A 56,186-nucleotide genomic window follows, 5' to 3' on the forward strand; every position below is an offset into this window, starting at 1 on the left:
CCATTCCGAACCCGGAAGCTAAGCCCTCCAGCGCCGATGGTACTGCACCCTAACCAGTGTGGGAGAGTAGGACACCGCCGAACTAAACCCGAGTTAGAGCCCCCAACACCACGTGTTGGGGGCTCTACCTCTATGTCTGCATCACAAATCGTTGTTCGCCTGATGCGGCGTGACGATGACGGATGCGGGTCGAGCACTGTAGAGGCGATAGGTTGGAGAGCATGAGTAAGCGACGCGACGGAAGTGAGCCGGTGAACGGTGCCGACCCGGTGCTTCCCGACGATGTGCGGGCATCGGATCTGGACCCCGACATTCGTCGAGACCTGCAATCCCTGGACAAGGTGACAGCGGAGAGAGTTGCCCGACACCTCATCGTCGTCTCTGAACTGCTGAGCGAGGATCCCGGCCAGGCACTCGCCCACGCGCGTGCTGCGCGCGCCCGCGCCGCGCGAGTCGGGGTGGTCCGAGAGACCGCAGGTATTGCGGCGTACAACGCAGGCGAATGGCAGGAAGCCATCACGGAGCTGCGGGCCGCTCGCCGGATGAACGGCGACGACGCACTCCTTCCGCTGATCGCCGACAGTGAACGCGGTCTCGGGCGCCCAGAGCGAGCCGTTGAGATCGCCGCCAGCGCCGAAGCCAAGGCGCTCAGCGGTGACGAGGCACTGGAGATGTTGATCGTCGCGTCGGGAGCTCAACTGGATCTCGGGCAGCCTGAACTAGCGGTCAACGCGTTGGAGGCGGGCGATCTCCGACCCGGGCGGGTTGGCGACGACGCCGCGCGACTGTTCTACGCGTATGCGTCAGCACTCGAAGCCGCAGGCCGCCGTACCGAGGCCCTGACCTGGTTCCAGAACGCGGCGGCAGCGGACATCGACGATCTCACCGACGCCGAGTTCCGGCTCATGGACCTGAATTCCGGAGTCAACGGAGGCTCCGTGGCACCTGCACCAGGGACGGTCGCCGACAGTGCACAGGCCGACGACGGCCAGGATTCCAGGAGCTTGGCGTCGACGTACGATTCCCTTCTGTTCGACCTCGACGGCACGCTGTTCGCCGGTGCGTCGGCGCTCCCGCACGCAGTCGACGCTGTCAATGGCACATCGGTCGGAGTACTTTTCGTGACCAATAACGCCAGCCGTTCTCCGGAGGCCGTGGCTGAGCACCTCACGGCCCTCGGTTTCACGGCAGCACCCGAACAAGTCGTCACCAGTGCGCAGGCGGGTGCGATCCTGCTCGACGAGCGGGTCGCGGCCGGCAGCCGAGTCCTCGTCGTCGGCGCGGACGCCCTGCGCGACGAGGTGGCCTCCCGCGGATTCGTCGTCGTCGACTCTGCGGACGACGATCCGTCGGCCATTGTCCAAGGCCATTCACCGGACACCGGGTGGGCGCAACTCTCGGAGGCCGCGTTGGCCGTGCGACGAGGAGCGACGTGGGTCGCCTGCAATGTCGACACCACGCTGCCCAACGAACGCGGACTGCTCGTCGGCAACGGCTCCATGGTCGCTGCCGTCAGGTCGGCGACCGGGGCAGAGCCGCTGGTCGCTGGAAAGCCCGCGGCGCCGATCATGCGTGACGCGCTGTCGCGGACTCGAGGACGTCGCCCGCTGGTCGTCGGGGATCGTCTCGACACAGACATCGCGGGAGCAGTGACGGTTGGAATCGACAGCCTCCTCGTTCTGACCGGGGTGTCAACGGCGCTCGACCTGCTGGCTGCGCCGCTGGACAGCCGCCCGACGTACGTTGCGACCGACCTGTCCGCCCTCGATGACGACGTCGACATCGCTCTCATCGGACCGCACACCGGCTGGCGAATCCAGGTCGTCGAGGAACACGTCACGGTATCGAGCACCGGAGGCACCGATGCGACGACGATGATCGCGTCGCTCGCCCACGCGGTGTGGACGGCGGACGTCGGCGAGCGCGATCTGCGGATCGCCGCACAGGACGATGCGGCAGCGGCGGCGCTGACGACGGCGGGTGTCAGTGCCCTGCGTTAGCCTGGACAGGCTATGAACGTACCCAATCCTGCCGAGTTGGCCGCGCAGAACGCCCTACGCAGCGCCGAACCCGGCGACCCAGCCGACCATCCGGTCACGGCGACCGTCCACGCGCTTCTCGAGGAGGTGGCCGCGATCGGTGACGTCGGGGACGGCGAGTTCGATCTCGGAGCAGTCTCCCGGCAGACCGAACTGCTGACGCGTGCACACGATGCGTTAGCCGAAGCGTTGGAGGACGTCGGCCGTGGGTGACGCGTCGGCCGCGCAGAAGACATGGGCGCGCACACCACACGAAGGGGTGCACTGATGGCGGCACGAGCCCGACTCGACGCCGAACTCGTCCGTCGCGGACTTGCCCGCTCGCGCGAGCAGGCCCGGGAGTTGATCGACGCAGGGAAGGTGAAGGTGAACGGCACGTTCGCGTCAAAAGCGGCGACTAACGTCGCCAAAGACACTCCCGTCCTCGTCACCGAGCCGGACACCGACGACTGGGCGTCCCGCGGTGCTCACAAACTGCTCGGCGCTCTGGCGGCGTTCGAGCCGCTCGGCGTGCGAGTCGACAGCCTGCGGTGTCTGGATGCCGGTGCGTCGACCGGCGGTTTCACCGACGTGCTGCTCCGGCGTGGTGCCCGCGAAGTGGAAGCAGTCGACGTCGGCTACGGGCAGCTCGTGTGGAAGCTGCAGACCGACGACCGCGTCCACGTCCACGACCGGACGAACGTCCGTCACATCGACGCGGACTCGATCGGCGGAGAAGTGGACCTGATCGTCGGCGACCTCTCGTTCATTTCGCTTCGCCTCGTGCTGCCCGCCCTCGCATCCTGCCTGCGCGTCGGCGGTGACGCTCTGCCGATGGTGAAGCCGCAGTTCGAGGTCGGGAAGGACCGAGTCGGTACCGGAGGCGTGGTCCGCGAACCGGCGTTGCGGGCCGAAGTCGTCGCCGAAGTCGCGGGCGCCGCGCAGGCGCTCGGGCTCGAGACGAAAGGCGTCGTGGCCAGCCCGCTGCCCGGCCCGTCCGGCAATGTCGAATACTTCCTCTGGCTCCGCAAGACCCGAGCACTGCCGGGCGAGGCCTCGGCCGATACCGTGGGGTCGACGCCGATCGGCGACGACGTCCGCGCGATGATCGATCAGGCCGTCACCGACGGACCGACATGACGACGGGAGGGAGAGGTCATGAGTGAGCGAACCTTCCTGGTGGTCGCGCACACGGGGCGCGACTCGGTCACCCAGACTCTGGCGATCATCGCCCAGCGGTGTGCGGCGGCTGACGTCCGGTTGCGGATCGTCGACCACGACACGAGGCTGGCCGCGGAGCCGGCAGCCGAGACCACACATCCGGTCGACCCGCAGGTTCTCCGGGCGATGGGCGCGAATGTCGAGGTGACACATGTGGATTCGACGTCGGCCAAGGGCTGCGAACTGGTCATCGTGCTCGGCGGCGACGGTACCTTTCTGCGTGCCGCCGAGCTGGCGTATCCGGCGTCCGTCCCGCTGATGGGGATCAACCTCGGCCATATTGGGTTTCTCGCCGAAGCCGAGTCGCATCGCGTCGACGAAGTGCTCGAGATGCTGATCTCCGGGCGGTATCGCGTGGAGGACCGGATGGTGCTCGATGTGGCGGTCACCGATCCCGGAGACGTCGAGCCACGGGCACGGACCTGGGCGCTCAACGAAGTCGTTATCCAGAACCGGTCGCACAACGGGGTGCTCGAACTCGTCACCGAGGTCGACGGTCGCCCGGTGTCCGCATTCGGCGCCGACGGGCTTCTCGTGGCGACCCCGACGGGTTCGACCGCGTACGCGTTCTCGGCGGGCGGCCCGGTCATGTGGCCGGACCTCGAAGCGATCCTCGTCGTCCCCAGCAACGCTCACGCCCTGTTTGCGCGGCCGATGGTGACGAGTCCGAGGTCCACGGTCGCCGTGGAAATCCATCGAGACGGTCGCGACGGCGTGGCTGTGAACGACGGTCGCCGGATGATCGACGTCCCCGCAGGTTCGCGTATCGAGGTGTCCCGTGCACCGCGGTCGCTGCGATGGGTGCGAATCGACTCGGAACCGTTCGCCGACCGCTTGGTAACCAAGTTCTCGCTGCCTGTGACGGGCTGGCGAGGAAGGAGCTGACCGCACGTGCTCGAAGAGCTGTCGATCACCAGTCTGGGCGTCCTGGAGTCGGCGTCCGCCGAATTCCACCCCGGGTTCACCGCGCTCACCGGTGAGACGGGAGCAGGCAAGACGATGATCGTGACGAGTCTTCGTCTCCTGTCTGGTGGCCGGGCGGATGCCGGACGGGTGCGTAGCGGCGACGCGAAAGCCGTCGTCGAAGGACGATTCCGCCTGCCCGCCGACCGGACGGACGCGATCGCCGACGTCCTCGAGCAGTCCGGCGCGGACGTCGACGATGACGACACGGTGATCGCTGCGCGGACCGTCAACGCCGACGGCCGCTCCCGTGCGCATCTGGGCGGGCGTAGTGTTCCGGTCGGGACCCTGGGCGCGCTGACGGGCGAACTGTTGGCGATTCACGGTCAGAACGACCAGCTGCGACTGATCCGTGGTGACCAGCAACGCGCAGCGCTGGACCGCTTCGCCGGCGCACCCGCAGCGAAGACTCTCGCGAAATACCGTGACGCACGGGAACGGTGGGTTGCGATAATCGACGAACTCGACCGTCGCCGTGCCGACTCGCGCGAGCTCGCGCAGGAAGCCGACCGGCTGCGGTTCGGGCTCGATGAGGTCGATGCGGTCAAACCGCAGCCCGGGGAGGACGCCGACATCGTCGAGACAGTCCGAAGGCTGACTGACCTGGAGGACATCCGGACGACCGCGTCGCAGGCGCAGACCATCGTCGCCGGGTCTGACGGCGGTTCGGTCGTGGACGCGCTCGGCACCGTCCGCTCGCTGCTGGAGACCGCTTCCGATCAGGCACTGCGCGACCTGAAACCGCGTGTCGAGGAGGCTTTGGCCGTGGTCGGCGACATCGGCGACGAGTTGACCGGCTACTTGGGCGCCCTCCCGGAGGACGCCGCCGACCTCGACACCCTCTTGAACCGCCAGGCCGAGCTGAAGTCGTTGACCCGCAAGTACGCGGCTGACGTCGACGGTGTGCTCGCTTGGCGGGACGAGGCGGAAGTGCGACTGGGCGAGATCGCCGACCCGCAGGCACGGATCGACGAGCTCGAAGCGCAGGCCAACACCATCCGCGACGAGGTATCGGCTCTCGCGACCACGCTGCACGGGCAGCGGAGGAAGGCGGCGAAGTCGTTGGGCGCGAAGGTCTCCGCTGAGCTCACCGGGCTGGCCATGGGCGGCAGCGCATTGGACGTGGCGGTGTCGTTGAAGTCTGCCGACGATGCGCGACTGACGATCGACGTCGCAGGCACGCCGACGACTGCGGGCGGGCACGGAGCCGATCAGGTCGAGTTCGGTCTGGTCGCGCACAAGGGCGCCGCGCCGCTGCCGATCGCCAAATCGGCGTCTGGCGGTGAACTCTCGCGCGTGATGTTGGCCCTGGAAGTGGTTCTCGCCGAACCTGATTCCGGTTCAGTCATGGTCTTCGACGAAGTCGATGCCGGGGTCGGAGGTGCAGCCGCGGTCCAGATCGGTGCTCGCCTCGCGCGTCTGGCCCGCCGCCATCAGGTGATCGTGGTGACCCACCTTCCCCAGGTCGCGGCGTTCGCCGACAATCACCTGGTGATCGGAAAAGAGAGCGGTGGGAGCAAGGGGCGGCAACGATCCTCGCTGACGACGTTGACGCGGGACGAGCGGGTGTCCGAACTCGCCCGGATGCTTGCCGGTCTCGGCGACTCGGAGACCGGTCGGGCCCACGCGGAGGAACTGTTGGCGACCGCGGAAGCCTCTCGAGCCACCGACTAGTGAGCCCGAGGACAGCGGTGCTGCTGTCTTGATGTCACCCGTGATGTTTGTGTGACAAAAGTTGCCAATGTTACGGCGCGCCTCCGTGGCATTCGGCACCGGGCGGCCCACCATGGCAGTCATGAGGATGCCTGCTTTGCTGTCACGCAACACCGAAGAGCTGCCCGGCCTGGTCGGGGTCGTGCGGATCGACAAGAACTCCAAACGCCTCCTCGAACGCGTCGGCGAGGGCGAGATAGTCGTCCTCGACGAGGTGGACCTGGACCGGGTGACCGCCGACGCGCTCGTCGAAGCCGAAGTCGGCGCCGTCGTCAACGCGGCGGAGTCGATCACCGGCCGGTACCCGAACCTGGGGCCGGAAGTGCTCGCAGCGTCGAACATCCCCATCATCGACGCGGTCGGATCCGAGGTGTTCTCGCGGCTCAAGGACGGACAGAAGGCCCGGCTGCACAACGGTCGCGTCTACGTTGGTGACCGAGTGGTCGCCCGTGGCGAGGAGCTCGACGAACGGATCGTCGCAGACCGCATGCTGGACGCGAAGACCGGCTTGGTCGACCACCTCGAAGCGTTCTCGGGCAACACCATCGAGTTCATCCGCAGCGAGTCGCCGCTGCTCATCGACGGTGTCGGCATCCCTGACGTCCGCGTGAAGTTGGAGGGCCGCCACGTGATCGTGGTCGCCGAAGGCTCCGGTCGCGCCGCCGACCTCAAGGCGCTCAAGCCGTTCATCAAGGAGTACCAGCCGGTCATGGTCGGTGTCGGCGTCGGCGCCGACACACTGATGAAGGCGGGATACCGTCCGGCGTTGATCGTCGGCGACCCCGAAGAGATCTCGACGGAGACGCTCAAGTCGGGCGCCGAACTCGTACTACCCGCGGACCCGGACGGTCACGCCTCCGGTCTTGAACGCATCCAGGACCTGGGCGTCGGTGCGACCACGTTCCCGGCCGCAGGATCGGCCGCGGACCTTGCGCTGCTGCTCACCGACTTCCACGGCGCCGACCTCATCGTCACCGCCGGGCTCGGCGGGACGCTCAACGACTTCTTCGACCGTGAACTGCGCGACGAGATTCCGTCGACGTTCCTGACCCGACTCAAGGTCGGCCCCAAGCTGGTCGACTCGAAGGCCGTCGCCACGCTGTACCGCAGCAGGGTCAGCGGTGCTGCGGTCGCAATGCTGATGTTGGCGGCGCTGATCGCGATCATCGCCGCCATCGTCATCACGCAGGGCGGCAGCGACGTGACCGGATGGATCAGCGATCAGTGGGACTCGTTCGCGAACTGGATCAGCGGGGTGTGGAACCGCGAATGATCACCATGCGTCAACACGCGATCTCGCTGATCGCGGTCTTCCTCGCGCTCGCGCTGGGTCTGTTCCTCGGTTCGGGGTTCATCGGCGACCGCGTCAACGCGCTCACCGGCACCGACCGCGACAAGATCGGAAACCTCGAAGACGAGCGCGACAGCCTCGCCGCCCAGGTGAATTCCAACGACAGCTTCACCGCAGCGATAGCCGAGCGGATCACCGCAGACCTGCTCAAAGACCATTCCGTTCTCGTCGTGACCACCCCCGACTCGTCGGAGGCCGACGTCGACGCGCTCAAGACGATGATCAACGACGCCGACGGCACGTTCGCGGGTCAGATCGGACTCACTCCCGCGCTTCTCGGCGACCAGAGCGCCTCCAAACTGCGCACCGTCATCGACCAGTCGATTCCCGCAGGAGCGCAGCTCCGCATCGAGTACACCGATTCGGGGTCGCGGCTCGGCGATCTCCTCGGCGTCACCCTGCTCAACCGTCAAGGCCAGAAGCCCGCCTCGTCGTCGGACCGCGACACCGCGCTCCAAGCGTTGCGCGGCGGCGAGTTCATCGACTATCCAGATGGGACGATCAAGCCCGCCGACCTCGTGCTGGTGGTGACCGGCGGCGAGATGTCGAACGACTCCGGAGCGCAAGGGCAGCTCGTCGCGCGGCTGGCAGCCACCATGGCGATGCGCGCGCAGGGCGGTGCCCTGGTCGGGCGTACCGGTTCGGCCGAGGGCGGATCGCCAATCGGCGTGATCCGATCCGACCCGGCGCTCGGCAACGCGGTGACCACTGTCGACGACGTCGATCTCGAGACCGGCAGGCTGACGACGCTCATGGGGCTCGATGAAGAACTCCACGGTCGGTCGGGTGCGTACGGCTCCGGGCCGGGAGCGACCGCCATCACGGTCGGAGCCGAGCCAGGCGAATGACTCGGCGCTGAGCCGACCGAGGGTGCGACACGGGAACTGAGGCTGCGGCGAACCGTGCAGATCTGCTATTCGACAGCGACCTCCAGAGTGTCGGCGGGACTTCGGCGCGAATGCTGTTAGGCTGAAGTCCCGTAGGTCATCAGGTAATCGGCAATCCTGATACACCCCGACGGGAGAATCTTTTGCGATCACTGCGTTCCGAGCGCGTCGCCCCCAAGCACATCTTCGTCACCGGCGGAGTCGCGTCGTCGTTGGGCAAAGGCTTGACGGCGTCGAGCCTGGGTCAGCTGCTCACTTCACGCGGTATCCGGGTCACCATGCAGAAGGTCGACCCGTACCTGAACGTCGACCCGGGGACGATGAATCCGTTCCAGCACGGTGAGGTGTTCGTCACCGAGGACGGCGCGGAGACCGACCTCGACATCGGCCACTACGAGCGCTTCCTCGACCGCAATCTCTCGGCGTCGGCGAACGTGACGACCGGGCAAGTGTATTCGACGGTCATCGCCAAGGAGCGTCGCGGCGAGTACCTCGGTGACACCGTGCAGGTGATCCCGCACATCACCGACGAACTCAAGTCGCGGATGATGGCGATGCACGACGCAGACGCGAGCGGCGAGACGCCGGACGTCGTCATCACCGAGATCGGCGGAACCGTCGGCGACATCGAGTCGCAGCCGTTCCTCGAGGCCGCGCGCCAGATCCGTCACGACCTCGGCCGCGACAACGTCTTCTTCCTGCACGTGTCGCTGGTCCCGTACCTCGCACCGTCGGGCGAGCTCAAGACGAAGCCGACGCAGCATTCGGTCGTCGCACTCCGAAGCATCGGCATCCAACCGGACGCGCTGATCCTGCGGTGCGACCGACCGGTGCCCGACGGGCTGAAGAAGAAGATCGCGCTGATGTGCGACGTCGACATCGACGGCTGCATCTCGACGCCGGACGCGCCGTCGATATACGACATTCCGAAGGTCCTGCACGCGGAACAGCTCGACGCGTACGTCGTCCGCCAGCTCGGGCTGCCGTTCCGCGACGTGGACTGGACGGTGTGGGGCGACCTCCTCGATCGGGTCCACAATCCGCGTGAGACGGTCAACGTCGCGCTCGTCGGTAAGTACATCGACCTGCCCGACGCCTACCTGTCGGTGACCGAGGCGATCCGCGCCGGCGGGTTTGCCAATCATGCGCGCACCGAGATCAAATGGGTGCCGTCGGACGAGTGCCAGACCCCCGAAGGCGCGACGATCGCGCTGCGCGATGTGGACGCAGTGCTGGTCGCAGGCGGATTCGGCATTCGCGGCATCGAAGGCAAGCTCGGGGCCATCCGCTACGCCCGCGAGAACGGCATCCCGCTGCTCGGCCTGTGCCTGGGACTGCAGTGCGTCGTCATCGAAGCGGCTCGTGCCGTGGGGCTCACCGATGCGAGTTCAACCGAGTTCGACCCGGAGACACCGTCGCCGGTCATCGCGACGATGGCCGATCAGGAAGCGGCCGTCGCAGGCGACGCCGACTTGGGCGGAACGATGCGTCTGGGCGCCTACCCGGCGAGTCTTATCCCCGGATCGCAGGTCGCGAAGGCGTACGGGACGACAGAAGTCAGCGAACGGCACCGTCACCGCTTCGAGGTCAACAACTCCTACCGCGACACCATCGCGCAGTCGGGTCTCGTGTTCTCGGGAACATCGCCGGACGGCCGTCTCGTCGAGTTCGTCGAATACCCGAGGGGCGTGCACCCGTTCCTCGTCGCCACGCAGGCGCATCCCGAGCTCAAGAGTCGTCCCACCCGTCCGCACCCGCTGTTCAAAGCGCTCATCGACGCCGCGCTGCGATACAAGAGTGCGACGCGGCTCCCCGTCGAACTCGAGGGCTATGACGCTGGCGATTCGACGGGGGCTGCCAAGTTCGAGCAGGAGAGCGGCGAGTGACCTCGACGCCGGGATCGCACGAGTTCTCAGTCTCCTCGTCGGAGACGATCTACACGGGCGCGATCCTGGCACTACGCGTCGACGAGGTGGACATGCCGGGCGGGCGGACCGCCCAGCGTGAGGTCGTCGAACACCACGGCGCGGTGGCTGTCGTCGCTCGAGACGATCAAGGCCGGATCGCGATGATCCGGCAGTACCGCCACCCCGTCGGACGACGCCTGCTCGAACTGCCTGCGGGTCTGCTCGACGGTGGGCCGGGGGAGCAGCCTCGCCAGGCTGCCGAGCGGGAGCTCGCCGAGGAAGCCGATCTGGCGGCGGACCGGTGGTCGGTGCTCGTCGACCTCGTCGTGTCGCCGGGTTTCACCGATGAGGCGCTGCGGGTGTACCTCGCCGAAGGGCTGCACGAGCTGCCCGCCGCTGAACGCGAGCACGAGGAAGCGGACCTGGTCGTCGAGTGGGTGTCACTCGCTGACGCGGTCGCACTCACGTTGTCCGGGGAGATCGTGAACGCGACGGCCGCAGCCGGGGTGCTCGCGCTCGCCGCTGCCGACGCGACCGGATCGTCGTTGCGCGCCACGGATGCGCCGTGGGTCGACGAGCCGACCGCATTCGTCGCTCGTCGTCGGTCGTGACGGGTCGGTCGTGACCGGGTCGAGCATCGAACATCTCGTCGGCGCATACATCGATCACCTGATCGTCGAACGTGGTGCAGCAGCCAACACCGTCGCGTCGTACCGGCGGGACCTGCTGCGGTATCAGGGGTTTCTCGCCGACAGGGGTCTGACGGATCTGCGTGACGTCGGCGAGGACGCCGTGCGCGACTTCCTGGTCGCACTGCGACGTGGGGACCCCGACAACGACGTCGTACCGCTTGCCGACAGTTCGGTGGCGCGCACGCTGATCGCTGCGCGCGGATTCCACAAGTTCGCCGCTGCCGAAGGAGCCGTCGTCGACGACGTGGCGCACGCCGTACGGCCCCCGAAACCGGCGCGGCGACTGCCCAAGTCGTTGCCGGTGGACGATGTGCTGGCCATCCTGCAGGCGGCGAGTGTCTCGGAAGGCCCTCGAGCGCTTCGTGACCGTGCCCTGCTGGAGTTGTTGTACTCGTGCGGTGCCCGCATCTCCGAGGCCGTCGGTCTCGATGTCGACGACATCGATGTGGAGCATCGCGCGGTCGTGCTGCGCGGCAAGGGCGGCAAGGAGCGGATCGTGCCGGTCGGGCGTCCCGCGTTAGCTGCGCTCGACGCGTACCTGGTGCGGGGTCGACCCGCACTCGTCAAGAAGGGCACGCCCGCCCTCTTTCTGAACGTCCGTGGCGGACGCCTGTCACGCCAGAGCGCATGGCAGGTGCTCGTCGACACCGCTGAACGCGCGGGCGTCGACAAGGACGTCTCGCCGCACACGCTGCGACACAGCTTCGCCACGCACCTGCTCGACGGGGGAGCCGACGTGCGCGTCGTGCAGGAGCTCCTTGGCCACTCGTCGGTGACCACGACGCAGGTCTACACGCTGGTGACCGTCAACACGATGCGCGAGGTCTACGCGACCGCCCATCCGCGGGCGAAGTAGCGCTCACCATAGGTGAGGCCTCATCCACGGGCCACGGCCACCGTCTCGCGCGTCGCGGGCGCGACTTCGGCGCCGATCCGCGCGATTGTGTCGGCGTCGTCGGTGGCGAACACGAAGTCAGATATTCCATGCTCGACGGCGAGCATCGCGAGATCGGACGTCCAGCTCTCCGGGGGTCCGGCGAGAAGGCCGTCGCGGTCGTCGTCGAATGTGCCGCCGAGGTTCAGGATCCGGCGAACGTCCTCCGGGTCGCGGCCTGCCTCGGCCGCGGCGTCGTCGATGCGGGCGTTCATCTCGGCCAAGTCCGCGACGCCGTTGGGCAGATACGACAGTGATGGAACCCACCCGTCGCACTTGGTGCCGATCAACGCGAGCATGCGCGGGCCGTACGCGCCCACCGAGATCGGGACCGGGTGCGCGGGGGCAGGCCCCCGCTTGGCGCCGTCGACGGTGTAGAACTCGCCCTGGAAGTGGACGCCCGAACGCGTCGAGGTGTCCCACAGCTCACGCATCACGTCGATCGCCTCCGAGAGTGCGCGGCGAGCCTCACCGGGCGTACGACGCGGCCCACCCATCGCAACGATCGCGTCGAAGAATCCGCCGGAGCCCAAGGCCATCTCCAACCGTCCGCCCGAGAGCAGATCGAGGGCCGCTGCGGAGCGGGCGAGCACGGCAGGCGGTCGCAGCGGAAGGTTGGTCACGTTGCCCGACACCGTGATCGCGTCAGTTCGCGCCGCGATGAACGACATCAGCGTCCACGCGTCCAACAGCTTCGGCTGATACGGGTGGTCCTGGACGGTGACGAGGTCGAGTCCGGCCCGGTCGGCGTCGACCGCCAGCTCGACGGCTCGGAGTGGCGCAGCGGACGTCGGCGTCACGAACACACCGAATCGCAAGTCGTGGCCGTAGTCGGGCATCGTGAGAGCTCCTCGGTCGAGGCAGGTGACATCGACGATCCTACGGCGCGCCGACCGCCTCGCGTCACCCGTCGGCACGAGGCCGTAGGATCGCTACAGACAACGGTCGGCGAACACACGGGGGAGCAGCGCTCCGTGTGCTGGAAGGAGCATCGGACAGGTGGATCACAAAGCCGGTGCCAGAGGGCAGCAGGGCGAGTTGGACGTGCCTGCCGAGAAGCTCGGGCCCACCGGTCGTCCGTACCGCGACATCCCCGACCCGCTGCCGCGGGAGAAGCACGGCCCCGCCGTCATCGTTGCGATGTGCAATCAGAAGGGCGGAGTCGGCAAGACCACGTCGACGATCAACCTCGGCGCGGCGCTCGCCGAGCAGGGGCGACGTGTGCTGCTCGTCGACCTCGACCCACAGGGCGCACTGTCGGCCGGACTCGGTGTCCCGCACCACGAACTCGATCTCACGGTGCACAATCTGCTCGTCGCGCCGTACGCGTCGACCGACGACGTGCTGATGCGCACCCGGATCGACGGTCTCGACATCCTGCCGTCGAACATCGATCTGTCGGCGGCCGAGATCCAACTGGTCAGTGAAGTGGGACGCGAGCAGGCCCTCGCACGGGCTCTGCACCCGGTCGGCGACCGTTACGACTACATCCTCGTCGACTGCCAGCCGTCGCTCGGGCTGCTGACCGTCAACGCCCTCGCTTGCGCGGACAACGTCCTGATTCCGATGGAGTGCGAGTACTTCAGCCTGCGCGGACTGGCGTTGCTCACCGATACCATCGACAAGGTGCGCGACCGCCTCAACCCGAGGTTGGAGCTCGGCGGGATCCTCGTCACCATGTACGACCAGCGCACGCTCCACTCGCGCGATGTCATGGGGCGCGTGGTGGAAGTGTTCGGGGACGCGGTGTTCGACACTGTCATCAACCGGACCGTCCGCTTCCCCGAGACGTCCGTCGCCGGAGAACCGATCACCTCGTGGGCGCCTAAATCGTCAGGGGCGGCCGCCTATCGCGATCTGGCGCGGGAAGTGATCGCGCACAACGAACCCCGCGAATGACCGAGCAGGTCGCGGTGGCAACCGACGGCGTCCCCGGGGACATTCAGCACGCTGGGGACATGCAGTACGCCGGGGACACTGTCGACGAGGCTGCGGCGGCCGGCAAGTTCCAAGTCAAGCTCGCAAACTTCACCGGCCCGTTCGACCTGCTGCTCAACCTGATCAGCCAGCGGCGCATGGACGTCACCGAGGTCGCACTGCACGTGGTGACCGACGACTTCATCGCATACACGAAGAATCTGGGAGCTGAGGCCGACCTCGAGCAGACTACCGAGTTCCTGGTGATCGCGGCGACGCTCCTCGATCTCAAAGCCGCTCGGCTGCTGCCCTCGGGCGAGGTCGAAGACCCCGAAGACCTCGCTCTCCTCGAAGCACGAGATCTGCTGTTCGCTCGCCTCCTGCAGTACCGAGCGTACAAACAGGTCGCGCTGCTGTTCGCTGAACTCGAATCTGCTGCGCTGCAACGCTATCCGCGAGCAGTCTCGTTGGAGGATCGATTCGCCGACCTGCTCCCGGAAGTGCGGCTCGGAGTGGACGCGGCAGGCTTCGCCGAGATCGCCGCGGCCGCGATCGCGCCCAAACCGGTGCCGACCGTCGGCCTCGACCACCTGCACGGCTCGCCGGTGTCGGTCCCCGAGCAGGCCAGACGCCTGACCGAAATCCTCGTCGCCGCCGGCGGACAGATGTTGACGTTCTCGCAGCTCGTCGCCGAATGCGACAACGGGCTCGAGGTGGTCGCACGGTTCCTCGGACTGCTCGAACTGTATCGGGAGCGGGCCGTGGTCTTCGACCAGCCCGAAGCGCTCGGTGAGTTGAAAGTCGGGTGGACCGGCGATCGTGACACCGGCGACATCGAGATCGATACGACGGAAGACTACGGATGAGGGGAACGGGCCACCGATGACCGACGAGCCGATCGATACAGACACCGTCGACGTCCCGGCGATCCTCGACGATCCGGAGTTGCGTGCGGCGCTGGAGGCCGTGCTGCTCGTCGTCGACACACCGGTGACCGTCGACGAACTCGCGAGCGCCGTCGACGACGAACCCGATCGCGTCGAAGCGATGATCACCGCGATGAGCGCAGACCTGGCAGCTGCACGCAGTGGCATCGACCTCCGATACGCGGGCGACGGCTGGCGCTTCTACACGCGGTCCGAATACGCGCCCTACGTGGAACGACTCCTCCTCGACGGGACGCGAAGCAAGCTCACGCGCGCCGCGTTGGAGACGCTCGCCGTCGTCGCGTACCGGCAGCCGGTGAGCCGCGCGCGGGTCAGCGCGATCCGCGGTGTCAACGTCGACGGTGTGGTGCGGACCCTCCTCGCACGCGGCCTGCTCACCGAGGTCGGCAACGATCCGCAGACCAACGGCACGCTGTACGCGACGAGTGAACTGTTCCTGGAACGGCTCGGCCTCGCGTCGCTGTCGGACCTGCCCGACATCGCACCGCTCCTTCCGGACGTCGACGTCATCGACGATCTGGGAGACGAGCTCCTCGACGATCCACGATTCGCCAAACTGGGTGTTCAGGCGGCACAATCGAGTGTTGATGCCTCCGCGGAGGCGCTCGCGCAGGCCGACGGACCCGACTGACCGGCAGCCGGCGCACCCACACACAACACAACAGAGTCGAGGAATCGAACATGGCATCCGCTAGCCGAGACGGCAGACCGGGACGAGACGACAGGGGACGCGGGGGGCGTAAGCCCGCAGGCAAGAGCGGCTCCGGCAAGAGTGACTCGGGCAGGGCCGCTGCGGGCAAACCCGCAGGCAAGGGCGGCGCGGCCAGGGGCAAAGCAGGCGCCAAGCGCGGCGCGCCGGCCCCGGGGCAGGGCACCCGAAAGCCGCACCGCAAGGGATCGCGCCCCAGCGTGGAGAAGGGCCAGGCTCGTCTCAACAACGCGCGTCCCGCGCGCCATCAGGTCCCCGTCGTCGAAGGCGACGGCGCGACCTACGTATCCGACGGCATGCGTCTGCAGAAGATTCTCGCAGCGGCCGGTGTCGCGTCGCGGCGCGGCGCCGAGGAGCTGATCGCCGCCGGCCGTGTCGAGGTCGACGGCGAGATCGTCGTCGAGCAGGGTCTGCGCATCGACCCGAACTCCGCGATTATCAAGGTCGACGGCGCACGTGTCGTCATCGACGAGACCAAGCAGTACCTAGCGTTGAACAAGCCGAAGGGCTGGCAGTCGACCATGAGCGACGACTACGGCCGCCCCTGCATCGGCGACCTCGTCGCCGAACGTGTCATGGCCGGTCAACGGTTGTTCCATGTCGGTCGGCTCGACGCCGACACCGAGGGTCTGATCCTCCTCACCAACGACGGCGAGCTCGCGCATCGTCTGATGCACCCGTCGTTCGAGGTCCCCAAGACGTACCTCGCCACCGTGCGCGGCGAAGTTGGGCGTGGGCTGGGGCGGCGTCTGCGCGACGGAGTGGAACTCGACGACGGCCCCGTCTCGGTCGACTCCTACGCACAGTTGGAGCTGCACCAGGGCGAGTCGCTGGTGCGCCTCACTCTGCACGAGGGGCGTAAGCACGTCGTCCGTCGCATGATGGAATCAGTCGGGCACCCGGTGATCCGGCTGGTGCGCACCGACATCGGCGTCGTGCACCTCGGCACGCAACGGCCGGGCAGCCTGCGGGCGCTCGACAGCAAGGAGATCGGCGCGCTCTACAAGGCGGTGGGAATGTGAGCATCGACTCGGCTGACACCGTGACGACGATGCCCGTCGTCGCTATCGACGGCCCCGCCGGGACCGGGAAGTCGAGCGTCGCACGGCTACTCGCCGATCGGGTCCGTGCACAGTATCTCGATACCGGAGCGATGTATCGTGCGGCGACGCTCGCCGTCCTGCGCGCCGGAGTCGCACCCGATTCCGATGAGGTCGCCCGGGTCGTCGCAGCGTCGGACATTCGATTGTCGACCGATTCGGACGGCGCGACCCTCGTCATGCTCGACGGGGAGGACGTGTCCGAGGAGATCCGCACCGAAGCGGTGACCGGCTCGGTGTCGGCCGTCTCGGCGAATGCCGAGGTGCGGGTGCGCCTCGTCGACCTGCAGCGGACGCACGCCGACCAAACGCTGCTCGTGGTCGAGGGTCGAGACATCGGGACCGTCGTCTTCCCGGCGGCGGCGCTGAAGATCTATCTGACGGCGACGCCGCAGGCGCGTGCTGAACGTCGTCACCGCCAGAACATCGCGGCGGGCCGCGAAAGCATCCTCGACGAGGTGCTCGACAGTGTGAACCGTCGCGACCACCTGGATTCGACCCGGGAGGCGTCTCCGCTGCGACCAGCGGACGACGCCGTGCACGTCGACACCAGCGACATGACATTGGATCAAGTTCTCGACACGCTCACTGAGCTGGTCGAGACGCGGATCGGAGGACAGCGGTGACTGAAGAGTTCACAGACGGTGGAGAATTTGACGGCGGGGGATTTGACGCGGGGGGATTTGACGCGGTCGACCTCTCCGTGAACGACGGGACCTGGAGCAGCGAGGAGGATTTCGACCTCGGTGAGTTCCTGACCGACGAGGAGTTCGGCGAGGCCCCGGCTCTGCCGGTCGTCGCCGTCGTGGGTCGGCCGAACGTCGGCAAGTCGACGCTGGTCAACCGGATCCTCGGCCGTCGTGAAGCGGTCGTCGAAGACATCCCGGGCGTGACTCGCGACCGGGTCTCCTACAAGGCCGAGTGGACCGGGCACCCGTTCATGGTGACCGACACCGGCGGGTGGGAACCGGACGCCAAGGGAATGGGCCGGTCGATCGCAGTGCAGGCCGAGCTGGCGATGCGGGCTGCGGACCTGATCGTCCTCGTCGTGGACGCGACGGTCGGTGCGACGTCGGCCGACGAGGCCGTGTCGCGGATTCTGCGTCGCTCGAAGGTCCCGGTGCTGCTGGCCGCCAACAAGGTCGACAGCGAGCGCGCGGAGGCCGATGCGGCAGTCCTGTGGTCGTTGGGGCTGGGCGAACCGTACACGATCTCGGCGGCTCACGGACGCGGCACCGCGGACCTCCTCGACCTGATCGTCGAGAAGCTGCCGGAGAAGCCGCGTGAACGTTTCCTTCCGGGTGGCCCGCGCCGCGTCGCGCTCGTCGGGAAGCCGAACGTCGGCAAGAGTTCGCTGCTGAACAAGTTGGCGGGCGAAGAGCGTTCGGTCGTGGACAACGTCGCAGGCACCACGGTGGACCCGGTGGACGAGCTGATCGAGCTCGGCGGCAAGCCGTGGCAGTTCGTCGACACTGCGGGGCTGCGCCGCAAGGTGCGCACCGCGAGCGGGCACGAGTACTACGCGTCGCTGCGTACCCGCGCAGCACTGGATTCGGCGGAGGTCGCGCTGCTGCTGATCGATGCGAGCGAGCCGATCACCGAACAGGATCTGCGAGTGCTCTCGATGATCGTCGAGTCCGGCCGTGCGCTCGTCGTCGTGTTCAACAAATGGGATCTGGTCGACGAGGACCGCCGCGAACAGCTCGACAAGGAGATCGACCGTGAGCTCGCACGCGTGCCGTGGGCGCGCCGGGTGAACATCTCGGCGCAGACGGGACGCAGCGTCCAGAAGTTGGTGCCGGCGCTCGAAGGAGCACTCGAGTCGTGGGACCGCCGCGTGTCGACCGGCCCGTTGAACTCGTGGCTCAAGGACATCATTGCGGCGACGCCGCCGCCGGTCCGCGGTGGACGTCAGCCGCGCGTTAAGTTCGCGACGCAGGCGGGCACTCGGCCGCCGACGTTCGTTCTGTTCACGACCGGCTTTCTGGAGGCGGGGTACCGGCGTTTCCTCGAGCGCAAGCTCCGCGAATCCTTCGGCTTCGATGGCTCGCCCGTTCGCGTCAACGTCCGCGTTCGCGACAAGCGGGAGCTGCGAAAGAAGTAGGGTGTCTCGCGGGCCCAGCTTTCCTCCCAGTGGGCGAGTGGAGCCGGGCCCCCTTGTGACCACCCGATTCGTCGTCTCCGACCTTCGTCGGATAAGGTAAATCTCGCTTCGTTCGACGAGGCGAACGGGCTGTGGCGCAGCTTGGTAGCGCACTTCACTGGGGGTGAAGGGGTCGCAGGTTCAAATCCTGTCAGCCCGACCGTTCGAACACTGAGGGCCCGAGACATCGTCTCGGGCCCTCAGCGGTTCCTTAGTCATTTCTCGGTCGGTGACCGCGCCCGACCGATCAGTTCGCCGACCGTTCCGGCAGTACCCAGTCGGGTCGCGGGAAGTGACACGTGTACCCGTTCGGGTAGTCGACGAGGTAGTCCTGGTGCTCCGGTTCGGCCTCCCAGAACGGACCGGCCTCCTCGATCGTCGTCACTGCGGGACCCGGCCATAGGCCGGAGGCGTCGACGTCGGCGATCGTCTTGCGGGCGATGTCCTCCTGCTCGGAGGTGAGGGGGAAGATCGCTGAGCGGTAGCTGGTCCCAGTGTCGTTGCCTTGACGGTCCACGGTGCTCGGATCGTGGATCTGAAAGAAGAACGCCAAGATGTCGCGGTAGGTCGTCTGCGCGGGGTCGAACACGATCTCGACGGCCTCGGCGTGGCCTGGATGGTTGCGGTACGTCGCGAAGTCGTTCTCGCCGCCGGTGTATCCGACGCGCGTCGCGAGGACGCCGGCTTCTCGTCGGAGGAGGTCCTGGACGCCCCAGAAACATCCGCCGGCGAGAACCGCGGTCTGTGTCCCCGGCTCTCGAGTGATCGCACCTGTGTCATTGCCTCGGCTCGTCATCGTCGCTCCTCCTGTCGTATCGACGGCTGTCAGACGGTGCAACACTCCTCGACCTCGATTTGGTCCCGGTCGGGTCGACGAGCGGCCGGAATAGACCATCGGCCGACGCCGTTGGACCACTAATGAGCAATGCAGAGTTGAGCCCGACCGGCTGGGTACGTTCGCAGACCGAGACCATCCTGGAGACAGGCACCACGGAAGGGGTGTCGATCGACGGCCGCCCGATCGTCCTGTTCACGACGACTGGAGCCAAGTCGGGCAAGAAGCGGTATGTCCCGCTGATGCGCGTCGAGGAGAACGGCAAGTACCTGATGGTCGCGTCGAAGGGCGGTGCTCCGGAGCATCCGTCCTGGTACTTCAACGTGAAGGCCAATCCGAAGGTCTCAGTTCAGGACGGTGAGGAGACCGTCGAGCTCACCGCACGCGAGATCGACGGCGACGAGTTCGCCCACTGGTGGGAGCTCGCCGTCGCAGCGTTCCCGCCGTACGCCGAGTACCAGAAGAAGACGGACCGTCGGATCCCAGCGTTCGTCCTCGAGTGACACACCGCTAGAACAGCCGCATTCCGACGTCGGCGGGCGGCTCCTCGAGGTCGAGGAGGATGCGCTTGCGTTCGAGGCCGCCACCGAACCCCGTCAAGGTGCCGTCGGCGCCGACGACCCGATGGCAGGGTAGGACGACGGCGATCGGGTTGCGGCCCACCGATTGTCCGATCCGCTGCGCGAACCTGGGGTCGCCGAGTCGGCCTGCGAGTTCGCCGTAGGTGACCGTGGTCCCGTACTCGATGTCGACGAGCGCACGCCAGACGGCGGTGTCGAACTCGTTGCCGTCTGTCCGGAGCGGCAGATCGAACACGGTGCGGGACCGGTCGAAATACTCGATCAGCTGCTGCGTCGCAGCCTGCAGGACCGCGTCGTCGTCGGCCGCCTCGGGTCCGCGGGCGGACTTCGACACCGTGTGGTCAGCGAAGACCACGCGGATCAGCGCGTCGCCGTCGGCGACCAGGAGCAGATCGTCGACCGGGGTCGGCAGCACGGTGTGACGGAGCATCGGCAGCCATCGTGCCATCCACGCGCGCGGCTGATCCGGAGAATCTCGGGATAACTGCACTTATAATTCTCTACTCTTGCGGACATGGACTGCATAGTCGTAGGTGGCGGGTTGGCGGGATTGGCGTCTGCGGTGTGGTTGACCGAAGCCGGTCACCGGGTGACGATTCTGGAACGACGCGGCTCGCTCGGCGGCCGGACGATCTCGATGCCGATCGCCGCCGTCGACGACGTCCCCGACAACGGGCAGCACGTGTTCGCGAGCGGTTACGAAGACCTCATGCGATACCTGGAGAGCGTCGGCACGCGCCATTACGTGGAGTTCCCCGGCCATATGAGTATCCGCCTGCCCGACGGGACGTCGCACCGTCAGGCGTTCGGCGGCCTCACTGGGCTGCGTGCGGCGTTCGGCGCACTGCCGGGAGTGGCGGGGTTGGACCGGGCCCGGACCATGCTCGCCCAGGGCAGACTCATCCGCCACGTTCTCCGTCAGCCCGCGTGGCTCGACGATGTGACGGCCGACGAGTGGTTCCGTCGGATCAAGATGCCGCAGGCGGCGCGCGACGCGTTGTGGGACGGCATCGTCATCGGGTTGACCGGCGACAAGACCGAGATCTCGTCAGCCAAGGTGCCTGCCGACCTCCTGGTGACGGGGGTCAGGCGGGCGCTCGTGCACAAGCGGGCGATCTCGATCGGATACCCGACCGTCGACCTTGACACGCTGTTCATCGACGGCGCCGAGAAGTTCTTCGCGAACAACGGTGTGGACGTCCGCCACCGGGCGGTCGTCTCGACGATCGACGTCGCCGACGGCGCCGTGACCGGGGTGACGTTGAACGACGGCGAGCACATTCCGGCCGACGCCGTGATCTGTGCCGTTCCCGTGTGGAGTGTCAAAGGGCTGCTCGATCAGGTTCCCGGGCACGAAGCGGTCTACGCCGCCGCAGACCAGTTGACGCCGGTGCCGATCGTGAGCGTCAACCTCTACCTCGACCGGGACATCGGGATGGCCGACTGGGGCGAGATCCTCTACGGCGGCGAAGGCGTCCTCGAACAGGTCTGGGACCGACAGCGCATGCACGGGCGCGAACCGAAGGACAACTACTTCTATTCGACGACGGTGTCCGCATCATACGAACTCGTCGGCAAGACGAACGATGAGATCATCGACGTCCAGATCGCCATGCTGCGCCGGTACTTCCCGGGCGCGGCCGACGCACAGGTCATCCACGGGCACGTCGTGCGGATGCCGAAGTCGACGTTCGCGCAACGTCCGGGAACCGCTGGGATACGTCCGGACCAGCGGACCGCCGTTCGTGGCTTCGCGCTGGCCGGTGACTGGACCCGCACCGACTGGACGACGACGATGGAGGGTGCCGCGCAGAGCGCTGCGCGCGCCGTCGACGTGATTCTCAGCGACCGGTGACGGCGGTGTCCACCGCACGCACCTGCAGTTCGGCCGACACCGCGAGAGCGGCCACCGCGCCGTCGATCAGCTGGAGGTCGCGCAGCACGAGCTGACGCGGGGTGAGCCTACCGTGGTCGTCTAGGTCCGCCGCCACCCGCTCGAACAACGACGCCGACCGCGTGTAGACGCGCATCGATCGATGCTCGGAGAGGGAGTCGGACAGTTCTGCTATCGAGTCGGTCATCGCCGCGGTCGCGGAGTCGAGTCGAGCCCCGGCCTCGCCGTCGATCCCGGTGCACCACCGTGCGTCGGCGACGAGGTCGCGGGCGTACGAGTGCGCGGCGTTCGCGGCGGACCACCACTGCTGTGTGACGCCGCCGAAGGTCCCCGGCACACGGAGCATCGCGCGGCTCGGCGACGTGGCCGACTCCAATGCCTGGAATGCGACGTCGACCTCGCGTGACGCCGTCTCCAGGCGGTGGCCGCCGTCGCCGTCGCGCACCCCGCGCACCGTCGCGGCGATCAACGCCGACAACGCGGAGAGGAACTCACGCGTCGCGACGCGCACCACCCGGCTGGTCCGCAACGGGAGCACGAAGATCACGGTGGCGACGGCCGCGGCAGCGCCGACGACCGTCTCGAGGACTCGCATCTCCAACAGCTCAGCCGACAGCTCGGCGAGCTGAACGTAAAGCTGAGCGACGAGAATCGTGATCGACATGGCGAAGAACGCGTAGCTGATCCGCATCAGGTAGATGCCGAGGAACAGCGACACGAGAATCACGGCGATCGACACCGGAACGTTCTGGCCGACCGCTTCGGCGAGGAGCGCGCCGACGATCACGCCGAGGATCGTGCCGATGACGCGGAACGCACCCTTGCGGACCTGCTCCGCCGCGTTGTTCGCCCCCATGAACGTGACGAACGTCGCGAGCACCGCCCAATAGAATCGGTCCGACGAGATGAGGACGCCGGCGACCACGGAGATCGACGCCGCGACCGTCATCTGGATGCCGGACCGTACGGACGGGTCCAGCCGTGCGGTCATCGCCTGTGCAGCCTTCTCCTTCGACGCGGTCGCGCTCACCGTCGACGACCCGGGCAACCAGCCGGAGACCAGCGAGACCGACGCCGAGAACCTGTCCTGCTCGGCGACCTCGTGTGAGCGGACGCGTTTGAGATACGACTCGAACCGTTGCCTGCTGATCGCTGCCAGGACTCGTGCGTAGTCGATGACCGAGGTCGCGAAGCGATGCAGCACCACGAGTACGTCGTCGTCGATGCCCGAGCGGATCTCATCGTCGCGCAAGGCCTCACGAAGAGTGCGTCCGATGCGGTCGACGGGTTCGGGGGCGCGGTGCTCGATGGCGACCATCGAGTCGCGGACCAGGCGCGTGACGGAGTCGGGGGTGTCGGAGACCGCGATCGACCGCGCGAAGCGGGCCGCATTCGCCAACGCGAGCTCGGCGGCGAACACGTGCCGATGGATCTCGGCCGCCGTTGTCCCGATCGGGAGCCGCGGATTCTCGGCGAGCTGAGCGTCGATCATCAACGCCGTCTCGTTCAACCGGACGAGCTTCTTGTGCTGGCGTTCCCGATACCGCGGCGAACCTGGATGGTCGAGGACGTCGACCGTCGCCGCGGCGACCCCGTCCGCACGTCCGAGGAAAGACGACCGGAGACGTTTCACCGCCGACCACCGACTCGGATAGAACAGGACGAGCTGCGCGAGGATCGCGACCGTTCCGCCGATGACGAGTTCGGCGCCGATCCATCCGACACCGCTCACATCGGTGAGACGGCCGAGGAAGAATCCGAGGAAGTTGCCCATGAACAGGCCTTGTCCGAGGACGAAACCCCACGCGCCGAACCGCCGCAGGAAGCCGGCGCCGCCGAGCGTGGCGATCATCACGAGCAGCGCGACCACTCGGACGTCGGCGAGGGCGAGGCCCGCGACGACGCCGACGAACATGGCGCACGGAAGCAGGGCGAGTCCGACGACGCCGTCGCGGACGGTCGTGAACATCGGGCCGGCGAAGTTCGACACCATCACGACCATCATGCCCATGACTCCGGCGGCGCGATTCTCTGCGGCGACAGCGGCCGAATCGCCGGACACCATGAGCGGGTGCGCGAACTGAACGAAGATCCATTCGGCGCCGATGACCGCGGCGACCGAGACGACGGTCTGCACCGCTGTCCGCAGTCGGGTCAGGCCCGGATCGGACGCCACGAAGCGGTTGAGCCATTCGTCGACCCTCTGGCGGGTGCGTCTCTCCGCTGTCCGGGGAGCAGAAGCAGCGGGAGTGTGAGACATACAGATTCTAGGATACGTCGTCCGAACCGGCCCGCATGTCTGTGACGATCGGTATCGACAATCTTGCGCGTGCAGGGCACGATAGCGTCATGACATTCTCTGACGTGACGGCGTCCGCGGGCGCGTGGGTCCTCGAGAACGGGCACCGTGCGCTGCTCGCGGTGACCGGCGGCCGCTTCCCGAAGAAGTTGCTCGGCATGGAGACGATCGAACTGCACACGATCGGCCGTAAGTCCGGTCAGCGGCGGTCGTCGATGCTGACCGCACCGATCTTCGAAGCCGATCGCATTGTCGTGATCGCGTCCAAGGGCGGCCACTCTGAGCACCCGGATTGGTACAAGAACCTCGTCGCGAACCCCGACGTCGAGGTCACGTTCGGGGAGTCCACGACGCCGTGGAGCGCGCGTACCGCGGACGCGCAGGAGAAGGCGGACCTGTGGCTGACCGCGGTGAAGATCAACCCAGGCTACGACGGTTACCAGCGCAAGACCGACCGGGACATACCTGTCGTGATCCTCACGCCACGCACCTGATCGCGGCTACTTCGCGCCGATCAGGACGCCGCTCTTGGCGACGTTGGGATCAGTGCACGAGGAGAGGTCGAAGCAGCAGGGACGGCGTTTGCCGTCGCGCAGTTTCGAGACGCCGACGTCAACGCGGCGTGCCCGGGTCGTCGGATTCTTCGTCGCCTGCACCCATCGGACCCATTCCCACCGGGCCATCGGGGTGATCTCGCGCCAGAGTTGAGCGATGTCCGCGGCGTCGTCCAATGCGGACCGGAAATCGTCGGGAACCACAGGTTCTGGCCACTGCTCGGCGGGGACGATCGTCGTGGCGACGACGGTGCCCGCTGCGCCGAGTGCGGAGGCGAGCGGCTCGTCGAGTCGTATCCAATGCCCGCGGTTGCCATCGGGCTCGACGACCGTAGCGTAGTCGTGCCCGTCGATGCTGCCGGTCACGGCGACCTGGCCGCGTGAGGGCAGGGCGGCGCTCGCCTCGGCGGGCAGACGCACGATCGTCTGACCGTTGACCTCGTCGATCTGGGCGTCGAACGTGATCGGTGCGCTGGCGGACATGGCGGCTCCTGTCGTTCCAGGGGGCGAGGACGTTGTGGGTCTCAAGCGTAGTCGGCGCGTCGCCGGTCGGCCTTCTTGATTCCCGATCGGTTCTACAGTGGAGTGCATGGCCAGCACAGACGACGTCGTCGAACAGATCCTCAACCGCTACGACACGATCACGGTGGTCGGCGCGAGCGCGAACCCGGAGAAGGCCGCCAACGAGGTGCCCGCCTACATGCAGAAGGCAGGCTGGCGGATCATCCCGGTGAACCCGAGCGCCGACGAGATCGTCGGGGAGAACGTGTACCGCACCCTTGCCGACGTCCCGCAGCAGGTCGGACTCGTCGACGTCTTCCGGCCGGCCGCCGATGCCGCCGAGATCGCTCGGCAAGCGGTCGCCGCGAACGCCACCGCGCTGTGGCTGCAACTGGGGATCATCAGTGACGAAGCGCGTGAGATTGCCGAGCGCGCCGGACTGCTGTACGTGGAGGATCGCTGCCTGATCATCGAGCAGCGGCGGACCGGGATCACGAAGTAGCGACCGGTCTTCGCTTGCCGCGCAAGCGAAGACCGGGCATCCGTCGTGGTGGGGCGGTGGCGGGTCAGAGAACCGCCGGCTGGCGTTCAGTCCCGGACGCGTGCTCGGCTCCCGCCTTCTGTTCGACAGCCTTCTGTTCGGCCGCCTTCTGCTCGGTCGCCTGCTTCTCGGTCATCGGCTCCGGCGCGCGCTCAGCATCGTCCGGTTCGTGGTCGTCGACCATCGAGGCTTCGTCGAACGGATCGTCGCCGTCGAGGACGCGCCGGGTCTTCGCGGTGTCGACGGTCTTCGTCCAGGTGCCGATGACGAGCGTCGCGATCGCGTTGCCGGAGAAGTTGGTCAGCGCGCGGGCCTCGGACATGAAGCGGTCGATGCCGACGATCACGCCGACGCCGTCGAGCAGGTCTGGCCGATGACTCTGGAGACCGCCTGCCAGGGTGGCCAGCCCGGCGCCGGTGACGCCCGCGGCGCCCTTGGACGCGATCATCATGAACAGCAGGAGCGAGAACTGCTCGCCGTAGTTCAGGGGGGCGCCCATCGCGTCGGCGACGAACAAGGACGCCATCGTCAGATAGATCGCGGTGCCGTCGAGGTTGAACGAGTATCCGGTCGGGACCACGATGCCGACCGTCGACTTCTCCACACCGGCGTGCTCCATCTTCGCGATCAACCGCGGGAGCGCGGCTTCACTCGACGACGTCGCGACGATCAGCAGGTATTCGCGGGCCAGGTAGCGGGCGAGTTTGAACACCGACAGGTGGGCGACGAAGCGAAGGAGCACACCGAGGACGACGAACACGAACAAGAAGCACGTCACGTAGAACCCGAGCATCAACAGGCCGAGTTGCTTGACGGCTTCGAAGCCGGTGGAGCCGACGACGGCCGCGATGGCACCGAATGCGCCGACCGGAGCGATCCACAGGATCATGACGAGCACGCGGAACACGAGCTTCTGGATGAGACCGATGCCGCGGAGGATCGGCTCTCCCGAACCGCCGATCGCCTGCAGTGCGAAACCGACGAGCAGGGCGATGAACAACGTCTGCAGGACGCTGCCGGAGGTGAGCGCCGACAGCATCGAGTCGGGGACGATTCCGTTGATGAAGTCCCACGTCCCACCGCCTTCGTGTGCCTGCTCGGCGTACTCTGCTCCCGAACCCGCCGTCACATGCAGACCGGTGCCGGGCTTGAGGAGATTGCCGACGAGGATGCCGATGCCCAACGCGAACGTCGACATCACGATGAAGTAGGCGAGCGCGAGGCCGCCGATCCGGCCAACGCTGGCCGCTTTGCGCACCGAACCGATGCCGAGCACGATGGTGCAGAAGATGACCGGTGAGATCATCATCTTGATGAGGTTCACGAAGATCTCGCCGAGCGGCTTCAGGTCCTTGCCGAACTCCGGCCACACCATGCCGACCACCACGCCCGCGATCACTGCCACGATGACAGCGAGGTAGAGGTAGTGGGTGCGGTCGCGTTTGGGCTTGCCAGCAGCGGCCTGGGGCCCCGTGGATTGGGGTTCGGCGGAGTGGGCTTCGGCGGAGTGGGCTTCAGGGCCCTGGGACGCGGTACCCGGTGAGGTTGTCACAGCTAGTCTCCTTCGACTCTCATGCGCAGTGATACGAGAATCATGGGGGACGATGTGACGAGGAGCACTCTTGTGTTCATTCTGTACACGGCAGGTCCCGGAACGCGGACCCGGGAGGCGGCCATGGAACGCGGTGAGGTGAAGCGATGATCGGTGCGATGCGAGGGCGCTGGCACCCGGCCGTGTCCACCCGCGTATTCGTCGCGCAGGTGGCACTCCTGCTCGTCGTCGCAGTGGTCGGGTCGGTCGCATTCGTGTGGGCCGAACGCGACCGCACCGACGACGATGCGCGTGAACGCACCACAGCGGTCGCCGTCGCGATCGGGACCGCTCCGTCGACGGCCGAGGCGTTGACGTCGCCGGACCCGACGGCGCTGCTTGCGCCGGAGACCGACGCAGTCGCCCACGCCACGGGCATGGATTTCATCGTCGTCATGGCGCCGGACCGTACGCGCTACACCCACGCCGACCCTGCGAGGATCGGCGGCCGATTCACCGGGACGGTCGACCGCGCACTGCGCGGTGAGACGTTCACGGAGGAGTACACGGGCAGCCTCGGCCCGTCGATCCGTGCTGTGACACCGGTGTACGACGAGCATGGCGTGCTCATCGGGCTCGTGTCGGCGGGTGTGACGCGGGCACGTCTGGCTGATCAAGTGCGCCGCGTGATCCCGATCCTGGTGGTGGTGGTCCTGGTGGGGCTCGCGGTGGCGGTCGGCGTCGCACTGCTCCTCGAACGCCGTCTGCGCAGACAGACGCTGGGCCTCACACCCGACGCGCTGCGCGAACTCTACGAACATCACAACGCGGTCCTGCACGCGCTCGCCGAGGGCATGATCGTGTTCGACGACGCCGCGCCGGACGGACCGGCGGCCGTCGTCAACGATGAGGCGCGGCGTCTGCTTGGCCTGCCGGACCGTCCGATCATGCGCGCCGATCTGCCCGCCTCGCTGCGCGGCGACGACGACCTGGTCGACGAGGTACACATCAGCGGCGACCGGGTTCTGCTGGCCAATCGCCAAGCGGTGACCGGAGCAGCCCAGCGGATCGGCACCGTCCTGACCGTCCGCGACCGGACCGACCTGCAGGAGGTGCTCGGCGAACTCGACGCCGTCAGATCGCTCGCCAACGCGTTGAGCGCACAGGCTCACGAACACGCGAACCGCATGCACTCGGTCGTCACCATGATCGAACTCGGCAGACGCGACGACGCTGTCGACTTCGCCACCCAGCAGCTCACCTCGTCGCAGGGACTCGTCGACCAGTTGGCGTCGGCGGCCGACCCTGCGGTGACCGCGCTGCTTGTGGCGAAGGTCGCCGAAGCTGCGGCGGTCGGCGTCGAAGTGACCGTCGCCGACGGCGCCGACCTCGTCGGCGGGCCGCTCACTCCCTCGGAAGCGTTGACGGCGGTCGGCAATCTCGTCGACAATGCCGTCGACGCCGCGGGGGTCGACGGATGGGTCGAAGTGGATGCGGGCATCGTCGACGGACAGTGGTCGCTTCGGGTGCTCGACAGCGGTCCTGGCATGAGCGACGAGGAGTTCGAGCGTGCTCGCGAACGCGGATACTCGACCAAGGCTGGGCTGGATCGGATCCATGGACGAGGGCAGGGGTTGGCCCTGCTCAGCCGGTTGGCGCAGCGGCGCGGCGGTACGCTGACTGTGCACCGGGATCCGTCGACCGTCGAACTGGTCCTGCCGCGCGACACGGAAGAGAACTGATGGCAATCGGAGTCCTGATCGTAGAGGACGAGGCGCGAATCGCGCAGGCGCACGCCGAGTACGTGCGTCGCGTGGACGGATTCGACGTCGTGACGACGGTCGGCACAGGCGCTGCGGCGATCGACGCCGTTTCACGTGCCGCGGCCGGTCCCGCACCGGTCGACGTCCTCCTCGTGGACGTCGGACTGCCCGACATGAGCGGGCTCGACGTGGCCGCGGCAGTCGCCGAGATCACGCCGCGACCCGATGTGATTATGGTGACGTCGGCCCGCGACATCGACACGATCCGGACCTCGGTCGCTCGAGGCGCCCTGCTGTATCTGATCAAACCCTTCACCTTCGCGGCGTTCGCGGCGAAACTGGCGAACTACCGGGAGTATCGCCGGATGCTCGGCGGCGCGGAGACCGGCCAAGCGCAGGTCGACGCCGCGCTGGCGGCGCTCCGTGAACCCTCGGACGGGCCTGCGACGCCCAAAGGGATCGCGGGCCCCACTCTCGAACTGATCACGTCGACGCTGCGTGAGTCGACGCAACCGTTGAGCGCCAGCGAGATCGCTCGACGAACCGGGGTGTCCCGGGTGACGGCGTGGCGCTACTTGGAACGGTTGGCCGAAGACCGGGTCTGCCAACTCGTGCCCGAGTACGGCGGGCGCGGCCGCCCGGAGAACAAGTACCGCTGGTTGTGACCAGCGGACGGTCGGACGTTCACGACCTAGTCTTGTTCGTCGACGAGACGCGAGTCCGCGATCGTCGCAACAATGATGCGGCGCACCCGAGCGCGAACACCGCGATCGCGATACCCAGCAGATAGAGGAGGGCTCCGTTCGGATCCCATCCGGGGGTGAACGCGAGTTCTTGACCGGTGCCGAACTGGCCGTTCAGGAACGGCATGTAGCCCTGGAGCGTGTAGCCGTCGGGCACCAGCGCGATCGCGTTCTCGATGACGAACACCCACGCGAGGAGCACGGCTGCTGCGACCACCGGATGTCCGATCACAGCGCCGAGACCGACACCGACGCCGCACGCGATGAACGCGTACGCCGGCACGGTGAGTAGGAAGCGGACGCCCGCCGGCGACGTCACATCGACGCCCTCGTAGACGAGGGGAAAAGCGAACGGGAGCACCGTTAGTACCAGCGCGACCAAGATCAGCGCGGTGATCGCCGCGTAGACGCCGTACACGATCCACCGCGCCGCGGGCCCCGTCCACACACGCGGAAACAGGTGACGTTGCAGGTCGCTGCCCGGCCCGGCCGTCGCGTCGGCGCCAGCGGTCGCCGCGATGACCGCCCACCCCATGACGGTGAACACGATCACCCAGTACACGGCGTTGCTGGTCTGCACCGAGGTCACCTGGATCTCGACGGGCAGGCGCGCGAAACGCTCGGCGACGGCCGCGACACCGAACGTCACGATGAGCGGAAGTAGCACCGCCACCGGCAGGGCGGCGAAGACGAGCGGGCCGCGGAGTCCGGCGGACCGGACGGTCTCGGCGCGGATTGCGCGGAGCAGAGAGGCGAGCGCGTTCATCGGCCCGCCGGTCGGATCAGGTCGAGGTACGCGGTCTCCAGGTCGGCGTGGGCGCCGACGAACTCTGTGAGCGACGCGTCGGCATGGACCCGCCCCTTGTCGAGGACGATGACCCGGTCGGCGGTGCGCGACACCTCATCGAACAGGTGGGAGGCGATGAAGACGGCGCGACCGTCGTCGGCCAGGCCACGCAGGAGCTTGCGCAACCAGCGGATCCCGTCGATGTCCAGGCCGTTCACCGGCTCGTCGAAGATCACGTTGGGTGCGTCCGAGAGCAGGGCGGCCGCGATGCCGAGCCGTTGTCGCATGCCGAGCGAGTAGTCGGCGACGCGCCGATCGGCGTCGGCGGCCAGCCCGACCCGGACGAGCACCCGGTCCACGCGCGCCACATCGGTGCCGCCCGCCGCCGCCAACCACCGCAGATGTCTGCGTCCGGTGTGTGCCGGATTCGGTCCGGTAGGTGAGCCGGCGGCGTCGGCTCCGAGGTGGACTCCGATCGTGGTGGCGGGACGAGGATGCTGCCACGGCGGCACCCCGTCGACAAGCACCGCACCCTCACTGGGACGAAGCATTCCGCACATCGCCCGCAGCAACGTCGACTTCCCGGCGCCGTTGCGGCCGAGGAGGTAGACCAGACGCCCGTCGCCGACGGTCAGCGACACGTTCGAAAGCACCGGGCGACCGCCGTAGCCGACGGTCGCACCGACTGTCGACATCATGAGTTGCAGTAGACGTTGAGGCCGACGGTCTTGACGCCCTGGCAGAGCGAACTCGCGGCCAGACGCCAGTTGCCGTCGATCCGCCTGAACTCGATGCGGAGTCGGATCGTCGGGCGCCCCGCCGATCCACTCGCAAGTGCCGCGGTCACCGAGTCGCCGCTGCGCTCCAGCGGGCCACTCACCTGGCTCCATCCCAGCGGAGCGCGGAACAGCCCGAGCGTATAGACGGTGCGCGGTACCACGACGGCGGTCATCCCGCCCTCGATGTTCGCCGCTTTGGCCTCGTCCGATGCGGGTGTGGCGACCAGGAACCGGACGATCGAGTCAAGGTCGGACACAGTCGGCTGTGCGGACGTGACCCGGAAGTTCGCGGGCAGCGTTCCGTTCGACGACGGTGCTCGGGTCACCGCAGTCGACGGCGTCTGTCCTGGCGAGTCGGTGTCCGCAGGCGCGCCAGGCACGCCCGGAGTCGGCGTGGTGCCTGTCGGCCCGCCGTCGGTGTCGGGCGAACCTGTCGGCACGGAATCGGTGGTCGTATCGCCCGCAGGCTGCGCGACGGTCGCGGCGCCCTGGCCTGAGCCGAGATTCACCACGGTGGTGGGAGTCTCCTCGTCCGGAGCCGCGATCACGACTCCGACGACACCGATCGCGACGATGAGCGCAGAGACCACGAGTGCAGCGACCGCCGAGCAGATGACCGTGCCCCACTGGGCACCGCCGGCCCTGGGCTTGGCCGCGGGCGGGGGCGGTGTCACGGGCTCGTCGGTTGCGGCGTGACTGTCAGTGGGATAGTCGAACTCGGTCACGGTGCGGCGGGAGTGACAGGCTTGACAGCGATGATCTCGATCGCGGCGAGGTTGTCGCGGTATTTCACGAACACCGAGCGCATGCCGAGGATTCGGCGGCGCGCGCCGCGGTCGCGGAGGACGTTGCCGACGAAGCGGAGCGTTCGCAGGATGCCTTCGTCAGCAAGGACGCGGCGCGGTTCGAGGAGCGCCATCGGCGCGAAACGCACCTTCTCCACGGTGAATCCGGCGTCGGTGAGGATCGTGCGCCACTCGTCCTCGGTAAGGGGGCGGGCGTTGACTTTGATCGAGCGAGCGAGAGCCTTGCGGATCTCGGACTTTTGATCGTCTCCGAGGGTGTCGGGGTTCAACGACAGTTCGTGGATCGCGTAGCGGCCGCCCGGGCGCAGGACGCGGAACGCCTCGCTGATGATCTCCGACTTATGGCGGTCGGACTGCATCGTCAGCATCGCTTCGCCGATCGCGGCGTCGACGGACTCGTCGTCTAGGCCGGTGGCCGACGCGTCGCCTTCGACGACGCGGCCGCGTGAACCGATCGCCTTCCCGGTGAGGGCTGCCGCTGCTCCATCGGATTCGACGCCGACGTAGCTGCGCGGGTTCTTCTCGAGGATCGCCGCGGCGGTCTTCCCGAGTCCCGGAGCGATCTCGAGGACGTCGGTGCCGGTCAGATCGGCGTCGTCGATCATCTGCTCGGTCATCCCGCGACCGCCGGGGCGGAGGACGCGCTTTCCGAGCCTGGCGAGGAGCCAGTGCCCGGGCACGTCCTCGACCTTCCGGTTTGCGAGGGGAAGATCGCTGGGCGACTTGCCGACACTCATCACTGCTCCTTAAGCCTAACCTAACCTAGCTAAGGCTTAGCGTACATCTGCGTTGTGCGTCGACATAACGACTATTCGGGCGAACCACGGAACAGCGGCATCGTGATCACGCATCGGCGAAGTGTCGGGTCAGTTCTCCGACAATCTGGTCCCAGAGCGGTTGGGGCAGGTCGTGGGCCATCCCGTCGACCATGACGAGTCGTCCGTTCGGGACCGTCCGAGCAACGGCGCGCGCACCGGACGGCCGCATCAACTTGTCATGCGTGCCGTGAAGGACGAGAGTCGGGGCGCTGATCCGTTTGTCGCGGGCGGCGAGCGAGCCCGACGCGAGGATCGCGGCGAACTGGCGGGCGATGCCGACCGGGTAATAGGAGCGGTCGAAGTACTCGGTGGCGTTGCGGAGCGCCTGTTCGTCGGTCGGCGGAAAGACCGGTGAGCCGATGATGCGGGTGAGTTCCGCCGTGTGTGCGATGATCTCGGCCCGGCCGGAGCCCTTCGGCGGCGGCGAGATGAGCGCGAGGAGTTGGCGCGGACCGGGCGGCGGCAGCAGTGCACGGTTGTTGCTCGACATGATGATTGTCGCCGAGATCGTCCGGTCCGGGCGGTCCGCGGCGACGACCTGCGCGATCATGCCGCCCATGGATGCTCCGACGATGTGAGCGCGTTCGATCCCGAGATGGTCGAGGACCCGCATCGCATCCGAGGCGAGATCGTCCAACGTGTACGGCGCGCCCTTCGCCCGCAGTCCGAAGAAGAACTGAAGCATCTTCACCGGCAGCGGCGGACCGCCGACCCGCGCGTCGTCGAACCTTCCGGAAAGTCCGCTGTCGCGGTTGTCAAATCGGATCACCCGGTATCCCTCCGCGGCGATCTTCTCGCAGAATTCGGTGCGCCAGAAGACCATCTGGGCACCGAGTCCCATGATGAGGAGCACGGGCGGATCCTGCGGATCGCCGAATTCGTCGTAGAAGATGTCGACGTCGCCGCCGGTGATGAGTCCTTCACGCGTGGTCATCAGGACATCATCGCCGATCGATCTCGACCGTGGTCGGAGCCTGAGCCAATAGTCTGGATTGATGACCGACGACGCGCTCGCTCTCGTCGATCTGGTGCGCGCGGCCTCCGAGGTCGCGGCGACCAGGTCCCGGACCGCCAAGACGCATGTGCTCGCCGAATTGCTGGTACGGCTGCGTCCGGACGAGGCCGCAATCGCAGTCGGGTTGATCCTCGGCCGACCGGTGCAGGGCAGACTCGGTATCGGGTGGCGAACCCTCCGCGACCAGCGCGTCGACCCGGCCACGACGGAAAGTCTCACCGTTCACGACGTGGACGTCGCATTCGGCGGACTGTCGACGAGTCACGGCCCGGGTTCGGCAACGCACCGCGCGGAGATCCTCGGCGCGTTGATGCGGTGCGCGACCACACCCGAGCAGGACTATCTCGGCCGGGTGATGACTGGCGAGATGCGGACCGGAGCACTCGAAGGCGTACTCGCCGACGCCGCAGCCCTTGCCGTCGACGCCGATCGGAGCACGGTGCGGCGGGCGGCGATGCTGTCGGGTGACCTGGGCGGGACCGTGCGGGCGGCGCTCGCCGGGGAGGACCTGACGCTCGTCGATCTGGCTCCGGGCGTGCCCGTCCAACCGATGCTCGCGGGCACCGCGTCGTCGCCCGCCTGCGCAGTCACAACCACCGGGGCAGTCACAACCACCGGGGCCGTCGCAACCACCGGGGCTGCCCCCAATCGCATTGTCTCGGTCGAGTACAAACTCGACGGGGCACGCCTGCAAGTGCATCGTGTCGACGGCCGGGTGCGGGCCTTCACCCGGAGTCTCGCGGACATCACCGACCGGGTGCCCGACGTCGTCGACGTGGTCGCAGGCTTTCCGGGCGGCGATCTCGTCCTCGATGGAGAGACCCTCGCGCTGGACGAGTCGGGGACGGCCCGAGCGTTCCAGGACACGATGAGCAGCTTCGGGCGCGGCGACGTCCGAGGGCTCACCGTATGGTTCTTCGACGTCTTGTACGCGGATGGCCGATCGTGGATCGACGAACCGCTCGCCGAGCGGCGGGAGGTGCTCCGCGCGGTCGCGACCGACCACATGATTCCCGGCCGACTCGTCGACGCGGCCGAACCGGAGCGGGCGCATGACGTACTTGACGACGCGCTCGCGGCAGGCCACGAGGGGATCGTCGTCAAAGCGCTCGACTCGCCCTATGTGGCCGGCCGCCGCGGATCGCACTGGGTGAAGGTGAAACCTGTCTACAGCTACGATCTGGTCGTCCTTGCCGTCGAACAGGGGTCTGGGCGACGCGCCGGGTGGCTGTCGAACATCCACCTCGGCGCGCGCGACCCGGACGGCGACTACGGGCCCGACGGCGGATTCGTGATGGTCGGAAAGACGTTCAAAGGCCTCACCGACGAAATCCTCCGCTGGCAGACCGAGTACTTCCCGACGATCGCCGAGCGACGTGACGGCCACGTGCTGCATGTGCGGCCGGAGACCGTCGTCGAGATCGCCGTCGACGGCGTTCAACGGTCGACGCGCTACCCGGGCGGCGCCGCGCTCCGCTTCGCGCGGGTTAAGCGGTACCGGGTCGGCGTCGACGCGAAACCGGCGGAGGACGCCGACACCATCGCGTCGATCCGGGACCGACTGCGCGGTGACTGAGTGCCCGCAGATTCCAGTGCCCGCGGACTCCAGTGCCCGCAGACTCCAGTGCCCGCAGACTCCGGTTCCGACCTGTGCTGCTCAGCGCGTCCCGCGCATCCCGAAGTCCTCGTCCCGGAACTCGGTCGTCACCCGCTCGTCGGCGTTGTCGTCCTCGCGGCGGCGCAGTTCGACGCGGCGGATCTTGCCGGATATCGTCTTCGGCAGCTCGAAGAACTCGACCCGTCGGACGCGGAGATACGGCGGCAGGTGCTCGCGCGCGTACGCGAGGATGTCGCGTGCGGTGTCCGCGGTCGGCTCGTGCCCGGGCGCGAGCGTGATGTAGGCCTTCGGCACGGCGAGCCGCACCTCGTCGGGGGCCGGAACCACTGCCGCTTCGGCGACCGCGGGGTGCTCGATCAGAACACTCTCCAACTCGAACGGGCTCACCTTGTAATCGGAGGCCTTGAACACGTCGTCAGTCCGCCCGATGTACGTGATGTACCCGTCCTCGTCCCGTTCGGCGACGTCACCGGTGTGATAGAAGCCGCCTGCCATTGCGAGCGCGTTGCGTTCCGGGTCACCCTGGTAGCCGGTCATCAGGGTGAGTGGTCGGCCCTGCGGGCCGCCGAGGTCGAGACAGATCTCGCCCTCGCCCGGACCGTCGACGGCCGCGCCAGTCTCCGGGGCGACGAGGACCACAGGGACCCCGGGGAGCGGTCTGCCCATCGACCCCGACTTGAGTGGCTGGCCCGGTGAGTTGGCGACGGACGCGGTGCACTCGGTCTGCCCGAAGCCGTCGCGGATCGTCAGCCCCCAGTGCTTGCGGACCTTGCTGATGACCTCCGGATTGAGCGGCTCGCCCGCGCCGATCGCCTCACGCAGCGATGCCGGACGTCCCGCGGACAGGTCGGCGTTGATCAACATCCGCCACACGGTCGGCGGCGCGCAGAACGTCGACACGTGTTCGTCGGTGAGCTGTCGCAGGAGTGCGGCCGCGTCGAACCGCTCGTAGTTGTAGACCAGGACGGCGGCTTCGGCGAGGAACGGCGCGAAGAAGTTCGACCACGCGTGTTTCGCCCAGCCCGGACTGGAGATGTTGAGGTGGACGTCGCCCGGCTGGAGCCCGAGCCAGTACATGGTGGACAGGTGCCCCACCGGGTAGGAGACGTGGGTGTGCTCGACGAGCTTCGGTTTGCTGGTGGTTCCCGAGGTGAAGTACAGGAGCAGACGGTCTGAGGATGCGTTGCCCGGGTGCTCGACGGCTGGGTTGTCGACGTCCGACGCCGTCGCATAGTCGAGCCAGCCCTCGGCGCTGCCACCGACCACGAAACGGTGGTCGATGCCGGGGACGTCGGCGAACTTCGGCGCGTCGACGACATTGCAGATCGAGGCCCGGGCGTCGCCGCGTGCCGCCCGATCGGTGAGCTCGGCGGGCCCGACGGCGGTGGTGGTCGGCATGATGACCGCGCCGATCTTGATGATTGCCAGCATCGACTCCCAGAGTTCCACCTGGTTGTCGAGCATCAGGATCACGCTCTGGCCGCGTTCGACGCCCGCGTCCCGCAGCATCGCGGCGACCTGATCGGAGCGGCGTGCCAGGCGGTCGAACGTGTACGAGGCCTTCGACCCGTCGTTCTCGACGATGACGAGGCCGGGGGAGTCGTTGCCGCGCGCGTACGCGTCGAACCAGTCGTGGGCGAAGTTGAATGTGTCGCCGACGTCCGGCCATGAGAACTCGGTACGCGCGGCTTCGTAGTCATCGCGGAACCGCAACAGGGTGTTGCGGGCGGTCCGAAGGCTGTCGATAGCAGAGTTCGTCATAGTTGCCGATTGTGCCGTGACGGTGACCGGAGTCATACCCCTCCGAAGGGGGAGTCGACCTTCCGGTCTCCTCGAGACAGTGGCGAACGTCGAGCACAAACAACGTAGGATAGCCTAATTTCATGGTCGATGGCTCACCGTATCCGGCTCACGCCGACCCGAGATCGCTCCGCGTCAAACTGTTCGGTCCCGGTTTCCTCGCCGGGAGCAGACCGGCCGAGCGCGGGTCGTACGTCCAGGTCGACGAGGAGACCTCTGCGCGGACGCTGGTGTTGCGGACGATGTGGGGAGCGAACAAGTACGCGATTCCCGCGATGTTGCTGATGATCGGACATTTCGCGGGAGAAGCGCTGGTCCCGGTGATCATGGGGGTGGCGATCGACCGTGCCGTGTTGACACAGGACGGAGGTCAGCTGGCATTGTGGCTGGTCGTCCTCGTAGCCGACTTCGCTCTGCTCTCGTTCACCTGGCGGTTCGGCGAACGCATGGCGATCTACGCACTGCACGTGATCGAGCACCAGTATCGGATGCGGGTCACCGACCGCATGCTCGACCCGGCCGGGACCGACGGACCGGCGAGACTCCCGGGGACGGCGCTGAGTATCGCGACGTCGGACGTGTCGCGGCTGGCACTCGCGGTGTTCCTCGTGGTTTTCCCCGTTGGGGAGATGTTCGCGGTCGTCGTCGCCGGGGTGATCCTGTTGTGGATCTCCTGGCCGCTGGGAATCGCCGTGCTCGTCGGCGCCCCCGTCATGTTCTGGCTGCTCGACCGGGCCGGTGCGCCGCTGCGAGCTCGAACAGCCAAACAGCAGGAACTCATCGGGGCCGCTGCCGGAACGGCTGCCGACCTTGTCGCCGGGTTCCGGATCCTGAAAGGTCTCGGTGCGGACCGGCCCGCGACCATTCGATACCGCCGCGCGAGCCGGCAGGCGCGCAACTCCGCGATCGCCGCGATGCGGAGCGAAGGCGCGTATGTCGCGCTGCTGCAGACGGTGTCGTCGCTGTTCGTCGTCGCCGTCGGTCTCGCCGCCGGGACCATGGCCGTCACCGGGGAGATGGGACTCGGCGCTCTGATCACCGTCGTCGGACTCACCCAGTTCATGATGGGGCCGCTCAACGCGATCAGCACGAACTTCGGAGCCGTGTGGAACGGCGCGGTGCCGAGCGCCGAACGTGTGCTGTCGGTCCTGCAATCCGGGCCGGGTTCGCACTCCGGTGATGTCGATGTGGCCGATGGCCCGCTCGTGATCGAGGGCCTGCCCGATCCGACCGGGAGACAATCGGCCCTGTCCATTCCCCCGCGAGGGGTCACCGTGGTCTCCACGGACCAGGCCACGACTCGACGACTCACTACGGCGCTGTCCCGGGACGCCGTCATCGACGGCGTCCGCATCCGGATCGGCGACACCGACCACGCGACCCTCGACGAACATGCCGGGCGGCGGATCGTCCGCGTCGTGCCACATACACCGCACCTGTTCGAGGGCTCGGTCCTCGAGAACATCGAGTCGGCCCCCGGAGCCGGAGACGATCGCGTCTCCCGCGCGGTGTTCGCGGCCGCGTGCGACGATGTGGCGCAGGTCCTGACCGATGGCCTCGACAGCCCGGTCGGCGAAGCCGGCCGGATGCTCTCCGGGGGGCAACGGCAACGCGTCGGGCTCGCGCGGGCACTCGCGGCGGAGTCGACGTTCCTAGTCCTGACGGACCCGACCACGGCCGTCGACTCGATGACCGAAGCGAGGGTCGTCGACCGGGTTAAGCGGGCGCGCGCCGACGGGGCGACGATCGTCTTCACCCACTCGCCTGCGTGGGCGGCGGTCGCCGACACCGTGATCAGACTCGACCCGATGACCGAAACCGCATTGGAGACGATCCGATGAGCACCACCGATTCGCCGCAGCGGGCGACTCTGGCCGTCGCCGACTGGCGGCGAACCATCGGGCACCTCGCCGTGCGACTGCGGGACCAGCGGCTGCGGCTGTTCGCGGTCGTCGTCACGATGGCCGCCGCCGGAGCGTTCGGTCTCGTGACGCCGCGGCTTCTCGGGTCGGTGGTCGACCTCGTCGCGCACGGCGGTGACACCGCCGACGTGCTGGCCCGAGCGGGCTGGATGGCGGCTGCAGCGATCGCAGCAGCCGCGTGCGCGGGGCTCGGCATCGCGACCGCGGCCTCGGTGTTCGAGTCGGTTCTCGCATCGTTGCGCGAGGACATGCTCGAGAAGGTCCTCGGTCTGCCGATCGCACGCGTCGAGGAGGTCGGCAGCGGCGATGTCCTGTCCCGCGCGACTGACGACGTGGACAAAGTGGGTGACGCGATCGGCAAAGCGCTCCCGTCCGTGCTGATGTCCGGGGCAGGCGTGGTCGTCACTTTGATCGGCCTCGCCGCGCTCGACTGGCGATTCCTGCTCGTCGCCGTCGTCACCGCGCCGATCTACATCACCACCGGACGAACGTACCTTCGGTTGGCGCCCCCCGTGTACGCCGAGGAGCGGGTCGCCGCAGCTAACCGGGCCCACCACGTCCTCGGGCCGGTGCAGGGGTTGCCGACCGTCCGCGCGTTCGACCTGGGCGCACGGTTGAGCGTGCGCATCGACGCCCACTCGTGGGCGGTCGTCCGTCGCTCGATGGAGGCAGCAGTCCTGAGATCGCGTCTGTTCGGACGGCTGAACCTCGCGGAACTGGTCGGCATGGGTGTCATCCTGTGCGTCGGATTCGTGCTCGTCGGTGACGGCACGCTCACGGTCGGAGCCACCACCGCGGCAATGCTATTCTTCCTCGCCATGTTCGACCCGATCGGACGACTGATGTACGTGCTCGACGACCTGCAGTCTGGTGCGGCGGCCCTCGGCCGCATCGTCGGCGTCCTCGACGAGACGACGCCGGACGCGGGCGATCCTCACGTCGGAGACGACGGTTCGGGCCTCGTCGCCGAAGGGATCCGATTCGGCTACACCGACGACCACCTGATCCTCGACGAGGTGTCTGTCACGATCCGACCGAACGAGCACGTCGCACTCGTCGGCGTCTCGGGAGCGGGAAAGAGCACGCTCGCGGCAGTGCTCGCCGGCATCCACGTGCCGGTAGCGGGAACTGCGCGACTCGGTGGTGTCGACGTTGCCGCGATGGGTGACGCCGCACGTGCGCGCCGCATCGCGCTCCTCACGCAGGAGGTCCACGTGTTTTCGGGCCCGCTCCGCGACGACCTCCTCCTCGGCGATCCGGACGCTGACGACGAGCGTGTGTGGCAGGCACTGGAGAAGGCGGGTGCGGCCGAGTGGGTGCGCGCACTCGACGACGGTTTGGACACCGTCGTCGGTGAGCACGGCCACGAGATCGACGCGATGACCACCCAACAGTTGGCGCTCGCACGGATCGATCTGCTCGACGCCGAGCTCGTCATCGTCGACGAGGCGACCGCAGATGCGGGGAGCGCGGGTGCGAGCCGTCTGGAACAGGCGTCGGCCGCGGTGCTCGCCGGACGGTCCGCGTTGATCATCGCGCACCGACTCAGTCAGGCTGCGGCCGCTGACCGAATCATCCATCTCGATGCGGGAAGAGTCGTCGAGACAGGCAGCCATGCCGAACTGGTCGCGGCAGGCGGCGGATACAGCGAGATCTGGGCGGCGTGGTTGCGAGGCCGCGAGGAACTGTGAGCCGCCTGTGCCAGGCTGGACGCATGGAACTCAGCCTCGCCGACGTCATGCCGTCCGTTGCGGCGGGGTTCGGTCTCGACGGTCCGAATCCGTTCGCGGTGCGGTCCGGCAGAGACGTGGTGGTCCTGCTCATCGACGGGCTCGGCAGCGAACTCCTCGCGCGATCCGCTGATGACGCGCCGACTCTCGCCGCGCACGTGTCGACCACGCTGCGTGCGGGGTTTCCGGCGACCACCGCGACCAGCCTGACGAGTCTCGCGGTCGGGGCCCCGTGCGCGGTGCACGGCGTGATCGGCTACTCGTTCGCGGTGCCCGACGGCGCCGATGAGGATCTGCGCACCCTCAACGCGCTGCGCTGGACGTTCGACTCCGCGGCTGGCCCGGACGCACGCGCGGACGCCGAACCCGAATCGGTGCAGCCGATGGCCAGCGATCTCGAACGTCTCGCGACGCACGACGTGGATATCCACTACGTCGTTCCCGGGTATCAGGCGGCGTCCGGGCTCACGCGCGCAGCCTTCCGCGCGACGGGGACGGTCCATCCGGCCGCCACCCTCGACGAGGTGCGTGACGGGATCCTCGACGTCGCCCGAATGCCCGGCCGCGGCAGGCATTTCGCATACGCCTACTATCCCGGACTCGACATGGCAGGCCACCTGCACGGCCCCGGCTCGACGCCGTGGCGGGAGCAGCTCCGCGCCGTCGACGCGGCCGTGGCCGAACTGTTCGACGACCTGCCGTCGACATGCACACTGCTGGTCACCGGCGACCACGGGATGATCTCGGCGGGAACAGTCATCGACCTCGACGCGGCCCCCGAACTGCAGTACGGGGCCCGGCTGATCGCGGGGGAGGCGCGCGTTCGTCACGTCTACCTCGAATCGGCCGCAGCGCGCGACGACGTCGTCGCCGCGTGGACGTCGACGCTAGGCGAGCACGCTCGCGTGGTGACCCGCGAGCAAGCGTTCGACGAGCGGTGGTTCGGTGCGGCGACGCCCGGACCGGCGATCGCGGCGCGGATCGGCGACGTCGTCGCCGTCGCCGAGGGAGACGCGGTCCTCGTCCGACCAGAGGCGGAGCCACTCGAGTCGACGATGATCGGTCACCACGGGGCGTGGACCGCCGACGAACAGCTCGTCCCCCTGGTCGTGAACCCCTAAACCCCGCACCCCTCAAGCGTGCGGGTGAGTGCCACCCCTCAGGTCGCGACGAAACGTCCGAGTCGATCCTCCAGCGGGCTCTGAATGCTGGAGAGAACGAGACACACCACCCAGTAGTAGATCGCGGCGGTGACGTATAGCGCCAGGAACTCGAAGGTCGGCGCGGCCGCGATCTGGGCGACCCGCAACAGTTCGGTCACCAGGATCGTCGACGCCAACGATGTGTCTTTGACCAGGGAGATCAGCGTGTTCGAGAGGCCGGGGACGGCGATGCGCGCTGCCTGTGGCAAGACGATGCTCGCCATGACGGTGCGATAGTTCATGCCGATGGTGAGCGCGGCTTCGGTCTGCCCCTTCGGGACCGCCATGATCGCGCCGCGGATGATCTCGGCCGCGTATCCGCCGACGTTCAACGAGAATGCCACGACGGCGGCCGGGAACGGCGGGACGGTGACCCCGAGTTCGGGCAGCGCGTAGAAGATGATGAACAGTTGAACCAGCAGCGGTGTGCCGCGGACGATCGATATGTACAGGCGCGCGACCCACGCTAGGACCCGGTTGTCGGCGATCCGAGCGAGCGCGACGGCGATCGCGATGACCAGGCCGATTGCGAAGCTGATCGCGGCAAGCGGAATCGTCGTCGTGATGGTCGCTTTCGCCATCGGCCAGAGGTTGTCCTGCACCAGCTCCCACGTCGACCGCGGCTGCGCTGTCGAGCCGCTGGCGTCGGCCCGAAGGTATTTCTGGGAGATCCGCGTCAATGTGCCGTCGGCGCGCAGGTCGTCGAGCGCGCCGTCGATGTCGTCGACGAGGGGTCGTCCTTGCGCAACGCGAATGCCTGCTCGCTCGTGGCTCCGGTGTTCCCCGCGATCTTGACCGACGTGTCGCCCGTCTCCGCGAGATAGGCGTACACGGCGATGCTGTCGTTGACCGTCGCGTCGACGCGGCCTTGTTTGAGCAGGGTGATCGCCTGGGTGAATCCTTCGACGGTCTCGACGCGCGCTCCGGCCTTTCGTGCGACGTCCGTCCAATTCGCGGTCGCGGTCTGCGCTGAGATCCGGCCCGCGAGCTCGGCGAGAGCAGTGATCGAATCGTCGTCGGCGCGGGTGACGATGACGCCTTCGCCGACCGCGTACGGCGTGGACATCGAGTACTCGGCTTCACGTTCAGGTGTGGTCGTCACCTGATTGGCGACCACGTCGAACCGGCCGGCGCCGAGCGCCGCGAAGATCGAATCCCATGGCGCCTCTACGAATTCGGCGCGCTTACCGAGCTTGTCGGCGACCGCGTTCGCGACGTCGACGTCGTATCCGACGAGCTGGCCGGTGGCTTGGTCGTGGTAGCTGAACGGGCTGTACGTGCCTTCGGTGCCGATCCGGATCACGTCGGAGTCCGATCCCGGTCCGGAATCGGTGGAGCATGCGGTCATCACCCCGAGGACGGCGAACAGCACGGCCAGAAGTGGCGCGATGGCGCGCATGCGAGACGTCATGGTTGCCAGTAAACGCGGTCCGAGTGCTGAGCTGGCGGATTTGGGCTGCCGGATCGGCTGGGCGTGCCGCGGCGGACGTCGCCTGCGTGGAAGACTGGAGGAATGCAACATCCTGTTCCCCGTCACCTCAAGGCTGCGACGGTCATCACTGTCTCCGACCGGTGCGCGGCCGGTGCCGCGGTGGACCGGTCCGGGCCGCTCGCCGCGGAGCAACTGGCGGATGCAGGGTGGCACGCCGACCAGTTGCTGGTTCGCGACGAGGTGGCCGACATCGCGGGCGCGATACGGGCCGCGGTCGACGCGGGTTCGCGGCTTGTGGTGACCACGGGCGGCACCGGCATCGCTGCGCGGGATGTCACCCCGGAAGCCACCGGTCCGCTCCTCGACCGTGAGCTTCCCGGGATCGCCGACGCCGTCCGCGCGGTCGGGGTCGCGCAACTCCCGCAGGCGATGCTCTCGCGTGGACTCGCCGGTACTCTGGGGTCGTCGCTGATCGTCAATCTGGCCGGGTCGACCGGCGCAGTGCGCGATGGGCTTCCGGTGATCTTGACGATCGCCGAACACGTCGTCTCCCAGCTGGACGGGGGCGACCACACATGATCGTCGTGTCCGAGTTGAGCGACGAACCGTTGGACGTCGCCGCGCACCTGGACGCGGTGGCGTCAGCGAGCGTCGGCGCAACGGCGCTGTTCGTCGGTACGGTCCGCGACATCGATCCGGACGCGGCCGGGCGGGTCGTCCTCCTCGAGTACAGCGCGCATCCCGACGCTGCCGACATCGTCACGCGGATCGCCGCCTCGGTCGACACCCCGGAGGTTCGGGTCGCGGTGAGCCACCGTGTCGGCGACCTCGCGGTCGGTGGGGTGGCCATCGTGTGTGCGGTGTCGTCGGTGCATCGAGCAGAAGCCTTCGACGTCAATCGGGAACTCGTCGAGCGAGTCAAAGCCGAACTCCCGGTGTGGAAGAAGCAGGTCGAATCTGACGGCACGTCGTCGTGGGTGGGGTTAGGAGGCCTGACATGAACGGGGGACTGGTCGACCGGTTCGGTCGAGTGCACCGCGATCTTCGGATCTCGTTGACCGACAAGTGCAACCTTCGATGCACGTACTGCATGCCTGCTGAGGGCGTCCCGTGGATAACGAAGCAGAACCTGCTGACGACCGACGAGATCGAAAGAGTCGGGCGGGCGTTCGCCGGGCTCGGGATCACCGAGGTGCGGTTGACCGGCGGAGAGCCGCTGCTGCGTCCGGACGCGGTGGACGTGGTGCGCAGACTCGCCGCGATAGAGACCCAGAACAGGCGTCTGCGGGTGTCTATGACGACCAACGCCGTAGGCCTGCACGCGGTGATGGACGACCTCGTCGACGCCGGCCTGGAACGACTCAACATCAGCATCGACACACTCGACCGCGACCGTTTCCACGAGCTGACGCGCCGCGACCGGCTCGACGACGTGCTCGCGGGGATCGACGCGGCTCGGCGGTCGGGGCTGCGGCCGCTGAAGCTCAACACAGTCGCCATGCGCGGGGTCAACGACGACGAATTCGTCGACCTGCTGCGCTTCGCTCAGGCGCATGACGCGCAACTGCGATTCATCGAGCAGATGCCGTTGGACGCCGGACATATCTGGTCCCGCGCGACGATGGTCGACGGCCAGGAGATCCTCGAACACCTGTCGGAGGCGTTCACCCTGGAACCGATAGGCGACCGCGGTTCGGATCCCGCGGAGGTGTTCCGCGTCGACGGCGGACCGACGACGGTCGGCGTGATCGCCTCGGTGTCCGCGCCGTTCTGCGGGTCGTGCGACCGGGTCCGGATCACCGCGGACGGCCAGCTACGCAACTGTCTGTTCGCCCGCGAGGAGTCGGACCTGCTCAACCTTCTGCGGTCGGGTGGCACCGACGCCGATATCGCGGCGATGGTCCGCCGATCCGTGGCAGGCAAACGTCAGGGCCACGGCATCGACGGCCCGAACTTCCTGCAGCCCGACCGACCGATGTCCGCGATCGGCGGCTAGCCGCCGGCGAACGGCGGGAGGACGTCGACGGTGCAGTCTCCGGCGGCGACGGCGTCGTCGTCGAGACGGCTGCCGTCGACCATGAGTGAGCAGCGGCGCAGCACGGCAGCGAACTCGGGGCCGTGCTCGTCGGCGAGCGCGGCACGGAGTGCACCGAGGGACATCGGTCCGTCGACGGTCTGCTCGCGACGTCCGGCGGCGTCAGCGGCTCCTGCGAAATAGCGGATCCTCATTCCAAGCGCTCCTCGACGAGACGGGTGACGACGGAGTGGGCGTCGTCGACCGACATGCCCTGGGCGACCGCGAGGCCGACCAGATAGGTCGTGATCGGTCCCGCGGGGCGGGCCACGCCGTGTGCGACGTCGCGCGTGAGGTCGAGGAGTGGACGCAGCGGAACGTCCACGTCGCCGAGCCCGAGCGCGGGTGCGAGGTCGGCGATCCAATGGTCGAGATTGGGCAGCGGTCGGTCGGTCATCGGTGACTGTCCTCTGTTCGGGTTGAATCGGCGGCCAGGTCGTCGAAGGCACGCAGTTCGTCACGAGTGTCGATATCGACACTCGCCTCGACGGTGTCGTGGACCGCGCGCAGACGCAGACCGCCGACGAGTTGCCGCATTGAGGCTCCTACGACGGCGGGCAGTGCAGCGACCGCGTCGCGTAAGGCGGCGACCCGGTAGCGCCCGGCCAGCCATTGGGTGTGCCCGTCGGTGTCGATGAGCACGACGCCGTCGTCGTCGTCGATGGCTTCCGCGTGCAGCGCTCCGACGATCCGGTCGGCGCGCGGCAGATCGCAGGCGAGTAGCCATGTCTCGTCGGTGTCGCCGAGCACATCGAGCGCGGCGGCGATCGCCGCGACCGGACCGCCGAACGGCGGGGCCTCGCGGACCACGCGCACGCCGGGCCGGTGCACACTCGCCGGTCCGACGGCGACGATCGGGAATCCATCGAGCGCCGCGTACACGTGATCGACGAGCGGGCGCCCGCCGACTTTCACGGCGGCTTTGTCGACGCCGCCGAGCCGCGTGCCGCGGCCGCCGGCGAGGACGATCGCTGCGGTCGTCATCGCACCCAGTCTCCGCTCTTGCCGCCGGTCTTTCGGGTGAGACGGATCTGCTCGACGGTGACGGACTTGTCGAGGCCCTTCACCATGTCGACCACCGACAGTGCAGCGACCGACACCGCGGTGAGCGCCTCCATCTCGACGCCGGTCCGATCCGCGGTCCGGACCGTTGCTTCGATCGCCACACCGTCGTCGGTGATGTCGAGGTCGACGGCCGCGCCGTGCACGCCGATCACGTGTGCGAGCGGGAGGAGTTCGGGGGTGCGTTTGGCTGCGGCGATGCCCGCGATGCGGGCCACGGCGAGAACGTCGCCCTTCGGCGTGGAGCCGTCGCGGAGCGCGGCGACGATGTGCGGCTCGCAGCGGACGAAACCGGTCGCGGTGGCGCTGCGCACCGTCGGCGACTTCTCGGTGACGTCGACCATCCGGGCCGCGCCCGCGTTGTCGAGATGGGTGAACGGTTGATCCGAACTCATGAGAGCACCATGACTTCCACGAGGTCGCCTTCGTCGACGCGGTCGACGTCCGCCGGGACGACGGCGAGCGCGTGTGCGAGCGCGAGCGACGTCACCAAGTGCGAGCCGCTTCCACCCGCGGTCGCCGGGCGGACCGTGTCGGCGTCGATCACCGCGGGCAGGAACTGGGTGCGCCCGACGGGACAGCGCCATCCGGTGGCCGCGGCCCGGGTGACTCGTGGCCGCTCGATGACACTGCGGCCAGCCATCGTGAGAAGCGCAGGCCGCACGAACATCTCGAACGAGACGGCGACGCCGACCGGATTCCCCGGCAGAGCGAAGACAAGTCGCCCCGCGTCGTCGGTGCCGAAGCCCTGCGGTTTACCGGGCTGCATCGCGACCGGGCCGAACTCGATGGTGCCGGTGCCGTCGAGGACGGACTTCACGACGTCGAACGCTCCGACGCTCGCACCGCCGGACAGGATCACCGCGTCGGCCTCCAGGTCGACGAGCTGCGCGATCAAAGCGGACTCATCGTCGGCGACGGTCGTCACCGTCACCACCTCGGCTCCAGCGGAGCGGACGGCGGCGGCGAGCAGCACCGAGTTCGACTCCGGGATCTGACCGCGCGTCGGCGTCCCCGCCGGGTCGATCAACTCAGAACCGGTCGACACGACGGCGACCCGAGGAGCACGGTGGACGGTGACCCGGGCGTGCCCGGCTGAGGCGATCGCCGACAACTGCCACGGCCCGAGGACGGTGCCCGCGGTGACGGCGACGGCGCCTGCGGGGGCGTCCTCGCCGACTCGACGGATGTGGGCGCCCGCCGTTGGCTCCCGAGTGACCGTGATGGTGGCGGGGGCATCGGCGGTGATCACCGTGCCCAGGTCGGTGTGCTCGAGAGGCACCACAGCGTCCGCATCCGACGGCGTGGGCGCCCCGGTCATGATCCGGGCGGCTTCGCCCGCTCCGATCGTCGGATCGAGTGCCGAACCCGCGGGAACGTCAGCGACGACCCGCAGAACTGCCCCCTTGGTCGCGTCGACGCCGCGCACCGCGTACCCGTCCATCGCCGAGTTGTCGAACAGGGGAACGGGCCAGCGGGAGACGACGTCCTCGGCGAGCACGCGTCCGACGGCCTCGGCGAGGGGGAGTCGGACGAGCGCGGTGCGCGTCGTCGCGGCGAGGATGCGGGCGCGGTGCTCGTCGACAGTGATCACTGAACTCATCGGCCTAACTGAACGTTGGGGTTCACGGAACTCATGGGGGTCATCGGTTGATACTCGCCGACCACGCGGCATATCCGCCGACGAGTGTTCGGATGTCGGCGTTCTGGTGCGCGGCTGCCAGCGCGTGTGCGGCCGCGCGCGAGCGCGGACCGATCTGGCAGTAGACGACGGTCACGTCGCCGACCGGGATGGACTCCGCGTCGGCGAGGACGTCGTCGAGAGGGACGTGCCGAGCGCCCGGCAGCGCCCCGGCCGCCACTTCGTGGCCGCCGCGAACGTCGAGAATCGTTGCCGTGGAGAGAGCTTCGGCGTCGTCGACGGACACCCGTCCGATCTGCGGGCCGGTGTCGGGTGGCGCGAGCGGGATCTCGTCGATCCGGGAGCCGAGAGCGTCGAGGACCAGCATCCGGCGCAGGAGTGGTTCGCCTGCACCGCAGATCAGCTTCACCGCCTCGGTGACGAGAATTCCGCCGAGCTGGCCGCACAGTGCGCCCAGCACACCCGCTTCGGCGCAGTTGGGGACTTCGCCCGCGGGCGGTGGTGCGGGGAAGACGTCGCGCAGTGTGGTCGGCGTGCCCGTCGGCGGAGCCGACCAGAACACGGTCGCCTGCGCGTCGAACCGCAGGACCGATCCCCAGACGAGCGGGACCCCTAGGTCGGCGCACGCATCGGCGACGGCGTAGCGGGTGTCGAAGCTGTCGCTGCCGTCGATGACGAGGTCATACGGGGCGAACAGGTCGGCGGCGTTCGCGGGGGTCAGGCGAAGGCGGTGCTCGATCACGTCGGTGTGCGGCGACAGTGCCCGGACGCGTTCGGCGGCCGCGGTCGACTTGGCGCGTCCGATGTCGGCGGAACCGAAGATCACCTGCCGCTGCAGGTTCGACGCGTCCACGACGTCGTCGTCGACGATCCCGATCGTGCCGACGCCCGCCGATGCCAGATAGAGCAGGACGGGGGAGCCGAGGCCTCCTGCGCCGATCACGCACACCTTGGCGTTGAAGAGTCGCCGCTGTCCGGCGTCGCCGATCTCCGGGAGCCGGATCTGGCGTGCCGCCCGCGCGCGCTCGTCGTCGGGGATCGACGGAGCGGGCTCCACCAGCGGAGGCAGGGGAGACAGCGGGGAGGAGGGCATGTACTCAACATATCCCGCCCGTGCGGCGGTGTCGTCGGGTGCCGTGACACCGAGGCGTGGCAATTCCCGCCATCCAGGGATACTCCGCATTCGCGGTGATAATCTTCCATTCGTGACGGAATTGCGGATTAGTCGGGCTGCGAGGCTCCTAGGGGTCAGCGACGACACCCTTCGCCGATGGATCGACGCGGGAAAGCTGTCCGCACAACGGGACTCGGCGGGACGGGCGGTCGTCGACGGCGGGGACCTCGCACGGTTCCTCTCCGACGACGCACGCGACCACGACGATCCCGTCGACCGGGGGTCGAGCGCCCGCAACCGCTTCGTCGGCATCGTGACCGGCGTGCGCAGCGATCCGGTGATGTCACAGGTCGAGATGCGGTGCGGCCCGCACCGGGTCGTCTCGTTGATGTCGACCGAGGCGGTCCGCGAACTCGGGCTCGACGTCGGGTCGCTCGCCACCGCCAGCGTCAAAGCCACCACGGTGATCGTGGAGACACCGTCCGACACCGAGGTGAGATGAGCGGGACTGGCATGAGAAGCGGAACTGGCACAACAAGACGGGGAGACGTGATCGGCGCCGGGCGGACCAGGACCGTCCGGCTGTTCGCCGCACTCCTGGCCGTGGCGGCATTCGTGCTCACCGCATGCGGAGGCTCGAACGACGACGATTCGCCGGGCGAGATCACGATCTTCGCGGCAGCCTCGTTGCAGGGCTCGTTCGACGACCTCGCGCATGCGTTCACCGATGCGAACTCCGACGACGACGTCGCGCCGATCGTCTACGACGGGTCTCAGTCGCTCGCCAGACAGATCGTCGAAGGCGCCGACGTCGACGTCATCGCGTTCGCCAACGAGTCGAGCCTGGATCCCGTCACAGCGGCGGGTCTGAGCGGGCCGGGCGACGTCTTCGCAACGAACACCCTGCAGATCGCGGTCGCCCCGGGCAATCCGAAACACATCGCGACTCTCGCGGATCTCGCGAACTCGGACGTCACGACGGTGCTGTGCGCCCCGGAAGTCCCGTGCGGATCCGCTTCGCAGAAACTCCTGACGGGGGCCGGGGTGAATGTCACGCCGGTCAGCGAGGAGACCAACGTGACGAGTGTGGTCACCCGGGTGTCGAACGGTGAAGCCGATGCCGGTCTGGTGTACGCGACCGACGTCGCCGCGTCCGACGGCAAGCTGGAGGGTGTCACGCCGCCGAACGCCGACGATGCGACCAACCGATACCCGATCGTCGTTCCGAACGACGCGTCGTCGCCCGAGGCCGCACAGGCGTTCCGCGACTTCGTCCTATCGGCGGAAGGCCAGAAAATCTTGCGGCAGTACGGGTTCGGGCCTGCGTGAGGTTGCCGAGGTTCCTCTACGTCCCGGCGTTCGTCGGCTTCGCGCTTCTACTGCTGCCGATCGTCGGTCTGGTGTCCCGCGTCCGGTGGGACACGCTCGGCGAGGACCTGTTCTCGTCGGCGTCGATGACGGCTCTCGGGCTGTCGCTGTCGACGGCGGCGTGCGCGACAGCGGTGTGCGTCGTCGTCGGACTGCCGATGGCACTGCTGTTGGGACGTGCAGGTCGCCGGACGGCGGCGGTGCTGCGCACCCTCGTGCTGATCCCGCTGGTACTTCCGCCGATGGTCGGTGGTCTCGCGCTCCTGTCGCTGCTCGGGCGGTCCGGGCTCATCGGCGAACGGATCTTCACGTGGAGCGGCTACAGCCTGCCGTACACGACGACCGCTGTCGTCATCGCTCAGGCATTCGTCGCGTTGCCGTTCTTCGTCATCACCGTCGAGGGCACTTTGCGGACGTCCGGCGTCTCGCACGAGCAGATCGCCTCGACGCTCGGCGCCGGACGGTGGCGCGTCCTGACTCGGGTGACCCTGCCGTTGGTGATGCCCGGCATCGTCGCCGGGACGGTCCTCGCGTTCGCGCGCGCGCTTGGCGAGTTCGGCGCGACGGCACTGTTCGCGGGCAACGCGCCCGGGGTGACCCGGACCATGCCGCTGGCGATCTACACCGCGTTCAACGGCGTCGGCGTGACCCAGGACTCCGCCGTGGCGTTGTCTCTCCTGCTCCTGGTGAGCGCAGCCGTCGTCGTGTGCGGGCTGCGATCCTGGCGTGAGGACGCCGTCCGATGACCGCGCGGGTCAGTGCCGACCTCACGGTGGAGCGCGCCGAGTTCGACGTGTCGGTGCGTTTCGACGTGGACGCGGGCGGCTGTGTGGCACTGCTCGGACCGAACGGCGCGGGCAAGTCGACGGTCCTGACGGCGCTCGCCGGGCTCACCCCGTTGACCTCGGGCGTGTTGACAGTCGACGGCGAGACGCTGGAGGCGGCGGGCTCGGTCCGTCGTCCGCCGGAGTCGCGGCGGATAGCGCTGCTCGATCAGCGCGCACGATTGTTCCCGCACCTGTCGATCGAGCGGAACATCGCGTTCGGGCCGCGGGCGAGGGGGATCGATCGCGGCCGCACCCAGACGATTGTGCGGCAGTGGCTCGACCGGATCGGACTCGTCGACCGGGCCAAAGCGCGCCCGCACGAACTGTCCGGTGGGCAACAGCAGCGTGTCGCCATCGCACGCGCGTTCGCCTCGCAGCCGCGCGTTCTTCTGCTCGACGAACCGTTCGCCGCTCTCGACGCGGAGAGCGCGCCCATCGTCCGAGCCATCCTGTCCGACGAACTGACCGGCTCGGGGACCACCGCGGTCCTGGTCACGCACGAGATGTCCGATGCGTGGCAGTGGGCCGACACCTGCCTGGTGATGAACCGGGGGACCATCGTCGAATCCGGGACGCCGTCCGACCTCGCGGTCCGTCCGCGACGTGCGTTCACCGCGGCACTCGCCGGATTCGACGTCGTCCGGGGTCGGTGGATCGGCGGGCGGCTCGACACCGGGGAGGCGCTGCTGAACGGGACGCCAGAGGACGGACTGTGCGACGGCGACCCGGCCGTCGGGATCATCGCACCTCGCGACGTCGCCATCGAGGCGCTGACCGTGGACACCGGCATGTCCAGTGTGCTGACGTCGGTCTCGGTGCAGGCGGGCGTCGTCCGCGTGGAGACCGGGTCGGGCCTGCACGCCGAACTCTCGGTGGACGACGCACTGCGTGCCGGCTGCGGCTCGCTGCCGCGCGCGGGGGAGCGGTACACGCTGACGCCGACCGGAATGCGGGTGGTCGGCGCCGAGGCGGCGCGAGGGCTCACCGTCTCCCCGTCCTCCACACGAGCGTCCCCTACACGAGCCGACGAACGAGGCGTGCGTCACCCGGTAACTCGCCCTCTGGGACTCTGAAGGTCCTATCGTGGACGTGTGGGAAGAATTACGGCGCGCTGGCCGATCACCAAGGTCTCGGTAGCCGAGAGCTGTTCCGCGCGCGTCGACGTGCTCGCGGTGGAGGAGCCGCTGGAGATCAGAGTCGCCGGCGAGCCCTTGGTCGTCACCATGCGGACACCCGGGCATGACGTCGAACTCGCCGCGGGATTCCTCGTGTCGGAAGGGATCATCGCGCGCGGCGACCAGTTCCGCGCCGCGATCCACTGCGGCGGACCCGGCAGCGGAGGCGCCGAGAACACGTACAACGTCCTCGACGTGAGCCTGACCGCCGACGTGGGGCCGCTGGGGCGCGAACACGCGCGGTCGTTCTATGCGACCAGTTCGTGCGGTGTGTGCGGCAAGGCCAGCATCGACGCCGTGCACACGGTGTCCTCGTACACGCTGACCGATGACGAGACCGTTATGGACGCGGGCCGGATCGCCGAACTGCCCGACACGCTCCGCGCCGCACAGACGGTCTTCGACAAGACCGGCGGGCTGCACGCGGCGGGACTGTTCGACGCCGCCACCGGTGAACTGCTGGCGTTGCGCGAAGACGTCGGGCGGCACAACGCCGTCGACAAGGTGATCGGATGGGCGCTGCTCAACGACCGACTCCCCTTACGGGGCACCGTGCTGCAAGTGTCCGGCCGCGCCAGTTTCGAACTCGTGCAGAAAGCCGTCATGGCCGGTGTCCCGATGCTGACCGCGGTGTCCGCGCCGTCGTCGCTCGCCGTCCAACTCGCTCGCGACTCCGGGCTGACGCTCGTCGGATTCCTCCGCGGGCAGACGATGAACGTCTACACGCATCCACAACGCATCGACAATCCGCTGAAGCAACGAGTGAAGGCTTGAGATGACCGACCTAGAGAACCCTTCAAGCACCGCAGACCCTTCAAGCACTGCAGGCCCGTCAAGCACGAGAACTGGGACGACGGCTCCGCCGGTCGGGCTCTCGCCCGCGTCCGGGTTCACCGGGCTGATGCCGGATGCGCCGCGACAGGGCGGGTTCGGTCCGTCGACGTCCAAGCCGTGGTCGTCGAAGCCGTACCACCACCCAGCGGCGGCGTGGGGTGCGGCGCGGTCGGTCGCGCAGACCCTGATCAGGGAGCGAGAAATCGTCAAGGGCTCGACGACGATGTTGACGATGAACCATCCGGTCCGCGGCTTCGACTGCCCGGGGTGCGCGTGGCCCGACGACAAGAACGTCACCCTCGACATCTGCGAGAACGGCCTCAAACACGTGACGTGGGAGATGACACACAAGCGTGTCGACCGCGAGTTCTTCGCGGCCCACACGGTCACCGAACTCGCGGGTTGGAACGACTTCGACCTCGAAGACCAGGGCAGGCTCACCGAGCCGATGAGCTATGACGCGGCCACGGATCGGTACGTGCCGATCTCGTGGGACGACGCGTTCGCGATGGTCGGGGAGGAACTGCGCGCACTCGACACCCCGAACGCGGCAGCGTTCTACACGTCGGGCCGGCTCTCCAACGAAGCGACGTTCCTCTACCAGCTGTGGGCTCGTGAGTTCGGCACCAACAACGTGCCCGACTGCTCCAACATGTGCCACGAAGCGTCCGGTCGAGCGCTCACCGCGTCGATAGCCACCGGGAAGGGCACTGTCTCGCTCGACGACTGGGACGCGTGCACCGCACTGTTCGTGCTCGGGGTGAACGCGGCGTCGAACGCACCCCGCATGCTGACCTCGCTCGCGCACGCGGTGAAGCGCGGCGCGCAGGTCGTCCACATCAACCCGATGCCCGAACTCGCGGGAACTCGGACGATCGTCCCGCACGAGATCATTCAGATGGCCACGTTCCAGGCGACGGACACCAGCACCATGAACGTCCAGGTCCGTCCCGGCGGCGACCTCGCCCTCATCCGCGGCATGGCCAAAGCGGTGTTCGAAGCCGAGGACGCCGACCCGCGCGGCGGCGCCCTCGACCATGACTTCCTCGAACGCTTCACCCAGGGTGTCGACGAGTATCGCGCACTCGTCGACTCCGCGAGCTGGGCGGAGCTGTCCCGGCAGGCCGGTGTCAGCGAGTCGCAGATCCGTGCGCTCGCGCAGATCTACCTCGACTCGCCGCGCAGCATCATCTCCTGGTGCCTGGGAGTCACCCAGCACGAGCACGGCGTCGACACCGTCCGCGAGTTCACCAACCTGCTCCTGCTGCGAGGCAACATCGGCCGCGAGGGCGCGGGCCCGTCACCGATCCGCGGGCACAGCAATGTCCAAGGCAACCGGACCTGCGGCATCGACCATCGACCGGGCGAAGACTTCCTCGCCGCGCTCGACGCGGAATGCGGAATCGTCTCGCCTCGCGAACCGGGACTCGACACTGTCAACACGATCGAGGGCATGAATGACGGGTCGGTGAAGGTGTTCGTCGCGCTCGGCGGGAACTTCGTCCTCGCCGCGCCGGACACCAAGTACACGGCGCAAGGTTTGCGCAACTGTGAACTGACCGTGCAGGTCAGCACCAAGCTGAATCGTAGCCATCTGGTGCACGGTCGCAAGGCGCTCATCCTGCCGTGCCTGGGGCGCACCGAACGGGACGAACAGGCGAGTGGATTGCAGGGTGTGTCGTGCGAGGACGCGATGAGCAACGTGCAACTGTCGATGGGCAAGAAGAAGCCCGCGTCGAAGCATCTGCTGTCCGAACCCGCGATCCTCGGCGGCATGGCGCGGGCGACCCTTCCCGAGAGCACCACGCCGTGGGAGGGCTACGTCGCCGATTACGACCGGATCCGGGACTCGATGTCCCGGGTGCTCCCGGGCTTCGGCGGGTTCAACCGACTCGTGCGGGAGCCGATGGGCTTCCGCATCCCGCAGGCCGCGCGCGAACGCATCTTCCACACGCCGAGCGGCCGAGCCGAGTTCTCGCAGGCTCCGGTCCCGAACGCTATCCCGGACGACGCCGACGTCCTCGTCCTGCAGACGATGCGGTCGCACGACCAGTGGAACACCACCATCTATTCGAGCAACGACCGATACCGAGGCATCAAGAACCTGCGGGAGCTCGTCTTCATGAACGCGGCCGACATGCGCGACCGCGGGCTGAGCGAAGGCTCGTTCGTCGACATCGTCGCAACGTCGAAGGACGGCAGCCGACGTTCGCTGACGCGATACCGGGCGATCACCTACGACCTCCCAGTCGGCGCGGCCGCCGGTTACATGCCGGAGATGAACGCGCTCATCGGTGCCGCCGACTACAGCACCCAGAGTGACCAGCCGTTGATGAAGAACGTCCTCGTCCGCATCGTCGCATCGTCCTGAGGTTATCGTGCACCTACGATCATCTACACCGTAAGGCCATCTGCACGCCACCTGGTGTTGGGACGT

General features: G+C 67.9%; 53 protein-coding genes, 1 tRNA gene, 1 rRNA gene and 1 pseudogene. 37 read left to right on the plus strand and 19 right to left on the minus strand.

Features of this window, described 5'->3' with window-relative positions:
• From rrf to xerD, 11 genes are all read left to right on the plus strand, one after another.
• Nucleotides 1–83 (plus strand): 5S ribosomal RNA (rrf, locus tag L5G33_RS19510); the annotation flags it as partial.
• Between the two features lie 138 nt (nucleotides 84–221).
• Nucleotides 222–2,000, plus strand: a complete 1,779-nt coding sequence (locus tag L5G33_RS04005) for an HAD-IIA family hydrolase (RefSeq protein ID WP_236996872.1) — start codon at nucleotides 222–224, stop codon at nucleotides 1,998–2,000.
• 12 nt (nucleotides 2,001–2,012) lie between these two features.
• Complete coding sequence (locus L5G33_RS04010; protein WP_236996873.1) at nucleotides 2,013–2,252, plus strand: hypothetical protein; 240 nt, start codon at nucleotides 2,013–2,015, stop codon at nucleotides 2,250–2,252.
• A gap of 54 nt (nucleotides 2,253–2,306) precedes the next feature.
• Nucleotides 2,307–3,158, plus strand: a complete 852-nt coding sequence (locus tag L5G33_RS04015; RefSeq protein ID WP_236996874.1) for a TlyA family RNA methyltransferase — start codon at nucleotides 2,307–2,309, stop codon at nucleotides 3,156–3,158.
• A gap of 18 nt (nucleotides 3,159–3,176) precedes the next feature.
• Nucleotides 3,177–4,124, plus strand: coding sequence for an NAD kinase (locus tag L5G33_RS04020; protein WP_236996875.1), 948 nt, complete (start codon nucleotides 3,177–3,179; stop codon nucleotides 4,122–4,124).
• Between the two features lie 6 nt (nucleotides 4,125–4,130).
• Nucleotides 4,131–5,876 carry a DNA repair protein RecN gene (gene recN, locus L5G33_RS04025; protein WP_236996876.1) on the plus strand — a complete coding sequence of 582 codons (1,746 nt, stop codon included), beginning with the start codon at nucleotides 4,131–4,133 and terminating at the stop codon, nucleotides 5,874–5,876.
• A gap of 127 nt (nucleotides 5,877–6,003) precedes the next feature.
• Nucleotides 6,004–7,188 (plus strand): putative cytokinetic ring protein SteA, encoded by a 1,185-nt coding sequence (gene steA / locus L5G33_RS04030; protein WP_236997162.1) that lies wholly within the window; start codon nucleotides 6,004–6,006, stop codon nucleotides 7,186–7,188.
• Nucleotides 7,185–8,114 carry a copper transporter gene (locus tag L5G33_RS04035; protein ID WP_236996877.1) on the plus strand — a complete coding sequence of 310 codons (930 nt, stop codon included), beginning with the start codon at nucleotides 7,185–7,187 and terminating at the stop codon, nucleotides 8,112–8,114. Before steA ends, L5G33_RS04035 begins: the two co-directional genes overlap by 4 nt.
• 182 nt (nucleotides 8,115–8,296) lie before the next feature.
• Nucleotides 8,297–10,039, plus strand: coding sequence for a CTP synthase (gene pyrG, locus L5G33_RS04040; RefSeq protein WP_236996878.1), 1,743 nt, complete (start codon nucleotides 8,297–8,299; stop codon nucleotides 10,037–10,039).
• Nucleotides 10,036–10,671: an NUDIX domain-containing protein gene (locus L5G33_RS04045; protein ID WP_236996879.1), complete on the plus strand. Its 636-nt coding sequence runs from the start codon at nucleotides 10,036–10,038 to the stop codon at nucleotides 10,669–10,671. Before pyrG ends, L5G33_RS04045 begins: the two co-directional genes overlap by 4 nt.
• A gap of 10 nt (nucleotides 10,672–10,681) precedes the next feature.
• Nucleotides 10,682–11,608 carry a site-specific tyrosine recombinase XerD gene (xerD, locus tag L5G33_RS04050; RefSeq protein WP_236996880.1) on the plus strand — a complete coding sequence of 309 codons (927 nt, stop codon included), beginning with the start codon at nucleotides 10,682–10,684 and terminating at the stop codon, nucleotides 11,606–11,608.
• Nucleotides 11,609–11,628: 20 nt separating this feature from the next.
• Here the strand turns inward: xerD and L5G33_RS04055 are convergent, their stop codons facing one another.
• Nucleotides 11,629–12,525 carry an LLM class flavin-dependent oxidoreductase gene (locus tag L5G33_RS04055; protein ID WP_236996881.1) on the minus strand — a complete coding sequence of 299 codons (897 nt, stop codon included), beginning with the start codon at nucleotides 12,523–12,525 and terminating at the stop codon, nucleotides 11,629–11,631.
• A gap of 160 nt (nucleotides 12,526–12,685) precedes the next feature.
• On the opposite strand from L5G33_RS04055, the gene L5G33_RS04060 reads away from it, so the two are divergent.
• The 7 genes from L5G33_RS04060 to L5G33_RS04090 all read left to right on the plus strand — a co-directional run bounded on the left by L5G33_RS04060 (nucleotide 12,686) and on the right by L5G33_RS04090 (nucleotide 18,662).
• Nucleotides 12,686–13,585, plus strand: coding sequence for a ParA family protein (locus L5G33_RS04060; protein ID WP_236996882.1), 900 nt, complete (start codon nucleotides 12,686–12,688; stop codon nucleotides 13,583–13,585).
• 59 nt (nucleotides 13,586–13,644) lie between these two features.
• Nucleotides 13,645–14,469: a segregation and condensation protein A gene (locus L5G33_RS04065; RefSeq protein ID WP_236997163.1), complete on the plus strand. Its 825-nt coding sequence runs from the start codon at nucleotides 13,645–13,647 to the stop codon at nucleotides 14,467–14,469.
• A gap of 16 nt (nucleotides 14,470–14,485) precedes the next feature.
• Complete coding sequence (gene scpB / locus L5G33_RS04070) at nucleotides 14,486–15,181, plus strand: SMC-Scp complex subunit ScpB (protein ID WP_236996883.1); 696 nt, start codon at nucleotides 14,486–14,488, stop codon at nucleotides 15,179–15,181.
• Between the two features lie 50 nt (nucleotides 15,182–15,231).
• On the plus strand, nucleotides 15,232–16,281 hold the full coding sequence (locus tag L5G33_RS04075; protein ID WP_236996884.1) for a pseudouridine synthase: 1,050 nt from the start codon (nucleotides 15,232–15,234) through the stop codon (nucleotides 16,279–16,281).
• 29 nt (nucleotides 16,282–16,310) lie between these two features.
• On the plus strand, nucleotides 16,311–16,985 hold the full coding sequence (gene cmk / locus L5G33_RS04080; protein WP_236997164.1) for a (d)CMP kinase: 675 nt from the start codon (nucleotides 16,311–16,313) through the stop codon (nucleotides 16,983–16,985).
• 77 nt (nucleotides 16,986–17,062) lie between these two features.
• Nucleotides 17,063–18,463 (plus strand): ribosome biogenesis GTPase Der, encoded by a 1,401-nt coding sequence (gene der, locus L5G33_RS04085; protein WP_236996885.1) that lies wholly within the window; start codon nucleotides 17,063–17,065, stop codon nucleotides 18,461–18,463.
• Between the two features lie 125 nt (nucleotides 18,464–18,588).
• Nucleotides 18,589–18,662 (plus strand) — tRNA-Pro (locus L5G33_RS04090).
• A gap of 87 nt (nucleotides 18,663–18,749) precedes the next feature.
• Here L5G33_RS04090 and msrA read toward each other — a convergent pair.
• Complete coding sequence (gene msrA, locus L5G33_RS04095) at nucleotides 18,750–19,298, minus strand: peptide-methionine (S)-S-oxide reductase MsrA (protein ID WP_236996886.1); 549 nt, start codon at nucleotides 19,296–19,298, stop codon at nucleotides 18,750–18,752.
• 122 nt (nucleotides 19,299–19,420) lie between these two features.
• Between msrA and L5G33_RS04100 the strand changes: the two genes are divergently transcribed.
• A complete protein-coding gene (locus L5G33_RS04100; RefSeq protein ID WP_236996887.1) occupies nucleotides 19,421–19,840 on the plus strand; it encodes a nitroreductase family deazaflavin-dependent oxidoreductase in 420 nt (139 codons plus the stop codon).
• Between the two features lie 7 nt (nucleotides 19,841–19,847).
• Here the strand turns inward: L5G33_RS04100 and L5G33_RS04105 are convergent, their stop codons facing one another.
• The gene (locus L5G33_RS04105; protein WP_236996888.1) at nucleotides 19,848–20,348 is read right to left on the minus strand and encodes a methylated-DNA--[protein]-cysteine S-methyltransferase; all 501 of its coding nucleotides are present in this window, start codon (nucleotides 20,346–20,348) and stop codon (nucleotides 19,848–19,850) included.
• A gap of 84 nt (nucleotides 20,349–20,432) precedes the next feature.
• On the opposite strand from L5G33_RS04105, the gene L5G33_RS04110 reads away from it, so the two are divergent.
• On the plus strand, nucleotides 20,433–21,773 hold the full coding sequence (locus L5G33_RS04110; protein WP_236996889.1) for a hydroxysqualene dehydroxylase: 1,341 nt from the start codon (nucleotides 20,433–20,435) through the stop codon (nucleotides 21,771–21,773).
• Here the strand turns inward: L5G33_RS04110 and L5G33_RS04115 are convergent.
• Nucleotides 21,760–24,072, minus strand: coding sequence for an FUSC family protein (locus L5G33_RS04115; protein ID WP_236996890.1), 2,313 nt, complete (start codon nucleotides 24,070–24,072; stop codon nucleotides 21,760–21,762). The two genes, L5G33_RS04110 and L5G33_RS04115, sit on opposite strands and share 14 nt — an antisense overlap.
• An 89-nt stretch (nucleotides 24,073–24,161) precedes the next feature.
• Between L5G33_RS04115 and L5G33_RS04120 the strand changes: the two genes are divergently transcribed.
• Complete coding sequence (locus tag L5G33_RS04120; RefSeq protein WP_236996891.1) at nucleotides 24,162–24,605, plus strand: nitroreductase/quinone reductase family protein; 444 nt, start codon at nucleotides 24,162–24,164, stop codon at nucleotides 24,603–24,605.
• A gap of 6 nt (nucleotides 24,606–24,611) precedes the next feature.
• Here the strand turns inward: L5G33_RS04120 and L5G33_RS04125 are convergent, their stop codons facing one another.
• On the minus strand, nucleotides 24,612–25,148 hold the full coding sequence (locus L5G33_RS04125) for a YdeI/OmpD-associated family protein (RefSeq protein WP_236996892.1): 537 nt from the start codon (nucleotides 25,146–25,148) through the stop codon (nucleotides 24,612–24,614).
• A gap of 106 nt (nucleotides 25,149–25,254) precedes the next feature.
• On the opposite strand from L5G33_RS04125, the gene L5G33_RS04130 reads away from it, so the two are divergent.
• The gene (locus tag L5G33_RS04130; RefSeq protein ID WP_236996893.1) at nucleotides 25,255–25,668 is read left to right on the plus strand and encodes a CoA-binding protein; all 414 of its coding nucleotides are present in this window, start codon (nucleotides 25,255–25,257) and stop codon (nucleotides 25,666–25,668) included.
• A gap of 64 nt (nucleotides 25,669–25,732) precedes the next feature.
• Here L5G33_RS04130 and L5G33_RS04135 read toward each other — a convergent pair whose 3' ends face one another.
• Nucleotides 25,733–27,259 (minus strand): cation:dicarboxylate symporter family transporter, encoded by a 1,527-nt coding sequence (locus tag L5G33_RS04135; RefSeq protein WP_308191533.1) that lies wholly within the window; start codon nucleotides 27,257–27,259, stop codon nucleotides 25,733–25,735.
• A gap of 146 nt (nucleotides 27,260–27,405) precedes the next feature.
• Here L5G33_RS04135 and L5G33_RS04140 point away from each other — a divergent pair, with 146 nt between their 5' ends.
• Together L5G33_RS04140 and L5G33_RS04145 are read left to right on the plus strand one after the other, a co-directional pair.
• Entirely contained in the window at nucleotides 27,406–28,980 is a 1,575-nt protein-coding gene (locus tag L5G33_RS04140) for a sensor histidine kinase (protein ID WP_236996894.1), read from the plus strand.
• A complete protein-coding gene (locus L5G33_RS04145; protein WP_236996895.1) occupies nucleotides 28,980–29,666 on the plus strand; it encodes a response regulator in 687 nt (228 codons plus the stop codon). The genes L5G33_RS04140 and L5G33_RS04145 overlap by 1 nt, the downstream gene beginning before the upstream one ends.
• 19 nt (nucleotides 29,667–29,685) lie before the next feature.
• Here L5G33_RS04145 and L5G33_RS04150 read toward each other — a convergent pair whose 3' ends face one another.
• The 5 genes from L5G33_RS04150 to L5G33_RS04170 all read right to left on the minus strand — a co-directional run bounded on the left by L5G33_RS04150 (nucleotide 29,686) and on the right by L5G33_RS04170 (nucleotide 33,868).
• Nucleotides 29,686–30,510 (minus strand): ABC transporter permease, encoded by an 825-nt coding sequence (locus L5G33_RS04150; RefSeq protein WP_236996896.1) that lies wholly within the window; start codon nucleotides 30,508–30,510, stop codon nucleotides 29,686–29,688.
• Entirely contained in the window at nucleotides 30,507–31,229 is a 723-nt protein-coding gene (locus L5G33_RS04155; RefSeq protein ID WP_236996897.1) for an ABC transporter ATP-binding protein, read from the minus strand. The genes L5G33_RS04150 and L5G33_RS04155 overlap by 4 nt, the downstream gene beginning before the upstream one ends.
• Nucleotides 31,226–31,636: an MTB12 C-terminal domain-containing protein gene (locus L5G33_RS04160; protein WP_236997166.1), complete on the minus strand. Its 411-nt coding sequence runs from the start codon at nucleotides 31,634–31,636 to the stop codon at nucleotides 31,226–31,228. Before L5G33_RS04160 ends, L5G33_RS04155 begins: the two co-directional genes overlap by 4 nt.
• 395 nt (nucleotides 31,637–32,031) lie before the next feature.
• Nucleotides 32,032–32,853 carry a class I SAM-dependent methyltransferase gene (locus L5G33_RS04165; protein WP_236996898.1) on the minus strand — a complete coding sequence of 274 codons (822 nt, stop codon included), beginning with the start codon at nucleotides 32,851–32,853 and terminating at the stop codon, nucleotides 32,032–32,034.
• Between the two features lie 106 nt (nucleotides 32,854–32,959).
• Complete coding sequence (locus L5G33_RS04170; protein WP_236996899.1) at nucleotides 32,960–33,868, minus strand: alpha/beta fold hydrolase; 909 nt, start codon at nucleotides 33,866–33,868, stop codon at nucleotides 32,960–32,962.
• Nucleotides 33,869–33,929: 61 nt separating this feature from the next.
• On the opposite strand from L5G33_RS04170, the gene L5G33_RS04175 reads away from it, so the two are divergent.
• Nucleotides 33,930–35,525 (plus strand): ATP-dependent DNA ligase, encoded by a 1,596-nt coding sequence (locus L5G33_RS04175; protein ID WP_236996900.1) that lies wholly within the window; start codon nucleotides 33,930–33,932, stop codon nucleotides 35,523–35,525.
• Nucleotides 35,526–35,606: 81 nt separating this feature from the next.
• On the opposite strand, the gene L5G33_RS04180 is transcribed toward L5G33_RS04175, so the two are convergent.
• On the minus strand, nucleotides 35,607–37,328 hold the full coding sequence (locus tag L5G33_RS04180) for an AMP-binding protein (protein ID WP_236996901.1): 1,722 nt from the start codon (nucleotides 37,326–37,328) through the stop codon (nucleotides 35,607–35,609).
• 122 nt (nucleotides 37,329–37,450) lie between these two features.
• Between L5G33_RS04180 and L5G33_RS04185 the strand changes: the two genes are divergently transcribed.
• The 3 genes from L5G33_RS04185 to L5G33_RS04195 are packed head-to-tail and all read left to right on the plus strand — an operon-like array spanning nucleotide 37,451 to nucleotide 42,140.
• Entirely contained in the window at nucleotides 37,451–39,208 is a 1,758-nt protein-coding gene (locus tag L5G33_RS04185; protein ID WP_236996902.1) for an ABC transporter transmembrane domain-containing protein, read from the plus strand.
• A complete protein-coding gene (locus L5G33_RS04190; protein WP_236996903.1) occupies nucleotides 39,205–40,980 on the plus strand; it encodes an ABC transporter ATP-binding protein in 1,776 nt (591 codons plus the stop codon). The genes L5G33_RS04185 and L5G33_RS04190 overlap by 4 nt, the downstream gene beginning before the upstream one ends.
• Before the next feature lie 23 nt (nucleotides 40,981–41,003).
• On the plus strand, nucleotides 41,004–42,140 hold the full coding sequence (locus tag L5G33_RS04195) for an alkaline phosphatase family protein (RefSeq protein WP_236996904.1): 1,137 nt from the start codon (nucleotides 41,004–41,006) through the stop codon (nucleotides 42,138–42,140).
• Between the two features lie 38 nt (nucleotides 42,141–42,178).
• Here the strand turns inward: L5G33_RS04195 and L5G33_RS19370 are convergent.
• A pseudogene (locus L5G33_RS19370) lies at nucleotides 42,179–43,620 on the minus strand (ABC transporter permease subunit).
• Between the two features lie 114 nt (nucleotides 43,621–43,734).
• On the opposite strand from L5G33_RS19370, the gene L5G33_RS04210 reads away from it, so the two are divergent.
• From L5G33_RS04210 to moaA, 3 genes are read left to right on the plus strand one after another with little or no spacing between them, the layout of a single operon-like run.
• Nucleotides 43,735–44,232, plus strand: a complete 498-nt coding sequence (locus L5G33_RS04210) for a MogA/MoaB family molybdenum cofactor biosynthesis protein (protein WP_236996907.1) — start codon at nucleotides 43,735–43,737, stop codon at nucleotides 44,230–44,232.
• The gene (locus L5G33_RS04215; RefSeq protein ID WP_236996908.1) at nucleotides 44,229–44,654 is read left to right on the plus strand and encodes a molybdenum cofactor biosynthesis protein MoaE; all 426 of its coding nucleotides are present in this window, start codon (nucleotides 44,229–44,231) and stop codon (nucleotides 44,652–44,654) included. The genes L5G33_RS04210 and L5G33_RS04215 overlap by 4 nt, the downstream gene beginning before the upstream one ends.
• The gene (gene moaA / locus L5G33_RS04220; RefSeq protein WP_236996909.1) at nucleotides 44,651–45,649 is read left to right on the plus strand and encodes a GTP 3',8-cyclase MoaA; all 999 of its coding nucleotides are present in this window, start codon (nucleotides 44,651–44,653) and stop codon (nucleotides 45,647–45,649) included. Before L5G33_RS04215 ends, moaA begins: the two co-directional genes overlap by 4 nt.
• Here the strand turns inward: moaA and L5G33_RS04225 are convergent.
• From L5G33_RS04225 to L5G33_RS04250, 6 genes are read right to left on the minus strand one after another with little or no spacing between them, the layout of a single operon-like run.
• Nucleotides 45,646–45,882: a MoaD/ThiS family protein gene (locus L5G33_RS04225; protein WP_236996910.1), complete on the minus strand. Its 237-nt coding sequence runs from the start codon at nucleotides 45,880–45,882 to the stop codon at nucleotides 45,646–45,648. The two genes, moaA and L5G33_RS04225, sit on opposite strands and share 4 nt — an antisense overlap.
• Entirely contained in the window at nucleotides 45,879–46,124 is a 246-nt protein-coding gene (locus tag L5G33_RS04230) for a DUF6457 domain-containing protein (protein WP_236996911.1), read from the minus strand. Before L5G33_RS04230 ends, L5G33_RS04225 begins: the two co-directional genes overlap by 4 nt.
• The gene (mobA, locus tag L5G33_RS04235; protein ID WP_236996912.1) at nucleotides 46,121–46,711 is read right to left on the minus strand and encodes a molybdenum cofactor guanylyltransferase; all 591 of its coding nucleotides are present in this window, start codon (nucleotides 46,709–46,711) and stop codon (nucleotides 46,121–46,123) included. Before mobA ends, L5G33_RS04230 begins: the two co-directional genes overlap by 4 nt.
• A complete protein-coding gene (gene moaC / locus L5G33_RS04240) occupies nucleotides 46,708–47,184 on the minus strand; it encodes a cyclic pyranopterin monophosphate synthase MoaC (protein ID WP_236996913.1) in 477 nt (158 codons plus the stop codon). Before moaC ends, mobA begins: the two co-directional genes overlap by 4 nt.
• Nucleotides 47,181–48,392, minus strand: a complete 1,212-nt coding sequence (locus L5G33_RS04245; RefSeq protein ID WP_236996914.1) for a molybdopterin molybdotransferase MoeA — start codon at nucleotides 48,390–48,392, stop codon at nucleotides 47,181–47,183. Before L5G33_RS04245 ends, moaC begins: the two co-directional genes overlap by 4 nt.
• A gap of 40 nt (nucleotides 48,393–48,432) precedes the next feature.
• Nucleotides 48,433–49,524, minus strand: coding sequence for a ThiF family adenylyltransferase (locus L5G33_RS04250; protein WP_236996915.1), 1,092 nt, complete (start codon nucleotides 49,522–49,524; stop codon nucleotides 48,433–48,435).
• A gap of 112 nt (nucleotides 49,525–49,636) precedes the next feature.
• On the opposite strand from L5G33_RS04250, the gene L5G33_RS04255 reads away from it, so the two are divergent.
• The 6 genes from L5G33_RS04255 to L5G33_RS04280 all read left to right on the plus strand — a co-directional run bounded on the left by L5G33_RS04255 (nucleotide 49,637) and on the right by L5G33_RS04280 (nucleotide 56,120).
• Nucleotides 49,637–50,047: a TOBE domain-containing protein gene (locus L5G33_RS04255; RefSeq protein ID WP_236996916.1), complete on the plus strand. Its 411-nt coding sequence runs from the start codon at nucleotides 49,637–49,639 to the stop codon at nucleotides 50,045–50,047.
• Between the two features lie 11 nt (nucleotides 50,048–50,058).
• Entirely contained in the window at nucleotides 50,059–50,874 is an 816-nt protein-coding gene (gene modA / locus L5G33_RS04260) for a molybdate ABC transporter substrate-binding protein (RefSeq protein WP_236996917.1), read from the plus strand.
• A complete protein-coding gene (gene modB, locus L5G33_RS04265) occupies nucleotides 50,871–51,659 on the plus strand; it encodes a molybdate ABC transporter permease subunit (RefSeq protein ID WP_236996918.1) in 789 nt (262 codons plus the stop codon). The genes modA and modB overlap by 4 nt, the downstream gene beginning before the upstream one ends.
• On the plus strand, nucleotides 51,656–52,813 hold the full coding sequence (locus L5G33_RS04270) for a sulfate/molybdate ABC transporter ATP-binding protein (RefSeq protein ID WP_236996919.1): 1,158 nt from the start codon (nucleotides 51,656–51,658) through the stop codon (nucleotides 52,811–52,813). Before modB ends, L5G33_RS04270 begins: the two co-directional genes overlap by 4 nt.
• Nucleotides 52,814–52,831: 18 nt before the next feature.
• Nucleotides 52,832–53,689, plus strand: a complete 858-nt coding sequence (gene fdhD / locus L5G33_RS04275; protein ID WP_236996920.1) for a formate dehydrogenase accessory sulfurtransferase FdhD — start codon at nucleotides 52,832–52,834, stop codon at nucleotides 53,687–53,689.
• Between the two features lie 127 nt (nucleotides 53,690–53,816).
• A complete protein-coding gene (locus L5G33_RS04280; protein WP_236996921.1) occupies nucleotides 53,817–56,120 on the plus strand; it encodes an FdhF/YdeP family oxidoreductase in 2,304 nt (767 codons plus the stop codon).
• Nucleotides 56,121–56,186: the final 66 nt, after the last annotated feature.

It is taken from the genome of Gordonia liuliyuniae (genome assembly GCF_021738805.1).
Classification (GTDB): domain Bacteria; phylum Actinomycetota; class Actinomycetes; order Mycobacteriales; family Mycobacteriaceae; genus Gordonia; species Gordonia liuliyuniae.

What these genes read in the sequence shown, in the direction of transcription:
- L5G33_RS04005 (WP_236996872.1), top strand. Translation starts at nt 222, where the DNA reads ATGAGTAAGCGACGCGACGGAAGTGAGCCGGTGAACGGTGCCGACCCG.
- L5G33_RS04010 (WP_236996873.1), top strand. Translation starts at nt 2,013, where the DNA reads ATGAACGTACCCAATCCTGCCGAGTTGGCCGCGCAGAACGCCCTACGC.
- L5G33_RS04015 (WP_236996874.1), top strand. Translation starts at nt 2,307, where the DNA reads ATGGCGGCACGAGCCCGACTCGACGCCGAACTCGTCCGTCGCGGACTT.
- L5G33_RS04020 (WP_236996875.1), top strand. Translation starts at nt 3,177, where the DNA reads ATGAGTGAGCGAACCTTCCTGGTGGTCGCGCACACGGGGCGCGACTCG.
- steA (WP_236997162.1), top strand. Translation starts at nt 6,004, where the DNA reads ATGCCTGCTTTGCTGTCACGCAACACCGAAGAGCTGCCCGGCCTGGTC.
- L5G33_RS04035 (WP_236996877.1), top strand. Translation starts at nt 7,185, where the DNA reads ATGATCACCATGCGTCAACACGCGATCTCGCTGATCGCGGTCTTCCTC.
- L5G33_RS04055 (WP_236996881.1), bottom strand. Translation starts at nt 12,525, where the DNA reads ATGCCCGACTACGGCCACGACTTGCGATTCGGTGTGTTCGTGACGCCG.
- L5G33_RS04065 (WP_236997163.1), top strand. Translation starts at nt 13,645, where the DNA reads ATGCAGTACGCCGGGGACACTGTCGACGAGGCTGCGGCGGCCGGCAAG.
- scpB (WP_236996883.1), top strand. Translation starts at nt 14,486, where the DNA reads ATGACCGACGAGCCGATCGATACAGACACCGTCGACGTCCCGGCGATC.
- L5G33_RS04075 (WP_236996884.1), top strand. Translation starts at nt 15,232, where the DNA reads ATGGCATCCGCTAGCCGAGACGGCAGACCGGGACGAGACGACAGGGGA.
- cmk (WP_236997164.1), top strand. Translation starts at nt 16,311, where the DNA reads ATGCCCGTCGTCGCTATCGACGGCCCCGCCGGGACCGGGAAGTCGAGC.
- msrA (WP_236996886.1), bottom strand. Translation starts at nt 19,298, where the DNA reads ATGACGAGCCGAGGCAATGACACAGGTGCGATCACTCGAGAGCCGGGG.
- L5G33_RS04100 (WP_236996887.1), top strand. Translation starts at nt 19,421, where the DNA reads ATGAGCAATGCAGAGTTGAGCCCGACCGGCTGGGTACGTTCGCAGACC.
- L5G33_RS04105 (WP_236996888.1), bottom strand. Translation starts at nt 20,348, where the DNA reads ATGCTCCGTCACACCGTGCTGCCGACCCCGGTCGACGATCTGCTCCTG.
- L5G33_RS04110 (WP_236996889.1), top strand. Translation starts at nt 20,433, where the DNA reads ATGGACTGCATAGTCGTAGGTGGCGGGTTGGCGGGATTGGCGTCTGCG.
- L5G33_RS04115 (WP_236996890.1), bottom strand. Translation starts at nt 24,072, where the DNA reads ATGTCTCACACTCCCGCTGCTTCTGCTCCCCGGACAGCGGAGAGACGC.
- L5G33_RS04120 (WP_236996891.1), top strand. Translation starts at nt 24,162, where the DNA reads ATGACATTCTCTGACGTGACGGCGTCCGCGGGCGCGTGGGTCCTCGAG.
- L5G33_RS04125 (WP_236996892.1), bottom strand. Translation starts at nt 25,148, where the DNA reads ATGTCCGCCAGCGCACCGATCACGTTCGACGCCCAGATCGACGAGGTC.
- L5G33_RS04130 (WP_236996893.1), top strand. Translation starts at nt 25,255, where the DNA reads ATGGCCAGCACAGACGACGTCGTCGAACAGATCCTCAACCGCTACGAC.
- L5G33_RS04140 (WP_236996894.1), top strand. Translation starts at nt 27,406, where the DNA reads ATGATCGGTGCGATGCGAGGGCGCTGGCACCCGGCCGTGTCCACCCGC.
- L5G33_RS04145 (WP_236996895.1), top strand. Translation starts at nt 28,980, where the DNA reads ATGGCAATCGGAGTCCTGATCGTAGAGGACGAGGCGCGAATCGCGCAG.
- L5G33_RS04150 (WP_236996896.1), bottom strand. Translation starts at nt 30,510, where the DNA reads ATGAACGCGCTCGCCTCTCTGCTCCGCGCAATCCGCGCCGAGACCGTC.
- L5G33_RS04155 (WP_236996897.1), bottom strand. Translation starts at nt 31,229, where the DNA reads ATGATGTCGACAGTCGGTGCGACCGTCGGCTACGGCGGTCGCCCGGTG.
- L5G33_RS04165 (WP_236996898.1), bottom strand. Translation starts at nt 32,853, where the DNA reads ATGAGTGTCGGCAAGTCGCCCAGCGATCTTCCCCTCGCAAACCGGAAG.
- L5G33_RS04170 (WP_236996899.1), bottom strand. Translation starts at nt 33,868, where the DNA reads ATGACCACGCGTGAAGGACTCATCACCGGCGGCGACGTCGACATCTTC.
- L5G33_RS04175 (WP_236996900.1), top strand. Translation starts at nt 33,930, where the DNA reads ATGACCGACGACGCGCTCGCTCTCGTCGATCTGGTGCGCGCGGCCTCC.
- L5G33_RS04180 (WP_236996901.1), bottom strand. Translation starts at nt 37,328, where the DNA reads ATGACGAACTCTGCTATCGACAGCCTTCGGACCGCCCGCAACACCCTG.
- L5G33_RS04185 (WP_236996902.1), top strand. Translation starts at nt 37,451, where the DNA reads ATGGTCGATGGCTCACCGTATCCGGCTCACGCCGACCCGAGATCGCTC.
- L5G33_RS04190 (WP_236996903.1), top strand. Translation starts at nt 39,205, where the DNA reads ATGAGCACCACCGATTCGCCGCAGCGGGCGACTCTGGCCGTCGCCGAC.
- L5G33_RS04195 (WP_236996904.1), top strand. Translation starts at nt 41,004, where the DNA reads ATGGAACTCAGCCTCGCCGACGTCATGCCGTCCGTTGCGGCGGGGTTC.
- L5G33_RS04210 (WP_236996907.1), top strand. Translation starts at nt 43,735, where the DNA reads ATGCAACATCCTGTTCCCCGTCACCTCAAGGCTGCGACGGTCATCACT.
- L5G33_RS04215 (WP_236996908.1), top strand. Translation starts at nt 44,229, where the DNA reads ATGATCGTCGTGTCCGAGTTGAGCGACGAACCGTTGGACGTCGCCGCG.
- moaA (WP_236996909.1), top strand. Translation starts at nt 44,651, where the DNA reads ATGAACGGGGGACTGGTCGACCGGTTCGGTCGAGTGCACCGCGATCTT.
- L5G33_RS04225 (WP_236996910.1), bottom strand. Translation starts at nt 45,882, where the DNA reads ATGAGGATCCGCTATTTCGCAGGAGCCGCTGACGCCGCCGGACGTCGC.
- L5G33_RS04230 (WP_236996911.1), bottom strand. Translation starts at nt 46,124, where the DNA reads ATGACCGACCGACCGCTGCCCAATCTCGACCATTGGATCGCCGACCTC.
- mobA (WP_236996912.1), bottom strand. Translation starts at nt 46,711, where the DNA reads ATGACGACCGCAGCGATCGTCCTCGCCGGCGGCCGCGGCACGCGGCTC.
- moaC (WP_236996913.1), bottom strand. Translation starts at nt 47,184, where the DNA reads ATGAGTTCGGATCAACCGTTCACCCATCTCGACAACGCGGGCGCGGCC.
- L5G33_RS04245 (WP_236996914.1), bottom strand. Translation starts at nt 48,392, where the DNA reads ATGAGTTCAGTGATCACTGTCGACGAGCACCGCGCCCGCATCCTCGCC.
- L5G33_RS04250 (WP_236996915.1), bottom strand. Translation starts at nt 49,524, where the DNA reads ATGCCCTCCTCCCCGCTGTCTCCCCTGCCTCCGCTGGTGGAGCCCGCT.
- modA (WP_236996917.1), top strand. Translation starts at nt 50,059, where the DNA reads ATGAGAAGCGGAACTGGCACAACAAGACGGGGAGACGTGATCGGCGCC.
- L5G33_RS04270 (WP_236996919.1), top strand. Translation starts at nt 51,656, where the DNA reads ATGACCGCGCGGGTCAGTGCCGACCTCACGGTGGAGCGCGCCGAGTTC.
- L5G33_RS04280 (WP_236996921.1), top strand. Translation starts at nt 53,817, where the DNA reads ATGCCGGATGCGCCGCGACAGGGCGGGTTCGGTCCGTCGACGTCCAAG.